Genomic DNA, 54,812 nt, shown 5'->3' on the forward strand with positions numbered 1-54,812 from the left:
CACCGTCCACGGCACCCTGCACGGCCCCGGCTACTCCGGCAGCGGAGGCATAGGCGCGGGTTACACCCTGCCCGGCGGGCAGGCGTTCGCCGACGACTTCCACACCTTCGCGGTGGACTGGGCCCCCGGCTCCGTCACCTGGTCCGTCGACGGCACCGTCTACCAGCGCAGGACCCCCGCGGATCTGAACGGCAACGCCTGGGTCTTCGACAAGCCGTTCTTCCTCATCCTGAACCTCGCCGTCGGCGGCTACTGGCCGGGCGATCCGGACGGCAGCACCAGCTTCCCGCAGCGACTCCTCGTCGACTACGTCCGTGTGACCACCGGCGACTGACACGGACGCGGACCGGCGGCCACCCCGCCGGTCCGCGTGCCGACGTAGCATGATCCGTATGGAGCAACGCACACTCGGCAGGACCGGCCGTGACGTCTCGGTCGTGGGGCAGGGCACCTGGCAGCTCGGCGGGGACTGGGGCGAGGTGAAGGAGGCCGATGCCTTCGGCGTCCTCGACGCCGCCGTCGAGTCGGGAGTCACCTTCTTCGACACCGCGGACGTGTACGGCGACGGGCGCAGCGAACAGCTCATCGGCCGCTATCTGAAGGACCGGCCGGACGCGGACGTCTTCGTCGCCACCAAGATGGGCCGCCGCGCCGAACAGGTTCCGGAGAACTACGTCCTCGACAACTTCCGAAGCTGGAACGACCGTTCACGCGCCAACCTCGGCGTGGACACCCTCGACCTCGTGCAGCTGCACTGCCCGCCCCCTGCCGTCCTCTCCTCCGACGCCGTGTACGACGCCCTCGACACGCTCGTCGCCGAGCAGCGGATCGCCGCCTACGCCGTGAGCGTCGAGACGTGTGCCGAGGCGCTCACGGCCATCGCGAGGCCGGGCGTCGCGAGCGTCCAGATCATCCTCAACCCGTTCCGTACGAAGCCCCTCGACGAGGTGCTTCCCGCAGCCGTCGAGGCGGGCGTCGGGATCATCGCGCGCGTGCCGCTCGCCTCCGGGCTGCTGTCCGGGAAGTACACGGCGGACACGGTCTTCGCTCCCGAGGACCACCGCACGTACAACCGCCACGGCGAGGCGTTCGACCAGGGCGAGACGTTCTCCGGCATCGACTACCCGACTGGCGTGGCCGCCGCCGCGGAGTTCGCCGGGCTCGCTCCCGCGGGCGTAACCCCGGCGCAGACGGCGCTGCGCTGGATCATCCAGCAGCCCGGCGTCACCAGCGTCATCCCCGGGGCGCGTTCGGTGGAGCAGGCCCGTGCCAACGCGTCGGCCGCCGCGCTCCCGCCGCTCACGCAGAGCACCCTGGACGCGGTGCGCGACCTGTACGACCGCCGGATCCGCGCGGAGGTCCACCCGCGCTGGTGAGCCGACGGCTCAGTCGTCCTCGCCGTCCCCGCCCGGAGCGGAACCCGCCGTCGGTCCGGTCGGCGGGGGCGACTCGAGCCCGGCCGTCGGCGAGGATCCGGGATCCGGGGTGTCAGCCACCCCGGTGTCCGGTGCGAAGAGGACCGTGCCCAGATACACCGCCGCCAGGAAGGCGATCGTCCCGGCCACGGCGCTCGCCACGCGCGGGCGGCGGCGGATGGCCTCGCCCGTGCTGATCCGCCGCGTCGTGGCCGATCTGGCCGCCGCTCTGGACACCCGGGGCGCGGGAGCCGCCCGTCTGCGGCCGGTGGCCTGCGGCAGCCGGTACGTGGCGGAGCCCCCGGCAGTCGGAGCGCCCGGGACCGGTGGGACCGTGACCGGGGCAGCGGGGCGCGGGGCGGCCGGCGCGTGCTGCGGCAGTGGCTCGGGCCGCCCGCGCCAGGCATCCGTACGGAACCAGTCGGAGACCTGCTGCGCGCTCGGCCGCTCCTCGGGCTGCTTCGCCAGCAGGCCCAGCAGATACGAATCGAAGGCGGGGGAGATGTCCACCCCCCGCTGCCGCACCGGCACCGGGGGAGTGTCCACATGCTGGTAGAGCGTCGCGGTAGCCGTGTCCGAGCGGAACGGCGGCTGCCCGACCAGTAGTTGGTAGATGACGCAGCCGAGGGAGTACATGTCCGACGCGGAGTCGGCCGTACGGCCGAGTGCTCGTTCGGGGGCCAGGTACAGGCTCGTACCGACGATGTGGCCGGCCGTGGTCAGAGCCGTCGAGGGGTCGTCGACGAACTGGGCGATACCGAAGTCGCCGATCTTCACCGACCCGTCGGCGTCGACCATCAGATTGCCGGGCTTGATGTCACGGTGGACGATGCCCTGCCGGTGCGCCGCGGCCAGGCCGGCGGCGGCCTGTTCGGCGATACGGGCGACCTGCTCGGGAGGGACCGACTCCTGAGCCTCCAGCAGATCGCCGAGGCTCCTTCCCTCGACGAGCTCCATCACGAGGAAGAAGCGGTCCTCCCAGGAGCCGAAGTCGAACACGGCTACCAGGTGAGGGTGGCTCAGACGCGCGGCCGTCTGGGCCTCGAGGCGGAAGCGCGCGGTCGACGAGGCATCGGCCTGGTCGCCCAGCAGGAGCTTCACAGCCACGGCCCGCCCCAGCACTTCGTCCGTGGCGCGCCACACCTCACCCATACCGCCACGGCCGATGGGGGATATCAGCCGGTACCGTCCAGCAACCAGCACCTGTGCACACCAATCTCGAATTGTGGCCCGCTCCGACTGCCGCGGCGGCGACCTCCTCGGGCTCATCGCCTCGGTACGGTGCGTCGGGGTGCGCGGCATGATCAGGATATCCGTCCCCCGGACCTCCTCTCGCCCGGCCGGAGCGTGGGGCGTCCGATCCGGCCAACCGATGTGCGGGACCGGCCTGTTCTCACGTGGTGGAAAGCCAGTCGAGCACGGCGGTAGCGGTGAACTCCGCCTGTCCGCCGGGGAACAGCAGCTCCGCCCTGCCGAACGCCGCCCCGTCCGCCGCCGCTGCGGCGTCGGGAACCGCGACACAGCGCATTCCCGCCGCGTGAGCCGCCCGGACGCCCGGGACGGCGTCCTCCAGGACCACACACGAGTCCGGCGCCACACCGAGTCGCCGGGCGGCCTCCAGAAACACATCGGGCTCCGGCTTTCCGTGTGCCACCTCCTCCGCGGAGACGTAGAGGGGGAGGTAGGCGTCAAGACCCGTGACGGCGAGCGTGGCGGCGATCGCCGCCCTGGACGACCCCGAGGCCACCGCCATCGGCACCCCGTCCGCGTGCAGCCGCTCGACGAGGGTACGCATCTCGGGGAACACGGTGGTGGAGGTCCCGGCGAGCTCCAGGTACACGGCGTTCTTGCCGGCGAGCAGTTCGTCGACCGGCGCCTCGATGCCGTACTCCTGGCGCAGGACGGTGAGGGTCTCACGGGTGCCGATCCCGATGAAGCGGGTGTGGTTCTCCCAGCTGAAGTCCCGTACGCCGTACCGGGCGAGGAGCCGGCGCCCCGCCTCGTAGTAGTTCGGCTCGCTGTCGACGAGGGTGCCGTCGAGATCGAAGAGGACGGGCGGGGCAGCGGAGGGCGGGGTGCTCATGGCCCCAGCATGCCTGACGGTGCTCAGCCAGGGCCCGCTGCCCGCCCCACCGCCTCCACCAGGGGAAGGACCCGGTGCGCCACCCGTTCGCGCAGGGCCACATCGGTCCGGGTCCTGACGACGCCCGGGAGCTGGATCAGCTGCTGGATCACGTCCTCCAGGTGTCCGTTGTCACGGGCGACGACGCGCGTCAGGAGGTCGCCGCCCCCGGTGGTCGAGAAGGCCTCGATGATTTCCGGGACGGAAGCGAGCGCGTCGCCCACCTCGTCCAGGTGCCCCTGGGTGACCTCCAGGTGGACGAAGGCGAGTACCGGGTGACCGAGGGCCGCGGGGGAGAGGGCCGGGCCCGTGCCCGTGATCACCCCGTCCCGCTCCATGCGGTCCAGCCGGGCCTGGAGGGTGCCTCGTGCCACGCCGAGGATCCGGGCGTATTCGCGCACACTGGTGCGCGGCTGCTCGATGAGAAGCCGAAGGATGCGGGTGTCGAGGGCGTCCACCGCCATGTCCGGCTGTGCTCCTCCCGGCTCGGTGATCGGTCGCCCGACTGTACCCAGGGCGGAGCGGCGTCCGGTGACGGGCGCCGTCGACTCGCACCGCATCACGGAGGTGATCGGGTCATGGGCGTGACCGGAGGGCTCCGGCGTGTCCTGCGGGGACCGGACGCCACGTGGGGGCTGGACACCGTCTCCCTGCCGCTCCGAGTGGTGTCGCCGGGCCGGGCCCGGCCGGGAGCCGGGCGCGTGCTCTGCGGCCGGTCGGGCGTCCGTCGTTTGACGGGGCTGTCCGCGCATGATTGTTTGGGTGCTCAAGCAATGATTAAGGCCGTTTCGTCACGAAAGCGGTTGTACATGGTCCTCGCTTCGCCGGTGAACTCGCACAACGAGTGGGACCCTCTGGAAGAGATCGTCGTCGGGCGGCTCGAGGGGGCGACGATCCCCTCCGGTCACCCGGTCGTCGCGTGCAACATCCCGCCCTGGGCGGCCCGGTTGCAGGGGCTCGCCGCCGGTTTCACCTATCCGCGACGGCTGGTCGAGCCCGCACAGGAAGAACTCGACGGGTTCATCGCGCTGCTGGAGTCCCTCGGCATCACGGTGAGGCGCCCGGACGCGGTCGACCACCGGCGGCGTTTCAGCACCCCCGACTGGTCGTCACGTGGATTCTGCAACACCTGCCCGCGCGACAGCATGCTCGTGATCGGCGACGAGATCATCGAGACCCCGATGGCCTGGCCGTGCCGGTATTTCGAGACCCACTCCTATCGCGAGCTCCTCAAGGACTACTTCAGGCGTGGCGCGCGCTGGACGGCGGCGCCGCGGCCACAGCTCACCCACGAGCTGTTCGACCCCGATTTCCGACTCCCCTCGGTCGGTGAGCCCATGCGTCACCTCCTCACCGAATTCGAGCCGGTGTTCGATGCGACGGACTTCGTGCGCGCGGGACGCGACTTGTTCGTCACCCGGAGCAATGTCACCAACCGTATGGGAATCGACTGGCTGCGTCGTCATCTGGGGCCCGGCTACCGCATCCACGAGATCGAGAGCCGCTGCCGCACCCCCATGCACATCGATACGACGTTCCTCGTGCTCGCTCCCGGGAAAGTGCTGGTCAACCCCGAATACATCGACGTCGACCGGCTGCCCGACGTACTCGGCTCGTGGGACGTCCTGGTCGCCCCGGAGCCCGACCGGATCGACGACCGGCTGCTCAAGCTCACCTCGCTCTGCGGCAAGTGGCTCAGCGTGAACGTTCTCATGATCGACGAGAAGCGGGTGATCGCGGAGCGGCGCCACACAGGCATGCTGCGCGCACTCGAAAGGTGGGGATTCGAGCCGATTCCCTGCGACCTGCTGCACTACGCGCCGTTCGGCGGCTCGTTCCACTGCGCGACGCTCGACATCCGGCGTCGCGGAACGCTCGAGTCGTACCTCGACTGACCGGCCGCCGCTCCGCCGTGGCGCGTACGAGCCACCGCAGAGCGGCGAAACCACTGCCCTGATGTCGTTATGCGCGTCCGGACGGGGTCAGTCGGAGCAGGGTGCCCTCGCCGTTGGCCGACAGGACGAGCGAACCGTCCGGCGCGGCGGCGATACCGGCGAAACGACGGGCGAGCCCCGGCAGGCCGTTGGCGAACAGCGGGGGTTCGGCTTCCGGCGGGGTCGGCACAACCTGTGGGGACGAACCGATCGGCAGGTCCTCGGCCTCGGTCCAGCTCGCCGCTGTGGTGAGGGAGACCGCGCGCACCCTGCGGTGCGCGGTCTCCACCGTGTACAGCTCGTCGCCCAGGACGGTCAGCCCTTGCGGTGCGCCGAGGCCGTCGGCGACGACGGTCACCGTCGCGTCCTGCTCCAGCCTGAGCACGGCGCCCGCCTGCTCGTCACTGACGTAACACCGCCCCGCCGCGTCGAAGGCCACGTCGACCGGCCGTCCGAGCCCTTCCGCGAGGACGGTGACCTTGTCGTCCTCGGCGACGGCCAGCACCCGGCCGCCGCCCGCCTCGGCGACGACGAGCCCACCGGCCGGGCTCACCGCGATGCCCATGGGACGGTTCAGCCCTCCCGCGCGCGTCCGCATCGACCCGTCGTCGGGGTCGTAGGTGCGGACGTCCCCGAACTGAGAGGTGAGGTGGAGGAGTTCACCGTCCGCGGCGATGCCGTGGGCGAAGGGCGCCAGTACGTGACCGGTCGGCTCGCCTGGGCCGGCACCGTCACCCGGGTGTGCGGCCGGAGGGCTCGCCACCCGGTAGTGGTCGGCCGCGTACACCGTGCCGCCGAGATCGACCGTGACGCCGTAAGGACCGTCGAAGCCGCGTGGCACGAGCACCCGGGTCCGTCCGTCGGGGTGCATCTCGGTGATGCCGCCACTGGCGTAACTGGAGACGAACATCCGGTTCTCCGCGTCGAACGCCGCGTTGTCCAGTCCCGCCAGGCCACTGGTGACCAGTGTCCTGGCCCCGGTGCCGTGCAGGTCGATGCGGGTCACCCTGCCCTCCGGCCCGAGTGACAGGACATGCAGCACTCCGCCCCGGTCGAAGCGCACCGCCACCGGCCGGTCCACCTGGTCCGCGACCAACTCGGGCTCACCGCCGTCCGGTGGGATGCGCCAGATCTGCCGGCTGATCATGTGCGGGTAGTAGAGGTACCCGTCCGGCCCGCGCTGCATCGCGTTGCCCATGGCGAGACCCTCGGTGAGCACGGCCGGCTCACCGCCGTCCGGAAAGAGTTCCACCAGGCGGCCCTCGGGCTTCATCTCGTTGACGAACAGCCGGTCGCCGATACAGGTGATGCCGTTGGGGTTCTGCACCTCGTCGCTGACCAGGGAGTACCCGCCCTGCGGAGTGCGCCGCCAGACCCGGCCCGGGACCAGATCGGCGATGTACATCGAGCCGTCCGCCGCGAAGGCGAGGTCGTCCGGTGACTGCACCGGCCCTCCCGCCGGAACGACGACGTCGAGGTCGCCCCGCGCGAGATCGACCGCGCTGATCCTGCCGCCCAGGAACTCGGCGACGTACAGCCGCCCGTCCGGGCCGAACGCGATGCCGTTGGATCCCCACAGCGGGTTGGCCGGGTTGAGCCTTTCGGCCGTTCGGTGGCCGCTCGCCGGGGTGGTCCCGTCGAACCTGCTGGGAAAAGCGGCCCCCTGCTCGTCCGTTGCGCGCACCGTCGTCACTCCGCCCCGGCCAGGACGTCGTCCATGCCGTCGCCCTCGCGCCAGTTTCTGAGCAGCTCGTGGAAGGCCACCGGGCCGTCGCCGAAGGATTCGCTGCGCGCCCGGGGCCTGCCCTCGTTGTTGTAGTACCCGGGGGTGCACTCCGCCTGGAACGCGTGCAGGCTCGGCGCCTTCCGGCGGATCGTGGCCACCCACTGTTCCTGTGCCTCGACGGTGGGCTCGACGCGCCGGGACCGGCGCCTGTGGGACTCGGCGACGACCTCGGCGACGTGCGTGGCCTGTTCGTCGAGGATGTGGACGTAGTTGACGGAGCTGGCGTTCTGCAACGGGCCGAGTTGGAAGAAGTTCGGGAAACCGTGGCTGTAAAAACCGTGGAGCGTCTTCGGGCCCTGGGCCCAGGTTTCCAGCAGGGAGATCCCGTCCCGTCCGTACACCGGGAGCTTTCCGGACATCACGCCGGAGATGCCGACCTCGAACCCGGTCGCGAAGATGATGCAGTCGACCTCGTACTCGACGCCACCGACCACCACGGAGGTCTGGGTGATGCGCTCGACCCCGTGGCTGTCAGCGGTGTCGACGAGGGTGACGTTGGGACGGTTGAAGGTCTGGAGATAGTGATCGCTGAACGTGGGCCGCTTGCACATGTAGCGGTACCAGGGCTTGAGCTTCTCGGCCGTCTCGCTGTCCTCCACGACGGAATCCACGCGGGCGCGGATCTCGTTCATCTTCTGGAAGTCGGCGATCTCGTACGCCTGCTCGCGTTCCTCGGCCGGAACATCGGCGTAGGCGTCGGTCGGGATGAGCTTCTCCTGCAGGCGCGCCGTGCTGGTCCAGGCGTCGTTCACCAGGTCCTCGTCGACCGGGTTGCCGGTCACGACCTTGAGGAAGTTCTCCATCCGTCGCCGCTGCCAGCCGGGCGTGAGCGACCTGACCCATTCCGGGTCGGTCGGCCGGTTCTCGCGGACGTCGACCGAGGAGGGGGTGCGCTGGAACACGTACACCTGACGTGCGTCGGCTCCGAGGTGCGGGACGACCTGAATGGCGGTGGCGCCGGTACCGATGAGTGCCACACGCTTGTCGGCGAGTCCCACCAGGCCGCCGTCCTGGTTGCCTCCGGTGTACTCGTAGTCCCAGCGGCTGGTGTGGAAGGTGTGACCCTTGAAGTCCTCGATGCCGGGAATGCCGGGCAGCTTCGCCTGGCTGAGCGTTCCGCTCGACACCACCACGTAGCGGGCCCTGATGCGGTCACCGCGGTCCGTGGAGACAGTCCACTCCGCCGCGCTGTCGTCCCACCGCAGTTCGGTGGCCTCGGTCTGGAAGCAGGCGTCGCGGTAGAGGTCGAAGTGCCGCGCGATCGCCTGCGAGTGCTCGCGGATCTCCTCCCCCGGCGCGTACTTCCACTTCGGGACGTAGCCGACCTCCTCCAGCAGGGGCATGTAGGTGTAGGCGTCGATGTCGCAGTGGATGCCCGGATACCGGTTCCAGTACCAGGTGCCGCCGAAGTCCCCGCCCTTCTCGATCACCCGGATCGATCGGACACCGGCCTGGCGCAGCCGGGCCGCGGCGAGGAGACCACCGAATCCACCACCGATGATCACCGCGTCGACCTGGTCCCGCAGGGGTTCCCGCGTGAGGTGCGGGTCGGCGTAGGGGTCGGCGTCGTAGTAGCCGAACTCCCCGGCGGCGCTCCGGTACTGGGCGCTGCCGTCGGGCCGGATCCGCCTGTCGCGCTCCGCACGGTACTTCAGACGCAGCTCATCGAGGTCGAAGCCCACATCGTGCGTGGCGGCGCCGTCGGGTGTGGGTGAGGTGTGGGGGGAGGGCATGCAGGGCCTCGTTCCTCTGGGGATGGGATCAGTGGCGTTGTCGTCGTACGTGCGCCGACCGGGTGCGGAACAGGTCGGGGAGGAGCTCCTTGCCGGTGCGGATGCGCGGTCTCCCGCAGGCTACGAGAGGCTGCGCCCGGGGGTTTGATGAGTAACTCCCCCTGTTCCTCGCGCTACTTGCGTCAAGGCACGCACCGCAGAAGTGCATGATACACATTATGTGGATGATGCATACTCGGGTGCGGAGGGCCGGCCGGTCCCGGCCCACCCTCACGCCGCCGCCGGGTGACGGTTACTCAGACCGCGGACCAGCCGTTGTCGACGGGGAGGATCGCGCCGTTGACGTTGCTCGCGGCGTCGGATGCGAGGAAGACGATCGCCGCCGCCTGCTCCTCCGCCTGTGAGGGTGCGCCCACGTTGCCCATGTAGGGGGCGAGGGCGGCGGGCCCGTCGGCTTCCCGGTCGGCTTCGACCCGGATATTGGTGATGGTGCCGCCCGGTGCGATGGCGTTGGAGCGGATGCCCTTGTCGCGGTACATGACCGCCAGGGACTTCGTCAGGCCGGCGATGCCGTGCTTGGACGCCGTGTACGCGGCACCCGCCGCGCTGCCCCGCAACGAGGCCTCGGAGGCGGTGAAGACCACGGCGCCCTTCCCGGCGGCGAGCATGTGCGGCAGTACCGCCCGTGTGAGGCGGAACGGGGCCGTGAGGTTGATGCCGATGACGCGCTCCCACTCGTCGTCGCCGGTGTCGGCCGCCGCCGACATGCTGTCCATGACCCCGGCGTTGTTGATCAGGACGTCTATGCCGCCGTACTCCTCCATCGCCGTCGCCGCGACCCGGTCGATGACGGTCTGGTCCCGTAGGTCCCCGATCACGGTCACCGCGGTCCCGCCGGCCTGCTTCGCCTCTTCGGCGACGGCGCGGGCGGCCGAGTCGTCGACATCGGCGATCACGATGCGCGCGCCCTCCTTCGCGAACAGCAGGGCGGTTGCCCGGCCGATGCCTGACCCGGCGCCGGTGACGATGATGCTGCGGCCCGGGCCGTCGCTGATGACGCTCACGTGGTGGCTCCTCGTTCGATGACTGAGCAGGCACGTTACCTTTAATGGCGTACTGCGCCAACCAGGCGAATGGTGCCAGAAAAGATATCGCTACGATGGGCGCAGTGGAAAGGAAGGTGGCCGAAAACCGTGGGAACCGTGCACGCCGGAGTGGCGCAGGACCCTGCCCCGGTCATCGTCGGAGCCGATGCCGAGGCCGGAAGCGGGGGCGGAGCCCGCCTCGGACGTCCTCCGCTGACCGAACGCCGTAAGGCCGCGACCCGGCTGGAGATCGCCCGTGCGGCCGTACGTCTCTTCGCCGAGCGGGGCGTGGCCGCGACGACCGCCGACGAGATCGCCGCCGCCGCGGGAATCTCCCCGCGGACCCTGTGGCGCTACACCTCGTCGAAGGAGCTGTGCGTCAGCCCTCTGCTGACCTACGCGCTCGACTTCGTCACCGCGCTCATGAGGTCGTGGCCACGGGACCGGCAACTGGTGGAGGCGGTGGTAGGGCCCCCGTCCGCGTTCCCGGACATGCCCGCCGGACCCGAAGCGGAAGCGCTGCGCGACCTGGTCCTGCTCACGCGCACCGAGCCCGGACTGCGCGCCGTATGGCTCCAGGTGCACCACGACGCGGAGCTGGTCTTCGCCGAGGTCATCGCCGAGCGAGCGGGACGCGGACCCGACGACCTCGAGCCACGCATGCAGGCGACCCTGCTCAACAGCACGCTCCGCATCGCGGTGGAGCAGTGGGCGTGGAGCGCGGACCCGCGGCCGCATTCGCTGTCCCGCACCATCCACCGCGCGCTGGCCATCGCCCGGTCGGGCCTGTCCGGCTGAGAGGCGGCGCCCGCCGGGGGCCAGAGGCTCCGGACGTGTCCGCTCGCACGGCTCGTCGTTGACCACCACATGAACCTTCGGTCCATGTCCCTCGTACTCGTTGCCCTACTGGGCGCGGCCGGTTGCGTCTCCGTCGAGGCCGGAGGCGGGAGGCCGGCTCCCGTGGCCTCCGTGAGCCCCGGCAACGCCCCAGCCGCGCAGACGTCCACGCCGCCCACCGCGCCCCCGGCCGTCCATGACGCCTTGGGCAAGGCCGAGGAGCGGCCGGAGCGCGCGAGCGAGAAGAAACGGAAGAAGGAGGAGGGAGCGCGAACGCCGGCCCGGCGTCCGGACGCCGGGGCGCCACCGGTCCACGAGGAGGTCCGGAGCGGGCTACGACGCGTGGCTCCCGCGCCGCCCGAACCGCCGCGCCGCGTGCAGCCGCACGACATGCGCGCCGTCTGCGCGACGGGCCAGGGGGTCGCGCCCCCCGAGATCGTCGAGCTGTGCAGCACCGCGTACGGACGCTGAGGGTGCGACACGGGCCCCGGATGTCGGTGCCGGCCCCGGTCGGAGGTGCCGTGCCCGCCGCTGGTCCGGTCCGTTCCTGACGCGCGCCGGACCAGCCATTGGCAGAACCCTGGTACACCTTTAGGAGGATCGAATGAGCCAATGGCTCAGTGCGTCGGCCGACTGTTGAGCCAGTAGCCGCAAGCGTGGTGTGATGGTCCCGTCGATGGCGCTGCGGATTCCGTGGCGCCCTTTTTCATGCGAAGGGGCGGGCAGAAGTGCTGAAGAGGGCGTTCGTGGCTCCGGACCCCGGAAGGCTCCGGCTGCGCCACGCGACCAGGGCCGTCCTCGGTATCGGACTGGCCGTCGTCCTGTGCGGCCTGGCCGGTCACTCGCTCGCCGGCGCCGTCACGGGCGGGCTCGCGGCGCTGCTGGCTCTTTTCACGGTGACCGACCCCACCGTGCGTGGGCAGGCCCTCACGACGGCGCTCCTGCCCGTGGCGGGGCTTCCGGTGCTCGCCCTGGCGGCGGCGCTGCACGACTTTCCCGTGGCGCGTGACCTGGCCTTCCTCGCGGTCATGGGCGTGGGTGTCCATGCCCGGCGATGGGGGCCGCGCGGTCACTCGCTCGGGGTGTTCGCCTTCATGGCCTTCTTCGTCACCCAGTTCCTCCACACCCTGCCCGAGCAGCTGCCCGAGCTGTACTCCGCCGTCCTGCTCTCGCTGCTCGCCTCGTCCGCCGTCCGCTTCGGCCTCTGGTGCTACGAGCGACGACTGCCCGCCGCCGCCCTGCTCGCGCCCGTGCCCGGTCGGGGGCTGGCCCGGACGACCACGCGTCAGGCGATCCAGGCGACAGCGGGCGGGGCGCTCGCGCTGCTCGCGGGCCAGCTCCTGTCCGGGGAGCGCTGGTACTGGGCCGTGGGCGCCACCTGGTGGGTCTTCGTCAACACGGCCTCACGTGGCGAGACACTGGTCCGTGGATTCCGCCGGGTGCTGGGAACCCTCGCGGGCATCCCCGTCGGGCTGTTCGTCGTCGCTCCGCTGCACGGCGCGGCTCTGCCGTCCGCGGTCCTGGTGGCCCTCGGCGTCTTCGGCATCTTCTACACCGCGGCCGTTTCCTACACCTGGATGATGTTCTCGGTGACGGTCCTCGCGGGAACGCTCTACGGCCTGCTCGGTGTCCTCGACCCCGCGCTGCTGGCGCTGCGCCTCACGGAGACCGGCGTCGGCGCGCTCGGAGCGATGGTGGCGGTGCTCCTGATCCTGCCGGTCACCACCCACGCCACCACCGATGCGTGGATCCAGCGGGCCCTGCGCTGCGTGCACGCCTGCACGGCGGAGGCCGCCGCACGCCTCGCAGGCTCGGCGACCGCCGACCCCGCCCCCAGGGTCGCCGAACTGGAGGCGCTCCTCGGGCGGGTACGGCTGTCGCTCGGCCCGTTGGTGCATCCGCTGAGTCCGTTGCGCGCCCGTAAGGCACGAGCCACACAGGTCCTCGCGCTGCTCGACGTCTGCGTACGCGAGGTGCGGGGCCTGGCGTCCGTCGCGGCGGACCCGGAGGCGTCACACGACGCCCGTCTCGCTGCTGCCTGCTGGCGCGTGGAAGCCTCGGTGGAAGCACTGACCGCACCGGCGCGCAGGCCCCGAGCCACGGCGGCGTGCGCCGACGTACAGCTGCCCGCCGGTGCGGCCGAACCCGCGCTGGCTCACCTGCACAGCCTGGAGAGGGCGCTCGCCGAACTCGCCGCCCCCCTGCACAGCTCCCCGCGCGCTCCGCTGATCGGCGCCTGACTCCCTACCGCACACCCTTTTCGGTCCGGACCGAAAAGGGCTGCCTGCTACCGTCGGCCGGGAAGATCGTGACGGACGTGAAGAGGGGTAGCGCGATGGGCGCCGACCACGCACAGCGGGCATTCATAGGGTCGTTCACCTCGGCGGGCGGCCGTGGCATCACCGTCGCCTCCGTCGACCGGGACACCGGGGCGCCGTCGGTGCTCGCGTCCACGGACGTCGTGGCCGACCCCTCGTTCCTCGCGGCCGGCCATGCTCCTGGGACGGGTGGCACCGTGCTGTACACGGTCAGTGAGACCACGGACGGCGCGGTCGCGGCATTCGGTATCGACGACGACGGCACGCCGCGGCTGATCGGAGAGGTGCGGTCTGTCGAGGGGAGCAGCCCCACCCACCTGGCCCTCACGGCGGACCATCTGCTGACGGCCAACTACGGCTCCGGCAGCGTCACCGCGCTTCCCGTACGCGACGACGGTGCGATCGGCACGGCGACGGCCGTGCTGAGGCACGAGGGCAGCGGTCCTGACGAAGGCCGGCAGTCGGGCCCCCACGCGCACCAGGTGCTGGCCGACCCGTCGGGGAACTGGCTCCTGAGCGTGGACCTCGGTACGGATTCCGTACGCGTCTGTGCGCTCGACCCCGCTACCGGCTCCCTGCGGCTGCACGCCGAGACGGCGCTGCGGCCCGGTACCGGACCCCGGCATCTCGCCTTTCACCCGTCCGGGGGGCACGTCTACGTCCTGAACGAGCTGGAGCCGACTGTCACCGTGTGTCGCTGGGACGCGGCCGGCGGCCTGCTGGAACCGCTGGGGGAGACGCAGGTGCTGCCCTACGACCACGACGAAGGCGATGCCGTGCGCACGTACCCGTCGGAGCTCGTGGTCTCGCACGACGGCCGGTTCCTGTGGACCGCCAATCGCGGGCACGACAGCATCTCCGTCCTCACGCTGGACGAGACCGCCGAGAAGCCCGTGCTGGCGGCGGCCGTGGGCTGCGGCGGACGCTGGCCCCGCGATCTCACCCTCGACCCCACAGGACAGTGGCTGTACGTCGCCAACGAGCACTCCGGAAACGTCAGCTGGTTCGCCGTGGACGCGGAGACGGGTGTCCCGGCGCACGCGGGCTCCGTCGAGATCCCGGCCGCCTCCTGCGTGGTCCTCGCCTGACGCCGGGGGCCCCGCCGCGGTACGGGGCGCGGACCGGAGAGATCCCGGTCCGCGCCCCGTACGTGCGGGCACCGGTGGCGCGGATCAGTGCGCCGGGGCTCCCTGCGGCGTCGCCGGAGTGATGCCCAGCGTCGTCGCGTACAGCGAGAGCACGAGCTTGCCGATGGCCGGGTACGCCCCGAGCGGCTCGGCGGTCGCGCAGCCGGCCTCCTTCGCGGCGGCGTCCAGGAGGCCTGCGTCGATCTCCGGGCCCACCAGGTAAGGCGCGAGGGCGAGCTGCGCCGAGCCGGAGTTCTGCAGCTGTGCGGCGATCGAGGCGACCGAACCCTCCACGTCCAGGGCGGCGGCCATCACCGGCACGGCGAGACGGGCGGCCAGCAGCATGCCGGTGATCCCGGCGGCTTGCACGGCCTCCTCGCCGCCGACCGTGACCAGCACGATGCCGTCGGCCGCGGTCGCCACGGTGAACAGCCGCGCGCGGTCGGCGCGTGCCAGGCCGGCCTCCGAGAGACGTACGTGCAGGGCTTCGGCGAGCAGCGGGTGCGGACCGAGTACGTCGGTCAGCTCCACCTGTGTACCGCTGTCCATGACGGCCTGCCGTATGCGCCGGACCAGGGCGTTGTCCGGCCCCGCGAGCAGCGGCACCACGACGGCGGACGGGCCCGAGGGCTCGGCGACCTCGCGGCCCGCGGCGGTGGCCTGCTCGTAGCGCGCGGTGCGTTCGGCGGCGGCATGGGTGAGTACGGAGGCCAGCGTGGGATATTCGGCGTCGTCGCCGTCGAGGTAGCCGATCTGCGCGTTGAGACCGGGCAGCTCGGAACGGGCGATGCTGATCACTTCCTCGGCCAGGCTGCGCGAGGCCGGGGAAGGAGTGCCGGGAAGGGCAAGAACGAGGGCGGCAGCGCCCTCAGGTGCGACCACGGGCTCCGGGCGGCGGTGCCGTCCGGACTGGCGAGGTCGCGGCATTCGTACAGGCAGGCCGGAAGCGGGCCCAGTGGGGGTGCTCATGGCGCCGCATGCTACTGGTTTTGGGTGCCCCTCTGTTCGGGGAGGGGGCGGTCAGGCGTTATCTGTCCGTATATGTCTGTTGAGCGGCATAGCGGGCAACTGGCCTGTTCCGTCCGGACGGATGATCGCTCGAATCGACTACGTTACTCCCGGTAGGAACAACAGGGCCGGGTGGGGTGGCAGTCGCAGTCCGGGACCGGCGAGAGCCCGGGCGATCTCCAGTGCGCCCTGCAGCGGATCACCCTCCGCCGCGACCACGTGCGCCTGTGGTACCTGCTGGGCCAGTTCCCTGCGCAGCGGCCCGAGAAGAGGCTCACCCATGCGGAACAGCCCGCCGGTCAGAGCGATTTCACAGCCGTCGGGGTGCGATCCCGAGGGGGCGGGGCACACCGCGTTCGCCGCTTCGGCGATGTGTGCCGCAGCCTGTGCCAGGATGCCCGCCGCGACCTCGTCCTCGAGGGCGCAGTTCCCGACCTCAGGGGCGAAGGAGGCGAGCAGCGCGGGACGGTCCGTACGCGGGTAGAGCAGGCCCGGGAGGCCGGCGACCGGCCCGAAGACAGCCTCGAGCCGCGCCAGCAACGCCGGCGAACCGCCGCGTCGGCCGTCATGGGACCGCATCGCCGCGTCGAGCCCTGCCCGGCCGATCCAGGCGCCGCCGCCGCTGTCACCCAGCAGATGTCCCCACCCGTCCGCCCGGCGCCACGTCGAGAGGTCGGTTCCGAGCGCGATCAGACCGGTGCCCCCCGCGACGACCGCCCCGGGCCGCTGCCCCAGCGCCCCGGCGTACGCGGTCACCGCGTCGGCGGCCAGGGCCACCCGCCGTATGCCCAGCGCGTCCGCGAGCGCACCGGGCAACCGGGCGCGCAGCTGGTCACCGAGCGTCGCCATTCCCGCCGCGCCGATCGCCGCGGCGGTGACGGCCGTCCCGGGTCCCGTCTGCTGCAGGAGCCGACGGACCGCCGGCAGCAGCTGATCCAGCAGATGCCCGGCGTCGATGCCGTCCGGGCCCGTCCGCACGGGCTCGGCGCAGACGGCGGTGAACGGCGGAGGTCCGGCGGTCACCGGTCCGAGCGCCACCCGCAACCCTGTCCCGCCCGAGTCCACCCCGAGGACCAACGAGTCGGCGCGGGCTGCGGACGAATGGCGGGACCTCATGGACGGACTCCGGAACGGTGGAGGACTGACTGGCCACGAGCGGCACCCTATCCCTCGACCTCCGCCCCGTGGGGTCACATGATCACTCCGGTTCCGGTGGGCCGGTAGAGTGACGACCGTGGCAGCGCGACCGTTGAGTGAACTTGTGGAGCCCGGGTGGGCCGAGGCGTTGGGGCCCGTGGCCGGCCGGGTCGCGGCGATGGGGGACTTCCTCCGTGCGGAGGTAGGTGCCGGGCGCACCTACCTGCCGGCGGGGAAGAACGTCCTCCGCGCTTTCCAGCAGCCCTTCGACGAGGTACGCGTCCTGATCGTGGGTCAGGACCCCTATCCGACCCCGGGCATGGCCATCGGGCTCAGCTTCGCGGTGGCGCCCGACGTGCGGCGGCTGCCGGGCAGCCTGGAGAACATCTTCAGGGAACTGCACTCCGACCTCGGCGTTCCCAGGCCTTCCAACGGCGATCTGACGCCCTGGACACAGCAGGGCGTGCTGCTGCTCAACCGGGCGCTGACCACGGCGCCCGGCAAGCCGGCCGCGCACCGGGGCAAGGGCTGGGAAGAAGTGACCGAGCAGGCCATCCGTGCCCTGGTCGCACGGGGCAAGCCGATGGTGTCCGTGTTGTGGGGGCGGGACGCACGCAACCTACGGCCACTCCTCGGCGACCTGCCCGCGGTCGAATCCGCCCATCCTTCGCCCATGTCGGCGGACCGCGGCTTCTTCGGCTCGCGGCCTTTCAGCCGCACCAACGACTTCCTGGTCCGTGCGGGGGAACGCCCCGTGGACTGGCGGCTGCCGTGAGCAGGTGTCGGGCGGCAGCCGCAGTCAGCTGAGCACCGCCGCTCTCACGCACAGCACATCGGGCAGATGTGAGACCAGCTGCTGCCAGCTGTCGCCGTCGTCCGCGCTCGCGTACACCTCGCCGTTGCGGTTGCCGAAGTAGACCCCTGCCGGGTCGGCGTCGTCCGTGCAGAGCGCGTCACGCAGCACCGTGCCGTAGTGGTCGCGGTCCGGAAGGCCCTGGGAGAGTGGCTCCCAGGTCTCTCCCGCGTCCTGCGTGCGGAAAACCCGACAGCGGTGTCCGGCCGGGACGCGGTCCGCGTCGGCGTTGATCGGGAAGACGTAGAAGGTGTCCGCGCGGTGCGGGTGCGCGGCGGCGGCGAAACCGAAGTCCGAGGGCAGACCGGTGCCGATGTCCTTCCAGTGCCTTCCGGAGTCGTCGCTGCGGAACACGCCCCAGTGGTTCTGCAGATAGAGCCGGTCGGGATCGGCCGCGTCCCGGGTCACCTTGTGCACGCACTGGCCGAACTCGGGGTCGGGCTCCGGCAGGAAGACGGCGGAGACGCCCTTGTTGGACGGCGACCAGTGCTCGCCGCCGTCCTCGGTGCGGAACACTCCCGCGGTGGAGACGGCGACGGTCACCGCACGGGCGTCACGCGAATCGGTCAAAATGGTGTGCAGCCCTTCGCCGCCCCCGCCCGGCACCCACTTCGACCGTGTCGGGTGCTCCCAGAGCGGGCGGACCAGCTCGAAGGACTCGCCCCGGTCCTCCGACCGGAAGAGCGCGGCCGGCTCGGTCCCCGCGTAGACGACGTCCGGGGCCTCGGGGCCGGCGGGATGCAGCTGCCAGACCCGCTCCAACGAGGCGTCGGTGAACTGCGGGAACCTCACCGCGGGTTGTTGCGGCTCCACCCAGGTCGCGCCCAGGTCGTCGGAGTGGAAGACCGAAGGACCCCAGTGGGCACTGTCGCCGCCGACGAGCAGCCGGGGCGACCGTCCCCGGGTGTCGATGGCGATCGAGTAGATCGCCTGCGCGTTGAAACGGGGATCGCCGAACGTCCACCTGCCGCCGTTTCTGCGGCCGATGAAGAGTCCCTTGCGGGTACCCACGGTGAGCAGTACATCGGTCATGACAGGACCTCCCGAAACGTCTTTGTGCCGGATGAGGGCCAGTCTGCACCGAGCCACTGACAGTGGCCGGGTGATGCGGAGTCGTCGCAGGTCGCAGCGGTCGTGGCAACCCGCGGGCCATGGCGCGGGACGGCCGGTCGCGCGTCGGGACCCGGCCCGCTCAGCGCGCCGGCGGGGCCGTGCTGCTGCGGACCACCAGGCTCGTCGCCAGGTCGACCCGGGTCGTCGCAGGTTGCTTGCCCCGGCCGAGGTCGAGGACCAGACGGGCCGCGGTCTCGGCCATCTCTATGAGCGGCTGGCGCACCGTCGTGAGCGGCGGACCGATCCAGCGGGTCAGCGGGAGGTCGTCGAAACCGACCACGCTGAGGTCTTCCGGAATGCGGAGCCCCAGTTCGCGCGCTGCCTCGTACACGCCGAGGGCCTGGAGGTCGTTCCCGGCGAAGACGGCGGTGGGCGGTTCCGGCAGGCGCAGCAGCTCCAGCGCCGCCGTGTAGCCGTCCTCGTGATTGAACTCCCCCTCGCGCACGAGCTCGGGATCCATCGGGACGCCCGAGGTCTCCAGAGCGGCGCGATAGCCGTCGAGCCGCGCACGGCTGCACATCATGCGGGTCGGGCCACCGACGATGCCGATCCTCCGGTGGCCCAGGCCCGTCAGGTGGCGGGTGGCGGCAAGACCGCCCTGCCAGTTGGCCGCCCCGACCGAGGGGATGTCATCGCCGGGGTCACCCGCCGGATCGACGACGACGAACGGGATGGAACGGCTCGTCAGCTGCGCGCGCTGTGCGGCGTCGAGGTCCGAGAGCACCAGGATCACTCCGGCCGGGCGGCGTGCGAGAACACCGTCCACCCAGGTCTGGCCGGGAGTGAGCCGGCCCGCGCTCTCCGAGAGGACCAGGCTCAGACCCTCCTCCCTCGCGACGTTCTCGACACCCCGGACGACTTCCATCGCCCAGGCGCTGTCCAGCTCGTGGAAGACCAGGTCGATCAGCTGGGACTGCTGGGAGGCTCCCCGCCTGCGGCGGTAGCCGTGCCTCGACAGCAGTTCCTCCACCCTCGTGCGCGTACCGGGGGCGACATCGGCGCGGCCGTTCAGCACCTTCGAAACTGTCGGAGCCGAAACTCCGGCCGCTCGGGCGATCTCTGCCAGCGTGGCGGTGCTCTCCGACGACTCGACGCCGGACGCCTTCTCCTGTGGGGGCTGGACCTTTGCAGGGCTCATGCACGAATCGTAGCGTCCCCGGCGCCCTGCATCCGCGTCCGGGCAAGGTTCGTAAATGCTTGCTCCTACCCCCTTGACGGGCCCGAAACACGACCGTACGGTTCCGGCAACATTCGAAGGGCAAGCCGAAACATTCGACAGAGGTGCGGTCATGCGGTCGGGGATATTCGCTCAGGGCACACGTACGACGAGATGGGCTGCGGCGGGCGCGGCGATGGTCATGGCCGGGCTGCTGGCCGGCTGCGGCTCAGGGGCCAGCGGTGGCGACAGCGGGACCATCACCGCTTACGTCTACGGGGATGACGCGGTCAAGGTTCAGCAGGCGGCGGTCGACACCTTCAACAAGACCTCCAAGGTCAAGGTGAAGCTGGTTCCGGTCCCCGGCGCCGACTACGTCAACAAGCTGCGCAGCGCCATGGGCTCGCCCAACGCTCCTGACGTCTTCTACAACTGGGGCGGCGGCTCCATCAAGCCGTACGTCGACTCCGAGGACCTGGTCGACCTGACGTCGACGGTCAAGAACGACGCCACGCTCAAGGACGGCTTCATCCCTTCGATCATGACGGCCGGCGGTCTCGAGGGGAAGATCTACGGGGTTCCCATGCGCGGCATGCAGCCCGTGATGCTCTTCTACAACAAGTCCCTCTTCGCCGAGCACGGCATCGAGCCGCCGAAGACCTGGGAAGACCTCCAGGCGGCGATCAAGACCTTCAAGGCCGCGGGCATCATCCCCTTCGCGCTCGGCGGCTCGGAGAAGTGGCCGGAACTGATGTGGATGGAATACCTGCTGGACCGGATCGGCGGTCCGGAGGTCTTCAAGAAGATCCAGGACGGCGACACCGACGGCTGGGGTGACCCCGCGGTGCTCAAGACGGCCCGGACCGTCAAGGAACTGATCGACCAGGGCGCCTTCGGCAAGAACTTCAACTCCGTGGACTACGGCAGCGGAGCGGCGCCGACCCTGCTCAGCAAGGGCAAGGCCGCGATGCACCTGATGGGCTCGTGGGAATACTCGACCCAGTTGGGCAAGGCTCCCGAATTCGCCAAGAAGGACCTCGGCTGGACCACCTTCCCGACGGTGGCGGGCGGGGTCGGCGACCCGGCGAACATCGTCGGCAACCCGACCAACTACTGGTCCGTCAACGCCCGGACCAAGCACAAGGACACCGCCGTCGAGTTCCTGAAGACGATGGCGTCGAAGACCTACGCGCAGGCCCTCGTCGACAACGGTGACGTCCCCACCACGTCCAACGCTGCCTCGATGCTGAAGGACTCTCCCAACCCCCAGTTCGCTACCGACCAGTACGAAATGGTGCAGAAGGCCCCGAGCTTCACCCTCTCGTGGGACCAGGCGCTCGAATCCCAGTACGCCACGCCACTGCTCACGGAGATCAGCAAGCTGTTCGCCGGCAAGACGACCCCTGAGCAGTTCGTCGAAGCAATGAAGGCCGCAAAGTAACGATGTCCCACCACACTCCGGTCGCGAAGAGGCACGGAGACAGGAAGGCGGCCGTCGGCAACGCCGGCCGCCCCCCGGTCGCCTGGGCCGTCCCCGGAATCCTCTTCTTCGCCGTCTTCGCGATCGTCCCTCTGGCGATCGCCGTCTATCTCTCCTTCACCGAGTGGGACGGGCTCAACTCCCCGACCTTCACGGGTCTGGACAACTGGACCCGGCTGTTCAACGACTCCGAGTTCGGCCAGGCCGCCTGGCTCAGCCTCCTGCTCACCACGATCAGCTGGGTGTTCCAGACTCCGGTGGCCCTGCTGCTGGGTGTGTGGGCCGCGGGCCGCCAGCGCAGCCGTGCGTTCCTGTCCGCGATCTTCTTCATCCCGCTCCTGCTCTCCACCACCGCCATCGCGATACTCTTCCGTGCCCTGCTGGACCCCAACTTCGGCGTGATCCAGACGATCGGACCCTGGCTAGGCATCGACCCCAACGTCATGGGATCGTCCACCGGCGCCCTGCTCGTGGTGGCGTTCGTCGGCGGCTGGCAGTTCATGCCTTTCCACACGCTGATCTACCAGGGCGGCGCCCGGCAGATCCCGGAGGTCCTCTACCAGGCCGCCTCCATCGACGGTGCGGGCATGGTGCGGCAGTTCTTCCACATCACCCTGCCGCAGCTGCGCCACACGATGACGACCTCGTCGATCCTGATGATCGTCGGCTCGCTGACGTACTTCGACACCGTGCTCATCATGACCAAGGGCGGCCCCGGCACGGACACGACGATCCTGCCCTACCTGATGTACCGGACCGGCTTCCAGACGTACGACCTCGGCTACGCGGCGGCCATCGCCACGGCGCTCGTCGTCGTGGCCACCAGTATCTCGCTGATCATGGTCCGCCTCAGTGGCTTCGGGTCCATGCGGTCCACCCGGGAAGGTATGTGACGAGATGTCGACCGACACCCGCCCCGCCTCGTCGCGGCAGTCCGCGACACCCGTCCCGCCGCGTCGCGGCCGCCCGTCCGGACGACGCAAGTCCCTGGGCAACCCCGTGGCCGGCATCGGCTCACTGATCTGGCTGGTCATCGTTCTGGTGCCGCTCTACACGCTGGTCTCCGCGTCGCTGATGCGGCAGGACGAGGCCCTGAACGGCGACCCGCTGGCGATCCCCACGGACCCGACGCTCGACAACTACGTCTTCGTGCTGGACAGCGGGTTCCTCTCGCTGATCGGGAACACCGCGATCGTGGCCGTGGCCACGGTGGCCATCGTGCTGGTGCTCTCCGTCCCGGTGGCCTACGTGGCGGTGCGCACCCGCAGCCGCCTGTCGTCGCTTGCCTTCCGGACCTTCCTGCTCGGCGTCGCCATCCCGGCGCAGGCCGTGATCGTGCCCCTATACCTGATGATCGGAAAGATGGGGCTGTACGACACCCTGTGGGCGATCGTCCTGCCCACCGCCGCCTTCGCGATGCCCGTCGCGGTCCTGGTGCTCAGCGGCACCATGCGTGATGTCTCCGAGGAGATGTACGAGGCGATGGCCCTCGACGGAGCCTCGCCCCTGCGCATGCTGTGGCAGCTGGCGGTGCCGCTGTCCAAGGCCGGGATCAGCACGGTGGCGATCTTCTCCGCCCTTCAGGCGTGGAACGGCTTCCTGTTCCCGCTCATCCTGACGCAGTCGGAGGAGCAACGCGTCCTGACGCTGGGGCTGTTCAACTTCATGAGCCAGTTCGGAGTGAACATCCCCGCTGTACTGGCAGCGATCGTCCTCTCCGTCATACCGATCTTCGCCGTGTACCTCGTGGCCCGGCGGGCGCTGATCAACGGACTGATGGGGGTGGGCGGCAAGTAGCACACCGACGCCGCCCCGGACCACCGCACTCATGAGAGGAACCCCTGCCGCCATGGCAACCCACCCCGTCCCGCACACCCGCCAGGCCGATCCGCCCCCCGCCGTCGACGGCCCGTGGCGCGACCCTGCGCTCAGCCCCGAGGAGCGGGTGGCCGACCTCGCGGCCCGGATGACGCTCGAGGAGAAGGCCGCTCAGCTCTACGGAATCTGGGTGGGTGCCGACGCGGAGGGCGACGGAGTCGCACCGCACCAGAACGACATGGTCGACCCGGTCGACTTCGAGGAGATCACCACACGAGGACTGGGCCAGCTCACCCGCCCGTTCGGCACCGCCCCGGTCGACCCGGGCGTGGGCGCCGTCTCGCTGGCCACGGCCCAGGCCAGGATCTGCGAGGCGGGCAGGTTCGGCATCCCCGCTCTCGCCCACGAGGAGTGCCTGGCCGGCTTCACCGCCTGGGGCGCGACCGCCTATCCGGTCCCGCTGGCCTGGGGAGCGGCCTGGGACCCGGAGCTGGTCGCCGAGATGGCCCACCGAATCGGCAGCGACATGCGGTCGGTCGGAGTCCATCAGGGCCTGGCGCCGGTCCTTGACGTGGTCCGGGATCTGCGCTGGGGCCGCGTGGAGGAGACCATCGGCGAGGACCCCTACCTCGTCGCGACCATCGGTACGGCCTACGTCCGGGGCCTGGAGTCCTCCGGGATCGTCGCCACGCTCAAACACTTCGCGGGTTACTCCGCGTCGGCGGGCGCGCGCAACCTCTCCCCGGTACGTGCGGGCGCCCGCGAGATGGCCGACGTGATCCTGCCGCCGTTCGAGATGGCGATCCGCGAAGGCGGCGCCCGGTCGGTGATGCACTCGTACGCCGAGATCGACGGCCTGCCCGTCGCGGCCGACCCGGCCCTGCTCACCGGGCTGCTCCGGGACACCTGGGGGTTCAGCGGAACGGTGGTCGCCGACTACTTCGGCGTCGGCTTCCTGGAGACGCTGCACAAGGTCGCCGCCGGACGAGGTGACGCCGCGCGGCTGGCCCTCACCGCCGGAGTCGACGTGGAACTGCCCACCGTACGCAGCTACGGCGACGCACTGGTCGCCGCCGTACGCGAGGGACTCGTGGCCGAGGAACTGGTGGACCGCGCCCTGCACCGGGTTCTGCTGCAGAAGTGCGAGCTCGGTCTGCTCGACCGGGACCGCCCCGCCCTTCCCACGGTGCTGGACGGGGTGGACCCGGAGCAGGCGCGCGGCACGGTGGACCTCGACCCGCCGCGGAACAGGGCCCTGGCCCGGCTGCTCGCCGAGCGGTCCTGTGTCCTGCTGGCCAACCCCCGGGGAGCGCTGCCGCTGAGCGGCAGCGGGCGGATCGCGGTCGTCGGACCGCGCGCCGACGATCCCCTGGCCATGCTCGGCTGCTACTCCTTCCCGAGCCATGTCGGAGTCCAGCACCCCGAGGCACCCATGGGAATCGAGGTGCCGACGGTGCTGGAGGCGCTCCGCGAGGAGTTCCCGGACGCGGGCGTCGACTACGCGCAGGGCTGCGAGGTGGACGGTACGGACGCCACCCGGATCGCGGAGGCCGCAGCCCTGGCGGCCGGGGCCGACGTCTGTGTGGCCGTGCTCGGTGACCGGGCCGGACTCTTCGGCCGCGGTACCTCCGGCGAAGGCTGCGACGCCTCGGATCTGGCGCTGCCCGGTCTCCAGGGCGACCTCCTGGACGCGCTGCTCGCGACCGGTACGCCCGTCGTCCTGATACTGCTGACGGGACGTACGTACGCGCTCGGCGGGCGGGGGGACCGACTGGCGGGCTGTGTGCAGGCGTTCTTCCCCGGCGAGGAGGGCGGCCCTGCGCTCGCCGGTGTGCTCTCGGGACGCGTCAATCCCTCCGGGCGTCTTCCCGTGGGCGTGCCCAACGACCCCGGTGGCCAGCCGTGGACGTACCTGCAGCCGCCGCTGGGCCGGTCCAACGGAGTGAGTAATCTCGACCCGACGCCGCTCTACCCGTTCGGCCACGGGCTCTCGTACACCTCGTTCGTCTGGGAGCCCGGTGCCGAGGTGCCGGCCGAACTCCCCACCGACGGCGAGACGGACCTCGAGATCACGGTCCGCAACACCGGCGACCGCGACGGGGCCGAAGTGGTCCAGCTCTACGTCCACGACCCGGTCGCCCAGATCACGCGCCCAGAGGCGCGGCTGATCGGGTACGCCCGGGTGCCGCTCGCCGCGGGGGAGTCCAGGAAGGTCAGCTTCCGTTTTCACCCGGACCTGGTCTCCTTCACCGGGACCGGCGGGCGCCGGATCGTCGAGCCCGGCGACGTGGAGCTGCGTTTCGCCACGTCCAGCGACGTGGCGGACGTCAAGCACACCGTACGGCTGCGCCTCACCGGAGCCGAGCGCACCGTCGACCACCGGCGCCGCATGGTCTGCGCCACGTCGGTCGACGCGCTGGTCGCACAGAACTGACGGGGCCGCGGGGCCGCGCCCCCTCCCCGTCTGCTCCGTCCGCCCGGAAGGTGAGCGGAGACCGTGTCGAAACTTTCGAAGGCATCCCGGCGCGATCGGTCACGGCTCCTCGTCCACGCGTCACTACCGGAAGGAATGTGCCATGCCCCAAGCCCGCCTACGGCACCCTGCGCCAGATCCTGACGCTCGCGCTCGCCGCGGGCCGGCACCGAACCGGCGGCGCCACTGAACGCGGCCGGCGTGCGGGAACCGACGACGACGCACCGCGGCCCGTCCATGCACTGAAATTCTGGATGGTCGACCCGACCGTGGTACTCCAGAACCTCGTGGTGGACACCGGCGGACTCAAGCCCAGCTATCCGGGCCCGCCGGAGAGTCTCCGGCTGAGCTGACCGGAGCGGGACGAGGAGGCGGCAGGGATGGGTATCGAGATCCGGGACACCGAGGGCCACGGTGCGAGGCTGGAGGTGGCCCCCGGCCCCGCGGAGGGGGCTCTCCAGGTAGGGATCCGGATCGAGGGCCCCCCGGGGCCGGCCTCCTCCTGGTCCTGTTCCCCGGCTGCGGCCAGGGACCTGGCCGCAGCGCTCGTCGCTGCGGCCACCGAGGCGGAGAGCGTACGGTCGGCGCGGCCCGTCACCGTCAAGGCGCGTGAGCTGCTGCGCGGCGACGTACGGGACGGCGACCGGCTCATGACGGTGGAGGCCGTCAGGACGGACGGGGCGAACGTCCAGGTGACCTGGACCTCAGGAGGCGGACGGAGCTGGACGCAGATGTACGACGCCGAGGCCGGCATCCGGCTCCGTCGGCGGCTTTCATAGTACGGCGCATCTCGTAGTACGGTGAAAATCGTAGTACGGTGAATCTCGTACGAACAGGCGGCCCGGTGAGCCGGGCCGTCCTGCCGCCCGTCGCTTCCCGAGGAACCGGAGTCCCCTGTGAGTGCACTGTTCGAGCCCTATGCCCTTCGGTCGCTGACCATCCCCAACCGGGTCTGGATGGCCCCGATGTGCCAGTACAGCGCGGACGCGTCCGGCCCCGACACGGGCGTGGCCAACGAATGGCACCGCGCCCACTACGGCGCACGCGCCGTCGGCGGAACCGGCCTCGTCCTGGTGGAGGCCACCGCCGTCAGCCCGGAGGGCCGGATCAGCCCCGCGGACCTCGGCATCTGGAACGACCGCCAGGTGGAGGCGTTCCGGCGGATCACCGGCTTCCTCACCGCTCAGGGAACCGTCCCGGGCATCCAGCTCGCCCACGCCGGACGGAAGGCGTCGACCGACCGCCCCTGGCTCGGTGGTGCCCCCATCGGCGCCGGTGACCCCGAGGGCTGGACGCCGGTCGCACCGAGCCCCCTCGCGTACGACGAAGCGCACACGGTGCCCTCGGAGCTGAGCGTCGAGGACATCCAGCAGGTCGTGCGGCAGTTCGCCGACGCCGCCCGCCGGGCACTCGACGCGGGCTTCGAGGTCGCCGAGATCCACGGGGCGCACGGCTATCTGATCGGCGAGTTCCTGTCCCCGCACAGCAACCACCGCACCGACGCCTACGGCGGCTCCTTCGAGAACCGCACGCGCTTCGCACTGGAGGTGGTGGACGCCGTGCGCGCCGTGTGGCCCGAGGAGCTCCCGCTGTTCTTCCGCGTCTCCGCCACCGACTGGCTGACGGAGAACGCGGACGACCCGCGCGAGGGCTGGACCGCCGACGACACCGTCCGCCTCGCACGCGAGCTGCTCGCTCACGGCGTCGACCTGCTGGACGTCTCGACCGGCGGCCTGGCACCGAAGGCGCGGATCCCCGTGGAGCCCGGCTACCAGGTGCCGTTCGCCGAGCGGGTGCGCAGCGAGACCGGCCTCCCGGTGGCCGCCGTGGGGCTGATCACCGACCCGGTGCAGGCGGAGAAGGTGCTCGCCGACGGCAGCGCCGACGCGGTCCTGCTCGGCCGGGAACTGCTGCGTGATCCCTACTTCGCGCGCAATGCCGCACGCGCGCTCGGCGGCGACGTCCACGTGCCCGCACCGTACGGTTACGCGGTGTGACACCGCCTCCGTGGGTACGCTGAGCGGCGATGTTCACTCCCCAGGGCCCCACGCTGCGCGAACTGGCCGTACAAGCGCTCTCCTCCACGATGCGCGGATACGACCTGCTCGCTCCGAAGTTCGACCTCACGCCCTACCGGACCCCGGACCGGGTGCTCGAAGCCGTCGCCGACGAGGTGCGGCCCCTCGGGCCGTTCGGCCGGGGCCTGGATGTCTGCTGCGGCACCGGGGCAGGCGTGGGCGTGCTGCGTACGCTGTGCCAGGAGCGGGTCACCGGGGTCGACTTCAGTGCCGGCATGCTGGACGTCGCCAGGGCGGCGGACCGCGGGGAGACCGGAGGCCCCGTGGTGGACTGGGTCCGGGCCGACGCCCTCGCGCTGCCGTTCGCGCGTGCCTTCGACCTGGCCCTGAGCTTCGGGGCGTTCGGCCATTTCCTGCCGGAGGAGCGCCCCGCGCTGTTCGGCCAGGTGTACGCGGCGCTGCGGCCCGGCGGCCTGTTCGTCTTCCCGGTGGGCGCACCGCCCGTCGTGGGCTCCCGCGCCTACTGGTCGCTGCTCGGCTTCGACCTGGCCATGCGGACGCGCAACGCGCTGTGGCGACCGCCCTTCGTCATGTACTACCGCACGTTCCCGCTCGCGGGGGTGGTGGACGACCTCGTGCAAACCGGATTCACACTGCGGCTGCTGCCGCTGGAGTCGTTCGGCCGCAGGCCGGACGGCAGCCCTCGTGTCCGGCTCGTGGTGGCGGCCCGTGGATAAAACTACGACGACTCTCGTACAATGAGAGTCCCTGGACGAAGTGGAGCCACCGTGACGACGAACGCCGCTCGCGTGCTCGCCCACCCCTCGCGCGAGGAGATCCGCGTCGAGGGCGTGCTCCATGCGCTCTCCGATCCGATCCGGCTCCGCATCGTGCGCCAGCTGGCCGGCGCGACCGACGAGCAGGCCTGTTCGCACTTCGATCTCCCGGTGTCCAAGTCCACCACCACGCACCACTTCAGGGTGCTCCGTGAGAGCGGCGTCATCAACCAGTACTACCGCGGTACGGCCAAGCTGAGCTGTGTGCGGACGGAGGACCTGGACGCCCTCTTCCCCGGCCTGCTGGACAGCGTGCTCGGTGGCGCGGACCGGCAGGCCGCGCGTCTCGGCCACGGCTGACACGCCCTCCGGCGCGCTACGCGCGGTCGCCCCTGGACGCAGGCAGAGGCCGGCACACCTCAGGACATCAAGCCCCGCATCCGGTCGATCTCCACCGTCTGCTGGGCGGCGACGTCGTTGGCCATCTCCTCGACCAGCACGTTGTTGCCGTCCGCGAGGGCCTCGGTGGCCATGGTGACGGCTCCCTGGTGATGGGTGATCATCAGCTGCAGGAACAGCCGGTCGAAGGCCTTGCCCCGCTCGGCACGAAGCTGCTCGATCTGCTCGGCGGTCGCCATCCCGGGCATCGCCGAATGGTCGTGCGTCTCCTCGCGGTCGTCCCCGCCGTTGTTCTTCAGCCAGCCCTCCATGGCGCCGATCTCCGGTTTCTGGGCTGCCGATATGCGCTTCGCCAGCCGCTCGACCGATGCGGAGGAGGCCCGTCCGGGGACGAGGGCGGTGAGCACGAGGGCCTGTTCGTGATGCTCGATCATCATGCGGGCGTAACGGAAGTCGGCGGAGTTGGGCGTGTCGTCCCCTGCGGCCTTCGCGGCTTCCTCGGCCGACAACGTCCTGGCCGGTTCGCCGGGTTTACCGGGCGCCACGACCGAAATGCCCTTGTCCGCACCGGCGTCGGCCGCTTCGCCGCTGCCGTCGTCGCAGCCGCCCAGAGCGAGGACGGCGGCGGCCACGAGCGTCGTCGTCAGGGCGGCTGAGCGCACGCGTGTGGTTCGACGGGACATCAGCACGGCGACCTCCATGGACACATGAGTCTGTTGCAGACCGTCCTAACACCTTCCACCGGCGGGTGATCAAAAACTTTTATTACGTCTCTGTTGCCATCTGTTGGTGTGTACATGCGAGGGACGATACTGCCGGGATCCAGGAACCGTTCGTCGACGAACGGACACAAGGGAGGACGCAGTGACCTCGTTGCACACCACCAGCGTGCGGCGCAGACGTCTGGGCGTGGCGGCAGCCGCGGCCGGGCTCATCGCGACGCTGTTCACGGCCGGACCCGCGGCCGCGACACCGGACCCGGGTGACACCACCGCCACCCGCAGCGGTGCCACCTCCAGTGAGCAGGCCGAAGCACGGGCCGCGATCGAGAGCGGCGAGATACCCGGCGTGGACGAGATCGTCCACAGCGCCAACATCGAGCACGTCACCAACGTCCCCAAGGACGCGCTCCAGGGGCTCAACACGGACCTGGCCTTCCAGGGCACCTACGCCTACGCCGGAAACTACGACGGGTTCCGGATCTTCGACATCCGCAACCCGAAGAAGCCGAGGACCGTCGCGCAGGTCCTGTGCCCCGGTTCGCAGAACGACATCTCGGTCTCCGGGAATCTCCTCTTCCTGTCGACCGACTCCTCCCGCAGCGACAACTCCTGTGCCAGCACCACCCAGCCGGCCACGGAGAAGTCCTCCTGGGAGGGCATGAAGGTCTTCGACATCAGCGACAAGCGCAACCCGAAGTACGTCGCCGCCGTCGAGACCGCATGCGGTTCGCACACCCACACGATCGTGCCCGAGCGCCGGAGCGTGTACGTCTACGTCTCGTCGTACGCGCCCAACGAGGCGTTCCCGGACTGCCGGCCGCCGCACGACGGGATCTCCGTCATCAAGGTGCCGCGCAGCGCCCCCGAGGACTCCCGGATCGTGAACTTCCCGGTGCTCTTCCCGGACGGCGGCAACCCGGGAGCGCCGGCCAACCCCGGCGTCTCCAAGACCACCGGATGCCACGACATCACCGTGCTGCCTTCGAAGGACCTGGCGGCCGGGGCGTGCATGGGCGACGGTCTGCTGTTCTCCATCGAGGACCCGGAGAACCCGAAGATCATCGACCGGGTCCAGGACAACGTGAACTTCGCGTTCTGGCACTCGGCGACGTTCAACCAGGGTGCCGACAAGGTCGTGTTCACCGATGAGCTCGGCGGCGGCGGCGCGGCCACCTGCAACGACGAGATCGGTCCGAACCGCGGGGCCGACGGCGTCTACGACATCACCGGCAAGGGTGACCACCGCAAGCTGGTCTTCCGTGCCTACTTCAAGATCGACCGCCCGCAGGCGGACACCGAGGTCTGTGTCGCGCACAACGGCTCGATCATTCCGGTGAAGGGCAAGGATCTGATGGTCCAGGCCTGGTACCAGGGCGGCGTCTCGGTGTGGGACTTCACCAACTCCTCGAAGCCGAAGGAGATCGCGTACTTCGAGCGCGGTCCGGTCTCGACGGACGCCGTCACCACGGCCGGCCCGTGGTCGGCGTACTACTACAACGGCTACATCTACTCCAACGACATCGCCAAGGGCTTCGACGTCCTGAAGCTCGACGACCGGCGGACAGACCCGGCGAAGAAGGTGCGGCTGAAGGAGCTCAACGTACAGACGCAGCCGGACTACTTCGACCGCTGATCCACCGGTTCCCCCGCGGACGGCGGCGAGTGCCCCGCCGGACGGTCTCCGCCCGGCGGGGCACGTTTATCTCATTGACCGCTGGGCGGCGCGGGGACATGCTGTACCCCTGATTCCGGCGATGCGGGGGATCGCCGGAATCAGCCGCGGGCCGCGGACCGCCAGGTCGCTCAAGCGGCCGGACGGACGCTCGTGCCCGAGGCGGTGGCCCACTCCACCAGCAGGCGCTGGTACTCCGTCTCGTCTTCGGCGGACAGCAGTCCGCCCGAGCGCTGCCACAGGTCGCGAATCTCTTCGTTGACGACGGAGGCGGGGCGCACGGCGACGGACGTGTTCGGATACGGGGACATGACCACCAAGCTAAACCCCCTCAGGGCCGTCGGACCCACTCCGGGACAGGGATATCCCTCACACCGTCTCCCGGAATCCTTCACGGGAGGTGTGTGCCGGGTGCCTCCACGGGCAGTCCCGGAAGCCCCAGCGCCCGGAGCCCGTCCGGCCGCTCCGCCACGGGCAGATGGTCCACGAAACGCACCTCACAGCCCACGGCGGCCGCGCCGCCGTCCGCGTGGCGGTTGTCACCCACCATGACGACATCGGCTGGATCCAGTTCCAGCAGCGTGCACGCCGTGCGGAACAGGCGTGGATCGGGCTTCTGGACGCCGTGTTCGTAGGACAGGACGTACGCGTCGACGAATGCGTCCAGACCGTGTGCGCGGAAGACGGGGCGAAGGTCCCAGCCGATGTTGCTGACGACCCCGACCGGAACGCCGTTGCCGCGCAGCCCACGCAGCACCTCCGCCGCGTCGGGATACGGCCGCCAGGCGGCAGGGCTCATATGGCGGTCGTACAGCGCGTCGTACAGGCCCGGGTCCGGAAGCGCCACCTGCCGGGCCAGGCCGGTGTACGCCTCCCTGTGCGTCAGCGCGCTGCGGTCGCGGTCGGCCCACGCGGCGGCCAGCGCCGGCGGAATCCTGACGGGGTCCGGGCCCCCGGGCAGCGCTCCGGCATCGGTCAGCCGGCGCGTCCAGTGCTCGAAGTCCGCCTGCCCGACGGAAGCGCCCCGTGCGTCGAGGGCCGCGTGCAGCCACGCCGAGACGGACTCTATCCGGAAGAGGGTCCCGGAGAAATCGAAAAGTACACCTTTGATGGGCATGGGCCGATCCTCGCTGCCTTCGGTGAACTTCTACAAGGGCGCACCCTCGTCGGCCGCCGGCTGCCGGGTGCGCCTGGTGTATCCGGTGTATCCGGCGGCGGAGAGCACGGCCACGGCGACTCCCAGGAGCGTTCCGCCCAGTACATCGCTCAACCAGTGCACGCCTAGGTAGACACGGGTGAGGGCCACGCCGGCCACCGAGATGACAGCGAGAGCGAGTGAGCCCCACCACAGAGCCGGGCGCGCGCCGTGCAGACGCAGCAGCCACACGAGCAACCCGCAGGTGACCGCCGCGGTCATGGCATGGCCCGAGGGGAAGGCCGCGTACTGTGCCGAGTCCACCGGGTCGATCCACCGAGGGCGTTCCCGGCCCACGGCGGCCTTCAGCCCTTGCTGTACGAGCGAGGTGAGCAGACTGGTCGCTGCGACCCACCCCGCGAGCAGCCGGGAGCCGCGCCACCACAGGGCGATCACGACGACGGCGGTCAGCACGCGCATGGTCCACGGGTCCCATACCCAGTCCGTCAGCACCCTGCTGACCTGGACCAGCCCTGGTTCGGTCACCGCCCGGCGGTGCAGCGCCTCGGCCACCGTGGTGTCCAGCGTCATCAGAGGCGACCAGCGGACCGCGACCAGCAGAAGGAGAACGAGGGACAGGGAGACACAGACGAGGCCCGTGGCCGGGATGTGGGCTCGTGTGCGGGGAGGGAGGGGAGGGGAGTGCATGGGGTCGATACTCGTGCATGATCCGCGCGGGAAGCTATCCCAGAGCGCTGAGCCCCGGCACGAAGGCCACCAGCAGCGGGACGGCGGGCACCAGGGCGGCGGCGGCTGTCAGCCTCAGCCGACGGGCCGCAGTGAGCCGCTCCACCGGCGTGAGCAGGCGGTTCACCCTCAGTGGCATGTGGGCGCCGGAGGTCGGAGCCGGTCCGAACACACCCCGGTCCTCGTTGAGTTCGACCAGCGCGAGCGCGATCGTGAGACGCCCGAAGCGCCGGGATGCCACGTCGTCCGCGGCCAGTTCGACGAGGCGGTGCATCTCGTCGCGGAACGCCGCGAACACCGGCACCTGCGGGAACCCGGTCGCGAGTGCGTCCGAGCAGTGCAGGAGCCAGTCGTGGCGGGCCTGCGCATGGCCCTGCTCGTGCGCCAGCACGGCATCGAGCTGACGGCCCTTCAGCCGGCCGAGTGCCGCGGTGGTGATGACCAGTCGGGGAGCCGCCCCCGGCAGCCACCACGCGCCGGGCCGCTCGCCCTCCAGTACGACGAGGCGTCCGCCGCCGGGTTCCTCGCCCGGCAGCAACGGGGAACGGACCAGCAGTTCGGTGCGCCGTCGCCTGCGCCGGGCCCGGGCCCGATGGATCTCCCGTACGAGCATGGCGGCGGTCCAGACGCCGCCGAGGGCCAGCAGCACCGCGATGACCGCCGACCACGGCCCGTAGGCACCCAGGGCGTACGCCTCGACCACGGCGTGCGGAGCGGGGGCGAAGACGTGGCCGCGGACCGCCTGCCAGGCGGCGGCCGCGCTGAAGATCATGGAGAGTCCGAACGACAACAGGACGCCCGCGACCACGCACTGCCACACCCACAGGGCCACGACCGGCTCGCGCTCCGGCCATCGTGCCCTCGCCATCAGGCCCGGGGCCACGACGGCGGCCAGTGCACCGAGCAGCAGGAGCGCGAGGGAGACCAACATGGGCGTCAGCCTATGAGTGCCGCGGTATCCACGGGTATGGCCGCGCGCGCCAAGTGACGTACGACACGGGGCGGGAGCCACGCCGTCTCACAGGGTGAGCAGCATGGCGAACATGGCCATCCCCATGGTCAGCCTGCATCCCAGGGCCAGCTCCGGCCGTGCGAGCCAGGCCGGGGCCGCCGTCACGCCACCGGCCGGCAGACCGACGGGCGTGGGAGCCGGTGCCAGTCGTCCGGCCGAGTGCAGGACGTAGAACGCGTAGTAGACCAGGAGCACTCCCGTCAGCACGGGGACACCTCCGGCTGTGCCTCCTCCGTGTCCGGCGTGGCCGCCCCCCGCGCCGGAGGCCGCTCCCGGCGCCATGGCCCAGGCCATGTAGACCATGGCCAGCGAACCGACCAGATGATGCAGATGGTGGCCGCCGCGCCTGGCGTACACGAGCGCGTGCAGCGAGGCGGCGCCGAACACCACCGCGTAGACCACCCAGATCCAGTCCGGGAACGTGAGCAGCGCGGCGGGTACCGCCATCGCGGCCATCCCGAACCCCATCAGCGCCTCGGCACGCGCCGATCCGCGTTCCCGCTCCGAGCCGTTGTGCGCGCGCAACAGGCAGTAGGCCCCCGTGGCCCCGCACAACACCATGAGCAGCCAGCCGGACGGCGCCGGTCCGTGCACAGTGCACCTCCCCCTACGGCGTGTCACGCCGGTGTCGTCCCATCGATGCCCCGTTCCCGTCGCTCCTACCGGGGCGCATTGGGGTACTGGGGGAGCGCGCCCGGGCCTGTGAGGGGCGGTCGGGGCGGGAGTAAACAACTGTTCTTATCTTTTTCAATGGATATGCGGTGTTCTCTGTGAATACCGTGTTGCTGTGAAGCTTTCGGAGTGGGCGGTGCGCAACGGTGTGCGTTACCAGACCGCGTGGACGTGGGCGAAGGCGGACCTGGAGCGTCAGGTAGCCCGTGCTGTGCAGGGTGCGGTCGCCCGGGGGCTCGTGGTCGCTGATGTGGTGACGGAGGTCGGATCCGGCCTGAACGGGCGCCTCCGTAAGCTGCACCAACTCCTGGCCGATCCGGGTGTGGCCACGATCGTGGTCGAACACCGGGACCGCCTCGCCCGGTTCGGCGTCGAGCACCTCGAAGCGACTCTGTCGGCGACAGGGCGGCGCCTGCTGGTCCTCGACCCGACAGAGACTGCCGATGACCTTGTACGGGACATCACCGAGGTCCTCACCTCGATGTGCGCCCGCCTGTACGGCCGTCGTTCGGCGAAGAACCGTGCGGCTCGGGCCGTCGCCCTCGCCACCGGCCCGCAGGAGGAGGCCGGGTGAAGAAGTTCATCCAGGGTGATGTGCCTGCCGTCGGGCTCGATGCGGATCGTGCGCGAGGACGGTGAAACCCGGCCGCGGCAGAAACAGCTGCGTCGCGCCAGTCGTGTCGTCTCGCGCCGCCGGGGTCCCGACCGGCGTACCGGGCAACAGGCATCGAAACGCTGGGAGGGCCGACCAAACCCGGAACAAGGTGCACCATCGGGTCGCGAACCTGCGTGAGGACACGCTGCGGCACCATCGTCGTCGAGGACCTCAACGTGGCCGGGATGGGCCGCAACCGGCGCCTGTCGCGCCGGGTCGCGGATGCGGCATTCGGTGAGATCCGGCGCCAACTGTCCTACAAGACCCGTCGGCACGGCACCCGTCTGATCGTGGCCGACCGGTGGTTTCCCTCCTCGACGACGTGCTCGCGCTGTGGTGCGGTGAAAGCCAAGCTGCCCCTGAGCGTGCGTGTCTTCGAGTGCGACACCTGTGGACTCGTCCTGGACCGGGACGCGAACGCGGGACACAACCTGGTCGCCCTGGCGACCCGCACCACCCGCCCGTGCAACCAGGCCGGGACGGGGCGGGCAGGTGGCACAATCCCCAGCCCCAGGACCGGGACAGAAACGGGAGACCGTCAACAGGACACCAGAACACAACTCGTACTCTGGTGACACCGTTACGGACCATCCCGGCAGAAACGCCGCCGGGATTGCTGAGATCTATTGATACTCAAAGCAACGGTTAGTCTCGGGTGAGCACAGTCGGCAGCACGGAGAAGCCACATGGACATCGCACCGGCCACGGCACGGGCAGAACTGACCTTCCGCGACGCGACGGAGGACGATGTGCCGGTGCTGGTGCGACTCGTCGAGTCCGCCTACCGGGGCGACACGAGCCGGGCCGGCTGGACGACCGAGGCGGACATCCTCCAGGGGCAGCGCACCGACGCCGACGGGGTGCGCGAGGTGCTCGCGGTACCCGCCGGCCGGGTCCTCGTCGCCGAGCGGGACGGCGAGCCGGTCGCCTGCTGCCAGCTCGAACACCGGGGGACAGCAGCGTACTTCGGCATGTTCGCGGTCACGCCGGAGCTGCAGGGCGCGGGCCTCGGTAAAACGATCATCGCCGAGGCGGAGCGCACGGCCCGCGAGAGCTGGGGTGCGAGCGCGATGCACATGACGGTGATCAACGTCCGCGAGGAGCTGATCGCCTGGTATGAGCGCCGGGGGTACCGCCGCACGGGAGAGCTGACGCCCTTCCCGTACGGCGACGAGCGCTTCGGTGTCCCGCAGCGTGACGACCTCGCGTTCGAGTTGCTGGTCAAGGAGCTCTGAGGCGCATCCCGGCCCCAGCGCGCCTCAGGCGGTGAAGCGGCCCGCGCGCCGGATCTCCGGATAGTCGGTCGTCGCGCCGTCCAGCCCCAGCGCGCGGACGAGACGCAGGTGGTCCTGGGTGTTGACCACCCAGCCGATCACCTTCAGGCCCTCCGCGTGCGCCTGCTCGACCACCTCGAGGGTGAGGCGGCGGATGTTCAGGGCGAGGGTCGCCGCGCCCACCGCCTTCGCCCGGTCCGCCACATCGCCCTCCCAGCGGCTGGCGATGAGCGCCGTCCGTACGCCCGGGACCAGCTGGGCGATCTCGGCCACCGCCTCGTCGTGGAACGAGGACACCTCGACGCGGCCCGCAAGACCGCGTCGCAGCATCACCTCGGCCAGCGCCCTCGCGGCAGTGACGTCCTTGATCTCGGCCTGGACGGGCGAGCTGATCGCGTCGAGCACCTCTTCGAAGACGGGCACCCGTTCGCCCTGCCCGGCGTCGAGCTCGCGGAGCTCCGCGAGCGTCTTCTCGGCGATCAGCCCCCGTCCGTCCGTCGTGCGGTCCACGGCGGCGTCGTGCATCACGGCGAGCGCGCCGTCCTTGCTCAGATGGAGGTCCAGCTCGACGGCGTCCATGCCGGCCTGCTCCGCGTGCGCGAACGAGCGCAGCGTGTTCTCCGGCTCGACACCCATGACCCCGCGATGACCGATGGTGAGAAAAGTCAAGGCACTCCCGCTTCCGTCCGTCGTGTCCGCCCCGTGCGGCTCCTGCCTTCCCAGGGAACCAGTTCTCGCGCGCAGGACGGCCGCCGCCCTGCCTGTCCGATGGAAGGAGTTGTCTCGCGGATGTGTGACAGGAAAAATAACGGTGAAGCTGAGAGTCGACAGGATATTTTTCTGCCCTCCACTTGTCCGAAGGAACCGTGCATGGATACGGTTGCTTGACGCGAGGTTCTCCCGTGAAGGAAGTGTCATGACGGAAATTCTTGAGCACGCCACCGCCTCCGGCGCGACAGCTGCTTCCCTGCGGGTCGTGGAGCACCCGGCCTGGCCCGTGCTCAGGAGTGCCGTGGAAGAGCTCCGCCCCTGGCAGTCCAAGGACGGTTCCATCGACTTCGAGGCTGAGGGCGCCCCCTCCGCCGAGACGGCCGGAACCGTCGTCGAACGTGTGATCACGGCGGTCGAGCAGCTCTCCCCGCTGCTCCCGCACGACGCCGCCTACCATCGCGCGCTCGTCACCGACCTGCGCCGCTGGGCCGCGGAAGGATTCGGCGTCCCGGACTTCCTCGACTCCCTGCTGGCCTTCCATCCCGCCAGGAACCGCACGGACGGCCTCCAGCACCTGGTCGTGTTCGCGATGTACACCCAGAACGGAAACCCGGACCGTAATCTCGAAGCGGTCGTGCTGCGGATGGTCTGGCCCGAATGGCTCGCCGACCTCGAGGCCACGCGGTACGACAACCCGCTGTTCTGCGGCATCACCTTCGAGGACTTCACCGCAGGCTACGACACCAACTCGGCTGTGCTCTTCCCCGAGACCATCGCCGTACGGGAGGCGCCGGAGCGCTTCAGCTGGGGCGGCATCTTCTGTGACCGGGAGGCCGCGCGCTTCCGCCGTGTGACCGAGGCGTCCGTCGACCTGCTGGGCGTCGAGCTGCCCGACGACATCCGCGCGATGATCGGCGACCAGAAGCGCTGTGAGCAGGCCTTCGTGCTCTGGGACATGGTCCACGACCGCACCCACAGCCACGGCGACCTTCCGTTCGACCCCTTCATGATCAAGCAGCGCCAGCCGTTCTGGATGTACGGGCTCGAGGAACTGCGCTGCGACCTCACCGCCTTCAAGGAGGCCGTGAAGCTGGAGGCCGACGGCTTCGGCCAGGGCCGCGATGTCCAGTTCGCCGTGCTCTTCGACCGGATGTTCCGCTTCCCCGTCACCGGCGAGCGCGTGCGCAACTACGACGGCCTGGGCGGTCAGTTGCTCTTCGCCTACCTCCACAAGCACGACGTGGTCCGCTGGACCGACAACACGCTCAAGATCGACTGGGCGCGTGCCCCGCAGGTCACCAACCAGCTCTGCGGGGAGATCGAGAAGCTTTACCGCGACGGGATCGACCGCCCCAAGCTTGTGCACTGGTTCGCGGCCTACGACCTGGTCGCGACCTACCTCGCACCCCATCCGGGCTCCCGCTGGGCCAAGGGGCCGGACGCCCTGGACGTGACTCTGCCTCCTCGTAAGCTCGTCGACGACGTGCTTCCGGACGAGTTTCCCCTGAGCATGTTCTATGAGGCGCTCTCGAAGAAGCTGAAGCATGTGATCGCCTCCACCAAGGGGATCACCGCGGCGGACGCCGGGCGGGCAGCGTGAGCGCGGGTTCTGAGGAGGCGGTGGCGATGAACGGAACAGGCAGGGCCGACGGCGGGGCGCTCGAGGGCGCGGTGATCGCGGTGGCCGGAGCGGCGGGGCCGGCGGGCCGCGCCACCCTGCTCCGGCTCGCCGAGGCGGGCGCGACCGTGGTCGCCTCCGACGCCAATCCCGGGCGGCTGGCGGAGGCCGTCGACGCCGCGCGGTACGCACACGGCGGAGCCACGGTCACCGGGGAAACGGTCGATCTGCTCGACCTGGAGGCCACCCGGGACTGGGTGGTCAGGACGGAGAAGGAGTTCGGCCGAGTCGACGGCCTGGTCCACCTCGTGGGCGGATGGCGAGGCAGCGCCGGTTTCGCCGACACCAGCCTCGCCGACTGGGACTTCCTGGAGAAGCTGCTGATCCGTACCGTCCAGTCGACCTCGCTCGCGTTCCAGGACGTCCTTCAGCGCAGCGACCGCGGCCGGTACGTGCTGATCAGCGCGGCAGGGGCCAGCAGCCCCACCGCCGGAAACGCGGCCTACGCCGCTTCCAAGGCGGCGGCCGAGGCATGGACGCTCGCACTGGCGGACGCCTTCCGTAAGGCAGGGGGCGACGCGGGTCCGACCTCGGCTGCTGCGATCCTGGTCGTCAAGGCACTGGTGCACGACGCGATGCGCGCCGAGCGCCCGAATGCGAAGTTCGCGGGCTTCACGGACGTCACGGAGCTGGCCGAGGCCATCGCCGGAGTCTGGGACGAGCCCGCCGGAGAAGTGAACGGAAAGCGTCTGTGGCTGACCCCGCAACCGTAAGGACCGATGCGCGACGTCATCACGATCCGCAGGTACGCGGTTTCGCCAGTGACAACTACGCGGGTGCGCACCCGGAGGTGCTCGCAGCCCTCGCCCTCGCCAACGGAGGCCACCAGGTCGCCTACGGCGAGGACGACTACACAGGCCACCTCCAGCGGATCATGCACAGTCACTTCGGCCCTACCGCGGAGGCCTTCCCGGTCTTCAACGGCACCGGGGCCAACGTCCTCGCCCTCCAGGCGCTGACCGACCGCTGGGGCGCGGTGATCTGCGCCGAGTCCGCCCACATCAACGTGGACGAAGGTGGTGCGCCGGAGCGGATGGGCGGGCTGAAGCTGCTCACCGTCCCGACGCCGGACGGGAAGCTGACGCCGGAGCTCATCGACCGCGAGGCGTACGGCTGGGACGACGAGCACCGGGCGATGCCGCAGGTCGTCTCGATCACCCAGAACACCGAGCTGGGCACGGTCTACACCCCCGGTGAGATCCGCGCGATCTGCGAGCACGCCCATGAGCGGGGCATGAAGGTCCACCTGGACGGGGCACGGATAGCCAACGCCGCCGCGTCGCTGGACGTGCCCATGCGCACGTTCACCAACACGGTCGGTGTCGACGTCCTCTCCTTCGGAGGCACCAAGAACGGTGCGCTCTTCGGCGAGGCCGTCGTCGTCCTGAACCCGGATTCCGTCCGTGCGATGAGGCACCTGCGCAAGATGTCGATGCAGCTCGCCTCCAAGATGCGCTTCGTCTCGGTCCAGCTGGAGGCGCTGCTCGCACGCGACCTGTGGCTGCGCAACGCACGCCACGCCAACGCCATGGCCCAGCGGCTCGCCGACAGGGTCCGGTCGGTGGACGGTGTGGAGATCCTCCACCCGGTCCAGGCCAACGCCGTCTTCGCGCGGCTGCCGCACGAGGTGACCGAACGGCTGCAGAAGCGGTTCCGGTTCTACTTCTGGGACGAGAAGGCCGGCGACGTCCGCTGGATGTGCGCGTTCGACACCCGCGAGGACGACGTGGACGCCTTCGTGCTGGCGCTCAAGGAGGAGATGGCCAGGCAGTAGCGGGACACCTGTGCGGCCGACCGGGAAGGCACTGCTCCCGGCCGGCCGCACAGGTGCGCCCCGTCGCGCGCTGCGGAGCTCCCGCGCGCCGCGGGACTGGGCGGGCAGGCCGCCCACCCCCTCCGCGCGACGGATCAGCCGAGTTCGCGTGCCTCCGCGGGCGTCGGAGCCGTACCCCCGAGGTGCGCAGGGACCCACCAGGTGTCGGCCGCGTCCTTGGGACGCACCGGATAAGCGCGCTGCGCCGCCTCCAGAAGTTCCTGTACGCGCTCCCGCAGCCGACGGGTGATCGCCCCCGCGTACTGGTCGGCGGGGGCCTCCACGGCCTCGCCCACCCGGATGGTGATCGGTGTGTGGCTGCGCCCGAAGTTACGCGGGCGCCCCTTGGTCCACAGCCGCTGGGTGCCCCACAGCGCCATCGGGATGAGCGGTACGCCGGCCTCCTGGGCCAGTCGCGCGGCGCCCGACTTGAAGCTCTTCAGGGTGAAGGACTGGGAGATGGTGGCCTCGGGGAACACGCCGACGATCTCGCCCGCGCGGAGCGAGGCCAGCGCGTGCGCATATGCGTCCTCGCCCTGGTTGCGGTCGACGGGGATGTGCTTCATGCCGCGCATCAGAGGTCCGGACACCTTGTGCCGGAACACCGATTCCTTCGCCATGAAGCGGACGAGCCGCTTCTGGGGCAGGGCGCCGAGGCCGGTGAAGATGAAGTCCAGATAGCTGATGTGGTTGCTGACCAGAACCGCGCCACCGGTCTTCGGGATGTGCTCCGAACCCTGGGTGTCGATCTTCAGGTCGAGCGCCTTGAACAGCGTGCGAGCGGCGCCGATGACCGGCCGATAGACGAGCTCTGCCATCTGGATGAAGACCCTTCTTCAATGCCTGGGGAGGGTTCTCCCGGCGGAAGTTACGCAGCCGTAGGTTTTCGGCATTGTGGCGATCGTGCCCCATGTGCGACGCCGTGGCCAGCCCCGAAGGCCCCAGGACGAGAGATTCTCGTCACGTGAATCTTCCGGGAATGTAATGCGGCCGCAGGGCGCTGACCCATTGCGCGGAGTTCTGAAAGGGAGGACGGGATGGACGGGCTGACGACCGCCGGGATGTTGGACGCGGCCCAACTCGGCGCGGAACTGGGGGAGCGGGCCACTCTGGTCCAGTTCTCCACCGCGTTCTGCCAGCCGTGCCGCGCCACCCGGCGCACGCTCACCGAGGTGGCCGGGATGGTCGAGGGCGTCGCCCATGTCGAGATCGACGCCGAGGAACACCTGACGCTCGTGCGCAGCCTCGCCATCAGCCGGACGCCCACGGTCCTGGTGCTCGACGCGAGGGGCCGTATCGTCCGCCGGGCGGTGGGACAGCCGCGTACGGCGGATGTCGTCGCCGCACTGGGCCGGGCGATATGACGGACCGTGACACATCTCCCACATGACGGAACGCACTTGACTGTGCACGCCACGCATCGTCAGTCTGACGCCATGCCGCCAGAACTCCTTCTCTTCGGCCGGGTCCACACCGACCTCACGCGCCACGCGAGTGCGCGCTGTCAGGGTGCCTGAAGAACTCACGGACCCGTACGCCTCCTCACAGAAGGATCTTTCCATGTCGGCCTCGCCCGCCCTCGGCACCCCCCGGACGGCCGCGCCCGGACTCCTGCGCTCCGTCTTCCGGCAGCACGCCGCCGGCGTCGCCGTGATCACCGCGGCCGGTGCGGCGCCCGTCGGTTTCACAGCGACCTCGCTCAACTCCGTCGCCGCCGAGCCGCCGCTGATCTCCTTCGGGGTGGGCACCTCGTCCTCCAGCTGGCCTGTGGTCGCGGAGGCGGAGCACATCGGCGTCCACATACTCGGCGAGGACCAGCAGGAGCTGGCCGCCACGTTCGCCCGGAGCGGCGCCGACCGGTTCGGCCCGTCCACCGACTGGCGCACGGGGCCCGAGGGGGTGCCGCTGCTCGGGGGAGTGGTGGCCTGGCTGGTCTGCCGGGTGGCGGCCCGGGTCCCGGCGGGGGACCACCGCATCGTGATCGCCGAGGTCGTGGCCGGGGATCCGTCGGGAGGCGGCCGGCCGCTGGTCTACCACCAGGGTCGTTTCACGGCTCTGCGAGACTGAGGGCGAGCACGCCGTGCAGGAACGTACCTCGTTGGCTACGTCACAGTTCCAAGCGCTTGCTTATGGGTAACGTACTGGGTGTACTGGCGAGTAATATTTCACCGGGAGCCGGGTCGCCCCCGACCGGAAACCGCCCGATAAGGCGCCTATGCTGCGTGCAACAAGGCAGCCCAGAAATGACGATGCAGTAGGAGAGCCGGCGTGAGCTTGAGGATCGTTGTCTGTGTGAAGTACGTGCCCGACGCCACCGGCGACCGGCACTTCGCCGATGACCTGACCCTGGACCGTGACGACGTCGACGGTCTGCTGTCGGAGCTCGACGAGTACGCGGTCGAGCAGGCGCTGCAGATCGCCGACGAGGCGGACGACGCGGAGATCACCGTGCTCACGGTGGGTCCCGAGGACGCCAAGGACGCGCTGCGCAAGGCGCTGTCGATGGGCGCCGACAAGGCCGTCCACGTCGAGGACGACGACCTGCACGGCACTGACGTCATCGGTACCTCCCTGGTCCTGGCCAAGGCCGTCGAGAAGACCGGCTACGACCTGGTCATCTGCGGCATGGCGTCGACGGACGGCACCATGGGAGTGCTCCCGGCGCTGCTGGCGGAGCGCCTCGGCGTCCCGCAGGTGACGCTGCTCTCCGAGGTCTCGGTCGTGGACGGCACCGTGAAGGGCCGTCGTGACGGCGACTCCGCGAGCGAGCAGCTCGAGGCGTCCCTGCCGGCCGTGGTCTCGGTGACCGACCAGTCGGGCGAGGCCCGCTACCCGTCGTTCAAGGGCATCATGGCGGCCAAGAAGAAGCCGGTGGAGTCGCTGGACCTCGAGGACCTGGAGATCGAGGCGGACGAGGTCGGCCTGGGCGGTTCCTGGACCGCGGTCGACTCCGCGGCCGAGCGTCCCGCCCGCACCGCGGGCACGATCGTCAAGGACGAGGGTGAGGGCGGCAAGCAGCTGGCCGAGTTCCTCGCGGGCCAGAAGTTCATCTGAGCCCCGCCCGTTCCTCTCGCCGCCCCGCCTCTTTCGTACGCAGGAGATTGAAGTCCCATGGCTGAAGTTCTCGTCTATGTCGACCACGTGGACGGTGCCGTCCGCAAGCCCACGCTGGAGCTGCTGACGCTCGCCCGCCGCATCGGTGAGCCGGTCGCGGTCGCGCTGGGCAACGGCGCCGCCGACACCGCCGCCGCTCTCGCCGAGCACGGCGCGGTCAAGGTACTCACCGCCGATGCCCCGGAGTTCGCCGACTACCTCGTCGTGCCGAAGGTGGACGCGCTGAAGGCCGCCTACGACGCGGTGTCGCCGGCCGCCGTGCTGCTGCCCTCCTCGGCCGAGGCCAAGGAGATCGCGGCCCGTCTCGCGCTGCGCATCGGCTCCGGCATCATCACCGACGCCGTCGACCTGGAGGCCGGTGACCAAGGCCCGGTCGCCACGCAGTCGGCGTTCGCCGCCTCGTACACCACCAAATCCCGTGTCTCCAAGGGCACTCCGGTCATCACGGTCAAGCCGAACTCGGCCGCCGTCGAGGCCGCCCCGGCCGCGGGCGCCGTCGAGGCCCTCTCGGTCTCCTTCTCCGCCACGGCCACCGGCACCAAGGTCCTCTCCCGCACCCCGCGCGAGTCGACCGGGCGTCCGGAGCTGACCGAGGCCGCGATCGTCGTCTCCGGCGGCCGCGGCGTCAACGGCGCGGAGAACTTCGGACTCATCGAGGCCCTCGCCGACTCCCTCGGTGCCGCCGTCGGCGCCTCCCGCGCCGCCGTCGACGCCGGCTGGTACCCGCACACCAACCAGGTCGGCCAGACCGGCAAGTCGGTCTCCCCGCAGCTGTACATCGCCTCCGGCATCTCCGGCGCGATCCAGCACCGGGCCGGCATGCAGACCTCGAAGACCATCGTCGCGGTCAACAAGGACGCCGAGGCCCCGATCTTCGACCTCGTCGACTACGGCGTCGTCGGCGACCTCTTCGACGTCGTCCCGCAGCTCACCGAGGAGGTCAAGTCCCGCAAGGGCTGACCCGGCAGGAGCTCTGCCCGTACGACGGCCCGGGGCCGCGTGGTGTTCTCACCGCGCGGCCCCGGGCCGTTTCCGATCACCATTGACGCGGGACCGGGAGACTTATAACTTCACTATGCGGATGGAGAATTCCGGGAAGCGGAAATAGTGGACACGTGGAGGGTACGGTCATGGGTCAGCAGGAGAAGGTGGCAACGAGCCTCACCGGTGCGGTCGGTGCGGAGATCAGTGCCTCCCTCACATCGGTGGACGCCGAACTCGCCCGCCGCTACCCGGGGGACCCCGGCACGCGCCAGCCCGTCCACACCGTTTACGTACCTGCCGACGGCTTCACCGCCACCACCCTCCGCACGTGGGGCGACCAGGCGCTGGCAGCGCTCGACGAGCACGCCCCCGACGCCGCCTCGCTCGCCGCGGTCCTCGGGATCCCGCAGGAACTCGCCGGACCGGTCCACGACCGCGTACGCGCCAAGCTGGAGCGCGAGCCGGTGGAGGACCTGCGCATCGACTTCGAGGACGGCTACGGACCCCGCCCCGACGCCGAGGAGGACGAGGCCGCTGCCCGCGCGGCGCGTCTGGTCGCCCAGGCGTACGCCGACGGGACCGCGGCTCCGTACATGGGCATCCGGATGAAGTGCATGGAGGCCGCCGTGCGTGACCGGGGCATCCGCACCACGGACATCTTCCTCACCGGCCTGATGCGGGCCGGAGGCCTGCCCGACGGGCTCGTCCTGACGCTGCCCAAGGTGACGTACCCCGAACAGGTCGCCGCCTTCGTGCGTCTGCTCGAAGCCTTCGAAGCGGCCCACGGACTGCCCGCCGGACGTCTCGGGTTCGAGATCCAGATCGAGACCAGCCAGTCCATCCTGGCGGCTGACGGCACCGCCGCCGTGGCCCGTATGATCGACGCCGCCCGGGGCCGGGCGACCGGTCTGCACTACGGGACCTTCGACTACAGCGCCTGCGTCGGCGTCAGCCCCGCCTACCAGGCCAGTGACCACCCGGCCGCCGACCACGCGAAGGCCGTCATGCAGGTCGCGGCGGCCGGCACCGGGGTGCGGGTCTGCGACGGCTCCACGAACGTCCTGCCGGTGGGCCCCACCCAGCAGGTCCACGACGCCTGGAGGCTGCACCACGGCCTCACCCGCCGCGCGCTGGCCCGCGCCTACTACCAGGGCTGGGACATGCATCCGGGCCATCTGCCCACCCGGTACGCGGCCGTCTACACCTTCTACCGCGAAGGCCTCGGCCAGGCGGCGGCCCGGCTCGCCGCCTACGTGGCCAAGGCCGGTGGTGACGTCATGGACGAGCCCGCCACCGCCAAGGCGCTGAGCGGCTATCTGCTCCGAGGTATCGACTGCGGCGCCCTGGACGCCGCGGAGGTCACCGGCCTCACCGGTCTGACCCGCGCGGACCTGGACGGTTTCGCGTCACCCCGCCGCGGCGGGCTGACCATGACGGCGCCGTAGCCGTTCAGCTGCCGGCGCTCAGGCGGGCGGGAGTTCACCCGAGCCGCGCGCGACGAGCCGGGTGGGGAGCTCCACCCTGGCCGGGGCGTGAGCGGCGCCGTCGAGGCGGCGGAACAGATGTTCCGCCGCCGTGCGGCCCACCGCTGCGGCATCCTGCGAGATGACCGTGATGCCGAGCAGGTCGGCGAGCTCGATGTCGTCGAAGCCGACCAGGGCGATCCGGCGGTCGCACCCGGCGAGAACGCGGACGGCTGTGACCGTCACCCGGTTGTTGCCCGCGAAGAGCGCGGTCACCGGCTCCGGGCCGGTCAGCATGGCCTCGACGGCGGCCCTGACACGGGTCGGGTCGGTCGGACCGAGGGAGACCCAGGCGTCCTGGACCTCGACCCCGGCGTCGGTCAGGGCCGTGTGATAGCCGCGAAGTCGTTCCTTCGCCGTGTGGATGCGCGGCTGGTCGCCGACGAAGCCGATCCTGCGGTGGCCGTGCGCGATCAGGTGGGCGACGCCGGCACGTGCGCCGCCGAAGCTGTCCGAGAGGACCGTGTCCGCGTCCACCCGGCCCGCCGGGCGGTCGACGAAGACGGTGGCGATGCCCGCCTTCATCTCGGGCTCCAGATAGCGGTGGTCGTCGCCGGCCGGGATCACGATGAGGCCGTCCACCCGCCGGGCACAGAGCGCGAGGACGAGCTCCTGTTCGCGCTCCGGGTCCTCGGCGCTGGAACCGTTGATCAGCAGGGCGCCGTGCGCGCGGGCCACTTCTTCCACAGCGCGGCTCAGCGGGCCGTAGAAGGGGTCGGCGAGGTCCTCCAGCACGAGGCCGATGGACGCGGTCCGGCCCTTGCGCAGGACGCGCGCGCTGTCGTTGCGGCGGAACCCGAGAGCCTCGATGGCCTCCTGCACGCGGCGCTCGGTGTCAGGGGTGACACCGAGCTCGCTGTTCACCACGCGCGAGACCGTCTTGAGTCCCACTCCGGCTCGGGCTGCCACGTCCTTCATGGTCGGCCTGTTGCCGTAGCGGGACTCGGAATGGCGGGCGGTCTCGGCCACGGTGCGTTGTCCTGTCGTCGGGAACGGATGATTCCGGCCTTCACCGGTGGTGCCGGGGAGGGGGCGGATGCTGTGGCGTCGAGCATAGGCCCTGGACAACGTTGTCAAGAGAATGGAGACTGGTTGGACCATCTGACTGAAGTCGCAGGTCCTGCGCCTCACCCCTCCGGAGAGTCCACACCGATGCATACCGACCTCGTCGCCGCGCTCGACATCGGCGGTACAAAGATCGCCGGGGCGTTGGTCGACGGCGGCGGAACCCTTCTCGCGAGGGCGCAGTGCCCGACGCCCGCCCGAGAGGGTGCCGAGGCCGTGATGGGCGCGGTGAGCGATGTGCTGGCGGAGCTGATGACTTCTCCGTTGTGGCACCGCGCGCGTGCGGTCGGCATCGGCAGTGCCGGACCCGTGGATGCCTCGGCGGGCACGGTCAGCCCGGTCAACGTCCCGGGCTGGCGCGGTTTTCCGCTGGTGGACCGGGTGGCCGCGGCAACCGGCGGACTGCCGGTCACCCTGGTCGGCGACGGGGTGGCGATGACGGCGGCCGAACACTGGCTGGGAGCCGCCCGGGGCTATGACAACGCGCTGTGCCTGGTCGTCTCCACCGGCGTCGGCGGGGGACTCGTACTCGGCGGGAAGCTGCATCCTGGCCCCTCGGGCAACGCCGGCCACATCGGTCACATCAGCGTCGACCTGGACGGCGACGCCTGCCCCTGCGGCGCGCGCGGCTGCGTGGAACGTCTCGCGAGCGGGCCGAACATCGCCAGGCGGGCCCTGGAGAACGGCTGGAGCCCCGGTCCGGACGGTGACGCGACGGCCGCCGCGGTGGCCGCCGCCGCGCGGGCGGGAGATCCGGTCGCGGCCGCGTCCTTCGAGCGGGCCGCCCGGGCACTCGCCGCCGGAATCGCTGCCACAGCCACCCTGACCGACATCGACATCGCCGTGATCGGAGGGGGAGTCGCCGGGGCGGGTGAGGTGCTCTTCGCGCCGCTGCGCAGATTCCTGCGCGACTACGCCACGCTCTCCTTCGTCCAGGACCTCACCGTGACCTCCGCGGTGATGGGCGCCGACGCGGGCCTGGTCGGCGCCGCGGCCGCGGCCTCGGTCGCGACCGGCCGTCCCGGCGCTTCCGCCTCCGGCGGCGTGCGGGCCGTAGCCGCCCCGTAGGGAGAGGTTTCCACCGGTCCGCGCAACCGCATCGCCCCTACGGGGTTTCCGGAGCGGGGTGATGCGGGCAAGCCACAGTGGGCTACGGAAGAGGGGGACCCGTGATCGTCTGGATCAACGGTGCGTTCAGTGCGGGCAAGACCAGCGCCGCGTGCGAACTGATCGATCTGATCCCGAACAGCACCTTCTACGACCCCGAACTGATCGGCGGAGGACTGCGCAGGCTGCTGCCCCAGAAGAAGCTCGCCGAAGTGACCGACTTCCAGGACCTGCCGATATGGCGGCGCCTGGTGGTCGATACGGCGGCGGCGCTTCTCGCCGAACTCCCCGGGGTACTGGTGGTGCCGATGACTCTGCTGCGGCAGGACTACCGTGACGAGATCTTCGGAGGGCTCGCCTCCCGGCGCATACCTGTGCGCCATGTACTGCTCTCGCCTGAGGAAACGATCCTGCGGAGGCGGATCGCCGAGCGTGAGGAATGCGCAGGCGACTCCGACCGCAGCGAGCGGGTCCGGCAATGGGCGTACGAGCACATCGAGCCCTACCGGGCGGCGCTCGGATGGATCACCGCGGAAGCGCACACGATCGACACCAGCACGCTCACGCCGTACGAGACGGCCGAGCGGATCGCCGAAGCCCTGCGCACCGGCGAGGCCAAGGAATGCGGGATAGTACAGACCCCGGAGCCGAGGGCGGAGACTGTGGCGTCCGGGGTGCTGTTCTTCGACGAGCACGATCGGGTGCTGCTCGTCGACCCGACCTACAAGCCCGGCTGGGAGTTCCCCGGCGGTGTCGTGGAGCCCGGAGAGGCCCCGGCGCAGGCGGGTGTACGGGAGGTCGCCGAGGAACTCGGGCTCAGTCTGGACGTGGTGCCGAGGCTCCTGGTGGTCGACTGGGAGGCACCCAAGCCGCCTGCATACGGAGGGCTGCGCTTCCTGTTCGACGGCGGACGCCTGCGGGGCGAGGAGGCCGCGCAACTGTTGCTGCCGGGATCGGAACTGCGCGGCTGGCGGTTCGTCACCGAGGACGAGGCGGCCGGAATGCTCCCGCCGACCCGCTTCGAGCGGCTCCGATGGGCCCTGCGCGCGCGTGAGCGGTCAGTCGTGCTGAACCTGGAGGCCGGGGCGCCCGTGGGCGGCCGATAGCCGCATGCGGGCCGCCGGTCACCGTGAGGCGGCCCGCAGTGCGGCTGCCGCGCCGGCGGTGAGGGGATCACCGTGGCCGAAGCAGGCGACATCGTGGTCGAGGGCGGCGAGCCGGCGGAAGGACGCCTGGGCCTGCGCGTGGTCGGTGTTGAACACGCCCAGAATCACCCGGTCCACCCTGGCCACGGCGTCTCCGGTGAAGAGCACCCTGTGGCGCGGCAGATGGATGCCGATGGAGCCGGGAGTGTGCCCGGGGGAGTGCACCACCTGGGCGCCACCCCCGAACGGGAGCTCCTCACCGCCGGTCAGCTCGCGGTCGACCCGGGTGGGCGGGGCCTCCGGGACCGTCAGCCCGTGGGCGTACAGGGGCCGCTCCCAGTCGTGCAGGACGGGATCGGGCACGGGCCTTTCGCCCCGGACGGCCGGGGCGTCCAGCCTGTGCGCCAGGATTTCCGCGCCGTACGCGTCCGCGAGTTCCTGCGCCGCGCCGTAGTGGTCACGGTGACCGTGGGTGAGGACGATCCGCCGGATCCCGGCCGGATCCAGCCCGAGCCCGCGTACGCCGTCCTCGACGGCGGTCGCCGCGTGCCGGTCGCCCGCGTCGATCAGGGTCAGGTCCGAGCCGTCACGCCAGAGGTAGGCCTGACCGATGCGGAAACGGAACATGTGCAGCTGTGGCAGTACCTCGACACAATCCATACGGGAAACGTACGAGGAGCAGGCCGCCCGTCGCCCGGAAATCTGCTCCGGGCGACTTCGCTCAGCGCGTAGCGAGAGGCCGGGGCGGGCCCTCAGACCTTCTTGGACTCCGCGTAGTTGCGCAGGAACAGCGCCTCGGCGACCGAGAGCCGCTCGAGCTCCTCGGGTGACACGCTCTCGTTCACCGCGTGGATCCGGGCCTCGGGCTCGCTCAGTCCTATGAGCAGGATCTCCGCCTGCGGGTACAGGGCGGCCAGGGTGTTGCACAGCGGGATGGAGCCGCCCATGCCGGAGGACTGCATCTCCTCACCCGGGTAGGCGACCCTCATGGCCTCGGCCATCGACGTGTAGGCGGGGCTGGTGACGTCGGCCCGGAACGGCTGCCCCTGGCCGACCTGTTCGACCGAGACCCGGGGGCCCCCCCGGGGGCGCGCCCCCCCGGGGGGGGGGGGGCCCGGGGGGGGCCCCCCGCGGCCCCCCCCCGCCCGGGCCCCCCCACAGAGCAGGTCCCCCGCCCGCCCCCGCCACCCCCGGGGGGCCCCCCCCCGCGCCGCCCCCCCATCCTGGTTGTGGGGGGGGGTGGTCCCCCGGCCCGCACGGGGCCCCCGCCGCCCCCCCCTACCCCCCCCCCCCCCCCCCCCGGGGGCCCCCCCCGACTCGAGGTGGGCGGTCAGCAGCTTCGTCGCCTCGGCGGCGTCCTGGCCCGGCGGGACCCGCAGACTGATCTGAGCCCGGGCGCTCGCCTGCAGCGACGGGGTCGCCCCGACCACCGGCGGGCAGTCGATCCCGATGACCGTGACCGCAGGCCGCGCCCAGATGCGGTCGGCGACCGTGCCCGTACCGATCAGCTCCACGCCGTCGAGTACCTTGGCGTCCTTGCGGAACTCGTCCTGCGGGTACTGCAGTCCGTCCCACTCCGCGTCGGTGGTGAGCCCGTCGACCGTCGTCGTGCCGTCCTCGGCCCGCAGGGACGACAGCAGCTGGATCATCGCGGCCAGCGCGTCCGGGGCCGCGCCGCCGAACTGACCGGAGTGCAGGTTTCCTTCGAGGGTGTCCAGCCGCACCCGCAGCATGGTCATACCCCGCAGCGTGGCGGTGACGGTAGGCAGCCCGACGCGGAAGTTCCCGGTGTCACCGATGACGATCGTGTCGGCGGCCAGCAGCTCCGGGTGCGCCTCGGCGTACTGTTCCAGGCCGCCGGTGCCCTGTTCCTCCGAGCCCTCCGCGATCACCTTGACGGAGACCGGGACGCCGCCGTTCGCCTTGAGGGCGCGCAGCGCGAGCAGGTGCATGATGAAACCGCCCTTGCAGTCCGCGGCTCCTCGGCCGAACCAGCGGCCGTCGCGCTCGGTCAGCTCGAAGGGCGGGGAGAGCCAGGCGGACTCGTCCAGCGGCGGCTGCACGTCGTAGTGCGCGTACAGCAGCACCGTGGGCGCACCGGCCGGGCCGGGTAGGTAGCCGTACACCGACTGGGTTCCGTCGGGGGTGTCGAGCAGGGCGACGTCCTGGAAGTCCTCGGCACGCAGTGCGTCGGCGACCCACCCCGCCGCCGCCTCGCACTCGCTCCTGGGGAACTGCGCGGGATCCGCCACCGACCGGAAGGCCACCAACTCGGCCAGCTCCGCCTGCGCGCGGGGCATCAGCGAGGCAACGGTCTCAGAAATCGGACGGGCGGTCATGGGCACGCTCCTGGTGGGTGCGACGTTAGGACTATGGCGCGGTGTGTACGCGGCCGGGGGCGACGCCGTGGATGCGACGTCGCGTATGCGACGAATTCATGGCTGATCCTCCCACAGCGGGGTTCGGCCGCGACGCGCCGTAGGATGCCGTGAGCAGCTGGGGCCACTGGTCGGATCGGGAGCAGAAGCACATCGTGAGCAGCGAGAACGCAGACGCCGGACATGAGCCGGATGAGTCGTCGTCGGTACCGCATGATTCCTCGGTATGGGACGTCGTCGTGGTCGGCGCGGGCCCGGCCGGAGCCTCCGCGGCGTACGCGGCAGCCGTCGCCGGCCGCCGGGTGCTGTTGCTGGAGAAGGCGGAGATCCCCCGTTACAAGACGTGCGGCGGCGGAATCATCGGGTTCTCGCGGGACTCCCTGCCCCCCGGCTTCGAACTTCCCCTGAAGGACCGGATCCACGCGGTCACCTTCTCGCTCAACGGGAAGCTGTCGCGCACCCGCAAGTCCAGGCGCATGCTCTTCGGCCTGATCAACAGGCCGGAGTTCGACGCCGGTCTGGTGGAGGAGGCGCAGAAGGCGGGTGCCGAGCTGCGCACGGGTGCGACGGTGACGAGGGTGGAGCAGCACGGCACCGCCGTGCCCGACCGGCGCACGGTCGCGGTGGTGCTGGCCGGCGGCGAGACGGTGCTCGCCCGGGCAGTCGTCGGGGCGGACGGCAGTGCGGGCCGCATAGGGGCTCATGTCGGCGTGAAACTCGACCAGGTGGATCTCGGGCTCGAGGCGGAGATCCCCGTTCCGAAGACGGTCGCCGAGGACTGGGCGGGCCGGGTGCTCATCGACTGGGGGCCGATGCCCGGGAGTTACGGCTGGGTCTTCCCCAAGGGCGACACGCTGACCGTCGGTGTGATCTCGGCGCGCGGCGACGGCGCGGGGACCAAGCGGTATCTGGAGGACTTCGTCGGCCGGCTCGGCCTGGCCGGGTTCGAGCCGAAGATCTCCTCGGGCCATCTGACCCGGTGCCGCAGCGACGACTCACCGCTGTCCCGTGGACGCGTGGTGGTCTGCGGCGACGCGGCCGGGCTGCTGGAACCCTGGACCAGGGAGGGCATCTCCTTCGCCCTGCGGTCCGGACGGCTCGCCGGTGAATGGGCGGTACGGATCGCGGAGTCGCACGACGCGGTCGACGCCCGGCGCCAGGCGCTCAACTACGCGTTCGCCATCAAGGCGGGGCTCGGCGTGGAGATGAGCGTCGGACGCCGCATGCTCAGGCTGTTCGAGCGGCGCCCCGGGCTGCTGCACGCGGTGCTGACGGGTTTCCGCCCTGCCTGGAACGCGTTCGCGGGCATCACCCGGGGGACGACGTCGCTGGCCGAACTGGTCCGGTCCCACCCGCTGGCGCAGCGGGCGCTGCACGTGATGGACCGCCAGGGCACGGACCGGGCCGGCTCGCGATCGTGATCCGGAGGGCCGGGGCCGGGAGGGTGCAGCCGTGCCCGGACGGATACTCCGCCGGGAGCGCACCCCTCACCACACCCGGCTCGCCACGATCGAGCCGGACGCTCGGGGCATGCCCAACTCGCGGTGCCGGTCTATGAGTCGGGGCTCGTGGGCCCTGGCTGAAAGGGCGGAAGGCGCCGCTCCTCGGCCGCGTGGGGAAAACGCCGGAGCACATGGACCACCCGGACGGTGAACACCAGTGTGCCCAGCGCGGCGCCGACGCGGAACAACACGCGTTCGGCGCCGCCAGGCAGCGGGAGCAGAAGAGTGGGGACGAGGAAAACCCCGGCGAACGTGGCCGCGGCCACCAGCAAGCCGCTGACCAGGGCGTAGCCGATCTCCACGGTCATCGCGTCCCGCTCGGCCTGCGTGCGTCGAACCATGTCCGCAGTGTCACAGGGTGCGGGTCCGACGACAAGGAAGCCTTCCCCACTGGGCGAGCAGGTGTGCATGTATTGCGCATGCATGAAGAGCTCGCTCCTCTGCTAGCGTGCGGTCATGGCAGCGAAGAAGTCCGAGCAGGCGCTCGTCGGTGAGTGGCGCGGGCTGCTCGCGCTGCACGCCAGGACGCTGGGTGAGCTCGATCGGGCGCTGGAGCGCCACGGCCTGGGGGCCAGTGACTTCGAGGTCCTGGACGTCCTCGTGGACGCCTCGGAGGGCGACGGCGCGTGCCTGCGCGTTCAGGAGATCGGTTCGCGGGTCCATCTCAGCCAGAGCGCGTTGTCGCGGCTCGTGGCACGGCTGGAGAGGGGCGGCCTCGTGTGCCGCGCGATGTGCAGCGAGGACCGCCGCGGTGTACGAGTCGAGCTGACGGATGCGGGCCGGGCCCTCCACGCGGAGGCCAGGCCCCTTCAGCGGGCGGTGCTCGCCCACATGCTGAACGAGGCGGATGACGAACCGGACCGTCGCTGAACCGGGCCGGTGGGTGAACCCGCCCCGCCCACGACCGGTCCGCGGCGTTCTCCGCACGCCGGTGATCGTCCCGGCGGGGTCAAGCGCCCTGGGGGTGTGCTGAGCGACTCCGGCGGGGGCTGCGGAGCAGCCGGGAGAACCAGCCCAGCGCACAGGCCTGTACGAGCACCGACACGACCAGGCCGAGGTACATGAACCAAGCGGGGCCACCGGCTTCCGCGCCGGCCATCGAGCCGCCGAGGAGGAAGGCGAAGACGGTCGGCGCGGCGAGGAGGAACACCCAGACACCGGCGAACGAGGCATCGTCGTGCGTGACGAACAGCGTGTCCACCGCGACGAACACCGCGACCGCCAGTACGAGGCCGAGATAGATCCGCGAAGCGGTGTTACCGAACGTCAGTCGTGCAAGCGTGCGCAGCCGCTCGTTCGTCATCTGGTGGCTCAT

The 54,812-nt window shown here is 70.7% G+C and carries 55 protein-coding genes and 1 pseudogene; 33 read left to right on the forward strand and 23 right to left on the reverse strand.

Annotated elements, in window-relative coordinates; all coding sequences use genetic code 11:
* Together ACFYSH_RS29725 and ACFYSH_RS29730 are read left to right on the forward strand one after the other, a co-directional pair.
* A partial coding sequence (locus ACFYSH_RS29725) for a family 16 glycosylhydrolase (protein WP_388756478.1) occupies window positions 1-334 on the forward strand: 334 nt, incomplete at its 5' end.
* Between the two features lie 49 nt (window positions 335-383).
* Window positions 384-1,376 (forward strand): aldo/keto reductase, encoded by a 993-nt coding sequence (locus ACFYSH_RS29730; RefSeq protein WP_359471599.1) that lies wholly within the window; start codon window positions 384-386, stop codon window positions 1,374-1,376.
* Between the two features lie 9 nt (window positions 1,377-1,385).
* On the opposite strand, the gene ACFYSH_RS29735 is transcribed toward ACFYSH_RS29730, so the two are convergent.
* The 3 genes from ACFYSH_RS29735 to ACFYSH_RS29745 form a co-directional block, all read right to left on the reverse strand.
* Window positions 1,386-2,567 (reverse strand): serine/threonine-protein kinase, encoded by a 1,182-nt coding sequence (locus ACFYSH_RS29735; protein WP_388756549.1) that lies wholly within the window; start codon window positions 2,565-2,567, stop codon window positions 1,386-1,388.
* Between the two features lie 241 nt (window positions 2,568-2,808).
* Window positions 2,809-3,498 (reverse strand): HAD family phosphatase, encoded by a 690-nt coding sequence (locus ACFYSH_RS29740; RefSeq protein ID WP_359471595.1) that lies wholly within the window; start codon window positions 3,496-3,498, stop codon window positions 2,809-2,811.
* A gap of 23 nt (window positions 3,499-3,521) precedes the next feature.
* On the reverse strand, window positions 3,522-4,001 hold the full coding sequence (locus tag ACFYSH_RS29745) for an Lrp/AsnC family transcriptional regulator (RefSeq protein WP_359471592.1): 480 nt from the start codon (window positions 3,999-4,001) through the stop codon (window positions 3,522-3,524).
* Window positions 4,002-4,346: 345 nt separating this feature from the next.
* Between ACFYSH_RS29745 and ACFYSH_RS29750 the strand changes: the two genes are divergently transcribed.
* A complete protein-coding gene (locus ACFYSH_RS29750) occupies window positions 4,347-5,432 on the forward strand; it encodes an amidinotransferase (protein WP_388756483.1) in 1,086 nt (361 codons plus the stop codon).
* 67 nt (window positions 5,433-5,499) lie between these two features.
* On the opposite strand, the gene ACFYSH_RS29755 is transcribed toward ACFYSH_RS29750, so the two are convergent.
* From ACFYSH_RS29755 to ACFYSH_RS29765, 3 genes are all read right to left on the reverse strand, one after another.
* Window positions 5,500-7,155, reverse strand: a complete 1,656-nt coding sequence (locus ACFYSH_RS29755; protein WP_359471590.1) for an SMP-30/gluconolactonase/LRE family protein — start codon at window positions 7,153-7,155, stop codon at window positions 5,500-5,502.
* A 5-nt stretch (window positions 7,156-7,160) separates the two neighbouring features.
* Window positions 7,161-8,990, reverse strand: coding sequence for an NAD(P)/FAD-dependent oxidoreductase (locus ACFYSH_RS29760; protein ID WP_359471588.1), 1,830 nt, complete (start codon window positions 8,988-8,990; stop codon window positions 7,161-7,163).
* Window positions 8,991-9,286: 296 nt separating this feature from the next.
* Window positions 9,287-10,054, reverse strand: coding sequence for an SDR family NAD(P)-dependent oxidoreductase (locus ACFYSH_RS29765; RefSeq protein ID WP_359471586.1), 768 nt, complete (start codon window positions 10,052-10,054; stop codon window positions 9,287-9,289).
* A 174-nt stretch (window positions 10,055-10,228) separates the two neighbouring features.
* Between ACFYSH_RS29765 and ACFYSH_RS29770 the strand changes: the two genes are divergently transcribed.
* The 4 genes from ACFYSH_RS29770 (at window position 10,229) to ACFYSH_RS29785 (ending at window position 14,318) form a co-directional block, all read left to right on the forward strand.
* Window positions 10,229-10,873: a TetR/AcrR family transcriptional regulator gene (locus ACFYSH_RS29770; RefSeq protein ID WP_388756552.1), complete on the forward strand. Its 645-nt coding sequence runs from the start codon at window positions 10,229-10,231 to the stop codon at window positions 10,871-10,873.
* 84 nt (window positions 10,874-10,957) lie between these two features.
* A complete protein-coding gene (locus tag ACFYSH_RS29775) occupies window positions 10,958-11,383 on the forward strand; it encodes a hypothetical protein (RefSeq protein WP_359471582.1) in 426 nt (141 codons plus the stop codon).
* A 257-nt stretch (window positions 11,384-11,640) separates the two neighbouring features.
* Complete coding sequence (locus tag ACFYSH_RS29780; RefSeq protein ID WP_359471580.1) at window positions 11,641-13,152, forward strand: FUSC family protein; 1,512 nt, start codon at window positions 11,641-11,643, stop codon at window positions 13,150-13,152.
* Window positions 13,153-13,247: 95 nt separating this feature from the next.
* A complete protein-coding gene (locus ACFYSH_RS29785) occupies window positions 13,248-14,318 on the forward strand; it encodes a lactonase family protein (protein ID WP_359471684.1) in 1,071 nt (356 codons plus the stop codon).
* Between the two features lie 84 nt (window positions 14,319-14,402).
* Here ACFYSH_RS29785 and ACFYSH_RS29790 read toward each other — a convergent pair whose 3' ends face one another.
* Together ACFYSH_RS29790 and ACFYSH_RS29795 are read right to left on the reverse strand one after the other, a co-directional pair.
* Window positions 14,403-15,326, reverse strand: a complete 924-nt coding sequence (locus ACFYSH_RS29790; protein WP_359471578.1) for a hypothetical protein — start codon at window positions 15,324-15,326, stop codon at window positions 14,403-14,405.
* 138 nt (window positions 15,327-15,464) lie between these two features.
* Window positions 15,465-16,481, reverse strand: a complete 1,017-nt coding sequence (locus ACFYSH_RS29795; RefSeq protein ID WP_388756488.1) for an N-acetylglucosamine kinase — start codon at window positions 16,479-16,481, stop codon at window positions 15,465-15,467.
* A gap of 118 nt (window positions 16,482-16,599) precedes the next feature.
* On the opposite strand from ACFYSH_RS29795, the gene ACFYSH_RS29800 reads away from it, so the two are divergent.
* Entirely contained in the window at window positions 16,600-17,277 is a 678-nt protein-coding gene (locus ACFYSH_RS29800) for a uracil-DNA glycosylase (protein WP_359471574.1), read from the forward strand.
* 24 nt (window positions 17,278-17,301) lie between these two features.
* Here the strand turns inward: ACFYSH_RS29800 and ACFYSH_RS29805 are convergent, their stop codons facing one another.
* Window positions 17,302-18,387: a WD40/YVTN/BNR-like repeat-containing protein gene (locus tag ACFYSH_RS29805; RefSeq protein ID WP_388756491.1), complete on the reverse strand. Its 1,086-nt coding sequence runs from the start codon at window positions 18,385-18,387 to the stop codon at window positions 17,302-17,304.
* A gap of 160 nt (window positions 18,388-18,547) precedes the next feature.
* Entirely contained in the window at window positions 18,548-19,606 is a 1,059-nt protein-coding gene (locus ACFYSH_RS29810) for a LacI family DNA-binding transcriptional regulator (RefSeq protein WP_359471570.1), read from the reverse strand.
* 214 nt (window positions 19,607-19,820) lie between these two features.
* On the opposite strand from ACFYSH_RS29810, the gene ACFYSH_RS29815 reads away from it, so the two are divergent.
* The 9 genes and pseudogenes from ACFYSH_RS29815 (at window position 19,821) to ACFYSH_RS29855 (ending at window position 28,549) form a co-directional block, all read left to right on the forward strand.
* On the forward strand, window positions 19,821-21,065 hold the full coding sequence (locus tag ACFYSH_RS29815; protein ID WP_359471682.1) for an extracellular solute-binding protein: 1,245 nt from the start codon (window positions 19,821-19,823) through the stop codon (window positions 21,063-21,065).
* A 2-nt stretch (window positions 21,066-21,067) separates the two neighbouring features.
* Window positions 21,068-21,997: a sugar ABC transporter permease gene (locus ACFYSH_RS29820; RefSeq protein WP_359471567.1), complete on the forward strand. Its 930-nt coding sequence runs from the start codon at window positions 21,068-21,070 to the stop codon at window positions 21,995-21,997.
* A gap of 4 nt (window positions 21,998-22,001) precedes the next feature.
* The gene (locus ACFYSH_RS29825) at window positions 22,002-22,901 is read left to right on the forward strand and encodes a carbohydrate ABC transporter permease (protein WP_359471565.1); all 900 of its coding nucleotides are present in this window, start codon (window positions 22,002-22,004) and stop codon (window positions 22,899-22,901) included.
* 52 nt (window positions 22,902-22,953) lie between these two features.
* Complete coding sequence (locus ACFYSH_RS29830; protein WP_359471563.1) at window positions 22,954-25,356, forward strand: glycoside hydrolase family 3 N-terminal domain-containing protein; 2,403 nt, start codon at window positions 22,954-22,956, stop codon at window positions 25,354-25,356.
* Window positions 25,357-25,628: 272 nt separating this feature from the next.
* Window positions 25,629-25,748: pseudogene (locus tag ACFYSH_RS29835) on the forward strand (hypothetical protein); the annotation flags it as partial.
* A gap of 27 nt (window positions 25,749-25,775) precedes the next feature.
* The gene (locus tag ACFYSH_RS29840) at window positions 25,776-26,174 is read left to right on the forward strand and encodes a hypothetical protein (protein WP_359471559.1); all 399 of its coding nucleotides are present in this window, start codon (window positions 25,776-25,778) and stop codon (window positions 26,172-26,174) included.
* 117 nt (window positions 26,175-26,291) lie between these two features.
* Entirely contained in the window at window positions 26,292-27,392 is a 1,101-nt protein-coding gene (locus ACFYSH_RS29845) for an NADH:flavin oxidoreductase/NADH oxidase (protein WP_359471557.1), read from the forward strand.
* A gap of 29 nt (window positions 27,393-27,421) precedes the next feature.
* The gene (locus ACFYSH_RS29850; protein WP_359471554.1) at window positions 27,422-28,150 is read left to right on the forward strand and encodes a class I SAM-dependent methyltransferase; all 729 of its coding nucleotides are present in this window, start codon (window positions 27,422-27,424) and stop codon (window positions 28,148-28,150) included.
* Between the two features lie 21 nt (window positions 28,151-28,171).
* The gene (locus ACFYSH_RS29855) at window positions 28,172-28,549 is read left to right on the forward strand and encodes an ArsR/SmtB family transcription factor (protein WP_388756496.1); all 378 of its coding nucleotides are present in this window, start codon (window positions 28,172-28,174) and stop codon (window positions 28,547-28,549) included.
* A gap of 59 nt (window positions 28,550-28,608) precedes the next feature.
* Here ACFYSH_RS29855 and ACFYSH_RS29860 read toward each other — a convergent pair whose 3' ends face one another.
* Window positions 28,609-29,271, reverse strand: a complete 663-nt coding sequence (locus ACFYSH_RS29860; RefSeq protein ID WP_359471680.1) for a DUF305 domain-containing protein — start codon at window positions 29,269-29,271, stop codon at window positions 28,609-28,611.
* Between the two features lie 181 nt (window positions 29,272-29,452).
* On the opposite strand from ACFYSH_RS29860, the gene ACFYSH_RS29865 reads away from it, so the two are divergent.
* Complete coding sequence (locus ACFYSH_RS29865; protein WP_359471550.1) at window positions 29,453-30,943, forward strand: hypothetical protein; 1,491 nt, start codon at window positions 29,453-29,455, stop codon at window positions 30,941-30,943.
* A gap of 170 nt (window positions 30,944-31,113) precedes the next feature.
* Here the strand turns inward: ACFYSH_RS29865 and ACFYSH_RS29870 are convergent, their stop codons facing one another.
* The 5 genes from ACFYSH_RS29870 to ACFYSH_RS29890 form a co-directional block, all read right to left on the reverse strand.
* Entirely contained in the window at window positions 31,114-31,293 is a 180-nt protein-coding gene (locus ACFYSH_RS29870) for a hypothetical protein (protein ID WP_359471548.1), read from the reverse strand.
* Window positions 31,294-31,373: 80 nt separating this feature from the next.
* Complete coding sequence (locus ACFYSH_RS29875) at window positions 31,374-32,099, reverse strand: HAD-IA family hydrolase (RefSeq protein ID WP_359471546.1); 726 nt, start codon at window positions 32,097-32,099, stop codon at window positions 31,374-31,376.
* A gap of 30 nt (window positions 32,100-32,129) precedes the next feature.
* Entirely contained in the window at window positions 32,130-32,825 is a 696-nt protein-coding gene (locus tag ACFYSH_RS29880) for a phosphatase PAP2 family protein (protein WP_388756499.1), read from the reverse strand.
* A gap of 34 nt (window positions 32,826-32,859) precedes the next feature.
* Window positions 32,860-33,795 (reverse strand): M56 family metallopeptidase, encoded by a 936-nt coding sequence (locus ACFYSH_RS29885; protein WP_359471541.1) that lies wholly within the window; start codon window positions 33,793-33,795, stop codon window positions 32,860-32,862.
* 87 nt (window positions 33,796-33,882) lie between these two features.
* The gene (locus ACFYSH_RS29890; protein WP_388756501.1) at window positions 33,883-34,470 is read right to left on the reverse strand and encodes a DUF5134 domain-containing protein; all 588 of its coding nucleotides are present in this window, start codon (window positions 34,468-34,470) and stop codon (window positions 33,883-33,885) included.
* 193 nt (window positions 34,471-34,663) lie between these two features.
* Here ACFYSH_RS29890 and ACFYSH_RS29895 point away from each other — a divergent pair, with 193 nt between their 5' ends.
* The 3 genes from ACFYSH_RS29895 (at window position 34,664) to ACFYSH_RS29905 (ending at window position 36,438) form a co-directional block, all read left to right on the forward strand.
* The gene (locus ACFYSH_RS29895; protein WP_359471537.1) at window positions 34,664-35,122 is read left to right on the forward strand and encodes an IS607 family transposase; all 459 of its coding nucleotides are present in this window, start codon (window positions 34,664-34,666) and stop codon (window positions 35,120-35,122) included.
* Between the two features lie 215 nt (window positions 35,123-35,337).
* Entirely contained in the window at window positions 35,338-35,778 is a 441-nt protein-coding gene (locus ACFYSH_RS29900; RefSeq protein ID WP_388756504.1) for an RNA-guided endonuclease TnpB family protein, read from the forward strand.
* Between the two features lie 111 nt (window positions 35,779-35,889).
* The gene (locus ACFYSH_RS29905; RefSeq protein WP_359471533.1) at window positions 35,890-36,438 is read left to right on the forward strand and encodes a GNAT family N-acetyltransferase; all 549 of its coding nucleotides are present in this window, start codon (window positions 35,890-35,892) and stop codon (window positions 36,436-36,438) included.
* Window positions 36,439-36,462: 24 nt separating this feature from the next.
* Here the strand turns inward: ACFYSH_RS29905 and ACFYSH_RS29910 are convergent, their stop codons facing one another.
* Window positions 36,463-37,113 carry a glycerophosphodiester phosphodiesterase gene (locus ACFYSH_RS29910; RefSeq protein WP_388756556.1) on the reverse strand — a complete coding sequence of 217 codons (651 nt, stop codon included), beginning with the start codon at window positions 37,111-37,113 and terminating at the stop codon, window positions 36,463-36,465.
* 280 nt (window positions 37,114-37,393) lie between these two features.
* On the opposite strand from ACFYSH_RS29910, the gene ACFYSH_RS29915 reads away from it, so the two are divergent.
* From ACFYSH_RS29915 to ACFYSH_RS29925, 3 genes are read left to right on the forward strand one after another with little or no spacing between them, the layout of a single operon-like run.
* Window positions 37,394-38,788 carry a DUF6421 family protein gene (locus ACFYSH_RS29915; RefSeq protein WP_359471531.1) on the forward strand — a complete coding sequence of 465 codons (1,395 nt, stop codon included), beginning with the start codon at window positions 37,394-37,396 and terminating at the stop codon, window positions 38,786-38,788.
* Between the two features lie 26 nt (window positions 38,789-38,814).
* The gene (locus ACFYSH_RS29920; protein ID WP_359471529.1) at window positions 38,815-39,579 is read left to right on the forward strand and encodes an SDR family NAD(P)-dependent oxidoreductase; all 765 of its coding nucleotides are present in this window, start codon (window positions 38,815-38,817) and stop codon (window positions 39,577-39,579) included.
* Window positions 39,558-40,640, forward strand: a complete 1,083-nt coding sequence (locus ACFYSH_RS29925; protein ID WP_388756508.1) for a threonine aldolase family protein — start codon at window positions 39,558-39,560, stop codon at window positions 40,638-40,640. The genes ACFYSH_RS29920 and ACFYSH_RS29925 overlap by 22 nt, the downstream gene beginning before the upstream one ends.
* Before the next feature lie 134 nt (window positions 40,641-40,774).
* Here ACFYSH_RS29925 and ACFYSH_RS29930 read toward each other — a convergent pair whose 3' ends face one another.
* Complete coding sequence (locus ACFYSH_RS29930; protein WP_359471524.1) at window positions 40,775-41,497, reverse strand: lysophospholipid acyltransferase family protein; 723 nt, start codon at window positions 41,495-41,497, stop codon at window positions 40,775-40,777.
* 219 nt (window positions 41,498-41,716) lie between these two features.
* Here ACFYSH_RS29930 and ACFYSH_RS29935 point away from each other — a divergent pair, with 219 nt between their 5' ends.
* The 5 genes from ACFYSH_RS29935 to ACFYSH_RS29955 all read left to right on the forward strand — a co-directional run bounded on the left by ACFYSH_RS29935 (window position 41,717) and on the right by ACFYSH_RS29955 (window position 46,222).
* Entirely contained in the window at window positions 41,717-42,043 is a 327-nt protein-coding gene (locus ACFYSH_RS29935) for a thioredoxin family protein (protein WP_359471522.1), read from the forward strand.
* 196 nt (window positions 42,044-42,239) lie between these two features.
* The gene (locus ACFYSH_RS29940; RefSeq protein ID WP_359471520.1) at window positions 42,240-42,746 is read left to right on the forward strand and encodes a flavin reductase family protein; all 507 of its coding nucleotides are present in this window, start codon (window positions 42,240-42,242) and stop codon (window positions 42,744-42,746) included.
* Window positions 42,747-42,947: 201 nt separating this feature from the next.
* Window positions 42,948-43,733 (forward strand): electron transfer flavoprotein subunit beta/FixA family protein, encoded by a 786-nt coding sequence (locus tag ACFYSH_RS29945; RefSeq protein ID WP_359471518.1) that lies wholly within the window; start codon window positions 42,948-42,950, stop codon window positions 43,731-43,733.
* A gap of 57 nt (window positions 43,734-43,790) precedes the next feature.
* Window positions 43,791-44,753, forward strand: a complete 963-nt coding sequence (locus ACFYSH_RS29950) for an electron transfer flavoprotein subunit alpha/FixB family protein (protein ID WP_359471516.1) — start codon at window positions 43,791-43,793, stop codon at window positions 44,751-44,753.
* A gap of 170 nt (window positions 44,754-44,923) precedes the next feature.
* Window positions 44,924-46,222, forward strand: coding sequence for a DUF6986 family protein (locus tag ACFYSH_RS29955; protein WP_359471514.1), 1,299 nt, complete (start codon window positions 44,924-44,926; stop codon window positions 46,220-46,222).
* Window positions 46,223-46,240: 18 nt separating this feature from the next.
* Here the strand turns inward: ACFYSH_RS29955 and ACFYSH_RS29960 are convergent, their stop codons facing one another.
* A complete protein-coding gene (locus tag ACFYSH_RS29960) occupies window positions 46,241-47,269 on the reverse strand; it encodes a LacI family DNA-binding transcriptional regulator (protein ID WP_388756513.1) in 1,029 nt (342 codons plus the stop codon).
* Between the two features lie 183 nt (window positions 47,270-47,452).
* On the opposite strand from ACFYSH_RS29960, the gene ACFYSH_RS29965 reads away from it, so the two are divergent.
* Together ACFYSH_RS29965 and ACFYSH_RS29970 are read left to right on the forward strand one after the other, a co-directional pair.
* The gene (locus ACFYSH_RS29965) at window positions 47,453-48,433 is read left to right on the forward strand and encodes an ROK family protein (RefSeq protein ID WP_359471509.1); all 981 of its coding nucleotides are present in this window, start codon (window positions 47,453-47,455) and stop codon (window positions 48,431-48,433) included.
* 101 nt (window positions 48,434-48,534) lie between these two features.
* Window positions 48,535-49,578: an NUDIX hydrolase gene (locus ACFYSH_RS29970; RefSeq protein WP_359471507.1), complete on the forward strand. Its 1,044-nt coding sequence runs from the start codon at window positions 48,535-48,537 to the stop codon at window positions 49,576-49,578.
* Window positions 49,579-49,596: 18 nt separating this feature from the next.
* Here the strand turns inward: ACFYSH_RS29970 and ACFYSH_RS29975 are convergent, their stop codons facing one another.
* Entirely contained in the window at window positions 49,597-50,277 is a 681-nt protein-coding gene (locus ACFYSH_RS29975; RefSeq protein WP_359471505.1) for an MBL fold metallo-hydrolase, read from the reverse strand.
* A gap of 92 nt (window positions 50,278-50,369) precedes the next feature.
* Window positions 50,370-51,956 (reverse strand): dipeptidase, encoded by a 1,587-nt coding sequence (locus tag ACFYSH_RS29980; RefSeq protein WP_388756518.1) that lies wholly within the window; start codon window positions 51,954-51,956, stop codon window positions 50,370-50,372.
* A gap of 194 nt (window positions 51,957-52,150) precedes the next feature.
* Between ACFYSH_RS29980 and ACFYSH_RS29985 the strand changes: the two genes are divergently transcribed.
* On the forward strand, window positions 52,151-53,416 hold the full coding sequence (locus ACFYSH_RS29985) for a geranylgeranyl reductase family protein (RefSeq protein ID WP_359473983.1): 1,266 nt from the start codon (window positions 52,151-52,153) through the stop codon (window positions 53,414-53,416).
* Window positions 53,417-53,547: 131 nt separating this feature from the next.
* Here the strand turns inward: ACFYSH_RS29985 and ACFYSH_RS29990 are convergent, their stop codons facing one another.
* Window positions 53,548-53,838 (reverse strand): DUF6332 family protein, encoded by a 291-nt coding sequence (locus ACFYSH_RS29990; protein WP_359473986.1) that lies wholly within the window; start codon window positions 53,836-53,838, stop codon window positions 53,548-53,550.
* Between the two features lie 115 nt (window positions 53,839-53,953).
* On the opposite strand from ACFYSH_RS29990, the gene ACFYSH_RS29995 reads away from it, so the two are divergent.
* Complete coding sequence (locus tag ACFYSH_RS29995) at window positions 53,954-54,367, forward strand: MarR family transcriptional regulator (protein WP_359473989.1); 414 nt, start codon at window positions 53,954-53,956, stop codon at window positions 54,365-54,367.
* A gap of 79 nt (window positions 54,368-54,446) precedes the next feature.
* Here the strand turns inward: ACFYSH_RS29995 and ACFYSH_RS30000 are convergent, their stop codons facing one another.
* Window positions 54,447-54,812 carry an SCO4225 family membrane protein gene (locus tag ACFYSH_RS30000; RefSeq protein ID WP_359473992.1) on the reverse strand — a complete coding sequence of 122 codons (366 nt, stop codon included), beginning with the start codon at window positions 54,810-54,812 and terminating at the stop codon, window positions 54,447-54,449.

Source organism: Streptomyces sp. NPDC005791 (genome assembly GCF_042871485.1).
Lineage (GTDB): Bacteria > Actinomycetota > Actinomycetes > Streptomycetales > Streptomycetaceae > Streptomyces.

Coding starts and splice junctions, on each gene's coding strand:
- ACFYSH_RS29730 (WP_359471599.1), top strand. CDS start 384: ATGATCCGTATGGAGCAACGCACACTCGGCAGGACCGGCCGTGACGTC.
- ACFYSH_RS29735 (WP_388756549.1), bottom strand. CDS start 2,567: ATGGGTGAGGTGTGGCGCGCCACGGACGAAGTGCTGGGGCGGGCCGTG.
- ACFYSH_RS29740 (WP_359471595.1), bottom strand. CDS start 3,498: ATGAGCACCCCGCCCTCCGCTGCCCCGCCCGTCCTCTTCGATCTCGAC.
- ACFYSH_RS29745 (WP_359471592.1), bottom strand. CDS start 4,001: ATGGCGGTGGACGCCCTCGACACCCGCATCCTTCGGCTTCTCATCGAG.
- ACFYSH_RS29750 (WP_388756483.1), top strand. CDS start 4,347: ATGGTCCTCGCTTCGCCGGTGAACTCGCACAACGAGTGGGACCCTCTG.
- ACFYSH_RS29760 (WP_359471588.1), bottom strand. CDS start 8,990: ATGCCCTCCCCCCACACCTCACCCACACCCGACGGCGCCGCCACGCAC.
- ACFYSH_RS29775 (WP_359471582.1), top strand. CDS start 10,958: ATGTCCCTCGTACTCGTTGCCCTACTGGGCGCGGCCGGTTGCGTCTCC.
- ACFYSH_RS29785 (WP_359471684.1), top strand. CDS start 13,248: ATGGGCGCCGACCACGCACAGCGGGCATTCATAGGGTCGTTCACCTCG.
- ACFYSH_RS29790 (WP_359471578.1), bottom strand. CDS start 15,326: ATGAGCACCCCCACTGGGCCCGCTTCCGGCCTGCCTGTACGAATGCCG.
- ACFYSH_RS29795 (WP_388756488.1), bottom strand. CDS start 16,481: ATGAGGTCCCGCCATTCGTCCGCAGCCCGCGCCGACTCGTTGGTCCTC.
- ACFYSH_RS29805 (WP_388756491.1), bottom strand. CDS start 18,387: ATGACCGATGTACTGCTCACCGTGGGTACCCGCAAGGGACTCTTCATC.
- ACFYSH_RS29810 (WP_359471570.1), bottom strand. CDS start 19,606: ATGAGCCCTGCAAAGGTCCAGCCCCCACAGGAGAAGGCGTCCGGCGTC.
- ACFYSH_RS29815 (WP_359471682.1), top strand. CDS start 19,821: ATGGTCATGGCCGGGCTGCTGGCCGGCTGCGGCTCAGGGGCCAGCGGT.
- ACFYSH_RS29820 (WP_359471567.1), top strand. CDS start 21,068: ATGTCCCACCACACTCCGGTCGCGAAGAGGCACGGAGACAGGAAGGCG.
- ACFYSH_RS29825 (WP_359471565.1), top strand. CDS start 22,002: ATGTCGACCGACACCCGCCCCGCCTCGTCGCGGCAGTCCGCGACACCC.
- ACFYSH_RS29830 (WP_359471563.1), top strand. CDS start 22,954: ATGGCAACCCACCCCGTCCCGCACACCCGCCAGGCCGATCCGCCCCCC.
- ACFYSH_RS29840 (WP_359471559.1), top strand. CDS start 25,776: ATGGGTATCGAGATCCGGGACACCGAGGGCCACGGTGCGAGGCTGGAG.
- ACFYSH_RS29850 (WP_359471554.1), top strand. CDS start 27,422: ATGTTCACTCCCCAGGGCCCCACGCTGCGCGAACTGGCCGTACAAGCG.
- ACFYSH_RS29855 (WP_388756496.1), top strand. CDS start 28,172: ATGAGAGTCCCTGGACGAAGTGGAGCCACCGTGACGACGAACGCCGCT.
- ACFYSH_RS29860 (WP_359471680.1), bottom strand. CDS start 29,271: ATGTCCCGTCGAACCACACGCGTGCGCTCAGCCGCCCTGACGACGACG.
- ACFYSH_RS29870 (WP_359471548.1), bottom strand. CDS start 31,293: ATGTCCCCGTATCCGAACACGTCCGTCGCCGTGCGCCCCGCCTCCGTC.
- ACFYSH_RS29875 (WP_359471546.1), bottom strand. CDS start 32,099: ATGCCCATCAAAGGTGTACTTTTCGATTTCTCCGGGACCCTCTTCCGG.
- ACFYSH_RS29880 (WP_388756499.1), bottom strand. CDS start 32,825: ATGCACTCCCCTCCCCTCCCTCCCCGCACACGAGCCCACATCCCGGCC.
- ACFYSH_RS29885 (WP_359471541.1), bottom strand. CDS start 33,795: ATGTTGGTCTCCCTCGCGCTCCTGCTGCTCGGTGCACTGGCCGCCGTC.
- ACFYSH_RS29905 (WP_359471533.1), top strand. CDS start 35,890: ATGGACATCGCACCGGCCACGGCACGGGCAGAACTGACCTTCCGCGAC.
- ACFYSH_RS29910 (WP_388756556.1), bottom strand. CDS start 37,113: ATGGGTGTCGAGCCGGAGAACACGCTGCGCTCGTTCGCGCACGCGGAG.
- ACFYSH_RS29915 (WP_359471531.1), top strand. CDS start 37,394: ATGACGGAAATTCTTGAGCACGCCACCGCCTCCGGCGCGACAGCTGCT.
- ACFYSH_RS29920 (WP_359471529.1), top strand. CDS start 38,815: ATGAACGGAACAGGCAGGGCCGACGGCGGGGCGCTCGAGGGCGCGGTG.
- ACFYSH_RS29930 (WP_359471524.1), bottom strand. CDS start 41,497: ATGGCAGAGCTCGTCTATCGGCCGGTCATCGGCGCCGCTCGCACGCTG.
- ACFYSH_RS29935 (WP_359471522.1), top strand. CDS start 41,717: ATGGACGGGCTGACGACCGCCGGGATGTTGGACGCGGCCCAACTCGGC.
- ACFYSH_RS29940 (WP_359471520.1), top strand. CDS start 42,240: ATGTCGGCCTCGCCCGCCCTCGGCACCCCCCGGACGGCCGCGCCCGGA.
- ACFYSH_RS29950 (WP_359471516.1), top strand. CDS start 43,791: ATGGCTGAAGTTCTCGTCTATGTCGACCACGTGGACGGTGCCGTCCGC.
- ACFYSH_RS29955 (WP_359471514.1), top strand. CDS start 44,924: ATGGGTCAGCAGGAGAAGGTGGCAACGAGCCTCACCGGTGCGGTCGGT.
- ACFYSH_RS29965 (WP_359471509.1), top strand. CDS start 47,453: ATGCATACCGACCTCGTCGCCGCGCTCGACATCGGCGGTACAAAGATC.
- ACFYSH_RS29975 (WP_359471505.1), bottom strand. CDS start 50,277: ATGGATTGTGTCGAGGTACTGCCACAGCTGCACATGTTCCGTTTCCGC.
- ACFYSH_RS29980 (WP_388756518.1), bottom strand. CDS start 51,956: ATGACCGCCCGTCCGATTTCTGAGACCGTTGCCTCGCTGATGCCCCGC.
- ACFYSH_RS29990 (WP_359473986.1), bottom strand. CDS start 53,838: ATGGTTCGACGCACGCAGGCCGAGCGGGACGCGATGACCGTGGAGATC.
- ACFYSH_RS29995 (WP_359473989.1), top strand. CDS start 53,954: ATGGCAGCGAAGAAGTCCGAGCAGGCGCTCGTCGGTGAGTGGCGCGGG.
- ACFYSH_RS30000 (WP_359473992.1), bottom strand. CDS start 54,812: ATGAGCCACCAGATGACGAACGAGCGGCTGCGCACGCTTGCACGACTG.